Consider the following 57,671-nt stretch of genomic DNA (forward strand, 5'->3'; position numbering starts at 1 on the left):
CTGCCCACCCAGCAGCAGTTCCATGTCGAGATCAACGGCCAGGCCGCGGGGCCCTACGCGGTCGACCAACTGCGCCAGCTCGTCAGCAGCGGCCAGCTGATCAGGACCACGAACGTCTGGGCTACCGGCATGTCCGGCTGGGTCGCGGCCGAAACCGTGCCCGCGTTGCAGAGCCTGTTCACCAATCCACCACCGCTGCCGGGCACCCCGCCCCCGCCGCCCAGCCAATAGGAGCGGAACCCGTAGGCGTAGGTCGATAGGCCCCCGGGGGAACAACAATGAGCAATCCACAGCAGCCAGACAACGGAACACAACCGGGTGAGATCCCGCCGGGCCAGGGGCACCCGCAGCCACAGTCGCCCGGTGGTTACCCGGCACCGCAACCGCCGGCGAATTACGGTGGGGCACAGCCGGGTCGGCCCGGGCAGTACCCGCCGCCAGCGCCGGGATCCCAGCCTGGCGTACCCCAGCTCGGCGGCCCTCTGCCGCCGGGTTCGCCTGCGCCCCAAGGCGGCAACTCGGTACCGTGGGAAACCCCGCCCTCGGCGAACTTCGTCGTCTCGGGCGATGCACCGGTCCCGCACGGGATGCCGCAGCAGTCGTTCGGCGGCCCGTCGCAGCAGTATCCGAGTGGCCCGCCGCCGATTCCCGGCAGGCAGCAGCCTTTCGGCGGACCGTCGCAACAGTCGCCGAACGTCCCGATCCCGCAGTCACCAGGTGCTCCTCCGCCACCCCCGGGTGGTGCGAATCCGGTTGCGCCGCCCCGCAGTCCATATCCACAGTCGCCAGGCGGCCCGCCGCCACGGCCCGGTGCACAGCAGTCGTTCGGTGGGCCGCAGCAGCCCAATGGTCCGATCTCGCAGTCGCAGGGTGCCGGACCGCGGATTCCGGGTGGTCCGCCCCCGCTTCCGGGTGGTGTGAGCCCCGTTGTTTCGCAGGGGGATTCGCGACAGCAGCCGGTGGATGGCGGGCCAGTGATGTCTGGTGCACAGCAGTCGTTCGGTGGGCCGTCGCAGCAGCCGCCGAATGGTCCGATGTCGCAATCGCAGGGTGGTCCGCCCCCGCTGCCAGGTGGGATGAATTCGGTTCCGGCGCAGTCTTTCGGTGGCTCGGCGTCGCAGGGGCCGAGCGGTGGATATCACCCGACGATGCCGATGGGTGTGCCGCGGATTCCGGGTGGTCCGTCGCCGGTCGGGGTCGTCGGGGTGAGTTTCACGCCGTCCGGTGGGCAGTCTGCGCCGCAACAGGCTGTTGCGCCTGCGAATCGGGCTGCGCCGGAACATGATCGGGCGATGCTGCACGCTACCGAGCACACGCGAACGTATCCGTGCTCGGCCTGCGGTGGGCAGCTCATGTTCGATATCGCCAGCCAGAAGCTGCGCTGTCCGAGCTGCGGTAATTACACCGAGATCGACGCTCCGCGCCAGCCGGTGCAGGCCCGGGATCTGGGCTCGGCGATGGCGGAGTTGCGCGCGGAGCAGGCCACCGCGACCGGTCCGCAAGTTACCGGCGATCACGAGATCAAATGCCAGAGTTGCGGCGGCACAACATCATTCGTCGGCAGCTTGACCGCGACGAAATGCCCGTACTGCGCCACACCGATCCAGCGCGACGATGTGTACAACGCGCCCGCTCGGTTGCCGGTGGACGGCGTCGTTCCGTTCCGGGTCGATGAGAAATCCGCCAAGCAGTTGGTCGAGAAGTGGGTGTCGGGACGGTGGTTCGCACCCACCAACTTCAAGAAGTACAAGCGGGTCGGTTCGTTCACCAGCGTCTACCACGCGTATTTCGCCTACGATGCCGACACCTACACCTGGTATCAGGGCGAGCGCGGCATCGAGTACACCGAGACCTACCGCGACGACAACGGCGACCTGCAAACCATCACCCGGGTGCAGTGGTATCCCGTCCAGGGCGAGGTGGCCAACCAGTTCGCCGACGTGCCGGTACTGGCCAACGACGCGGCGAATCGCGACCGCATCAAGGCGCTCGAACCGTGGCCCATCGTCGAGGCCACCGCGTATTCACCGGAGTATGTCGCGGGGCATCTGGCCCGCACCTACGACCACGACGCCGAGGAGTCGTTGCCCGAGGCGCGCGCGGAGATGGAACGCGAGATCGAGCATACGGTCATGCGTGATATCGGCGGCGACCAGCAGCGCATCCACCAGTTGAATTCGTCCTGGAATTCGCTGGCGTACAAGCACGTGCTGCTGCCGATCTGGCTGTTGACCGTCATCTATCTGAATCAGCCGTTCAACGTCTACATCAACGGTCTGACCGGCCAGGTGTCCGGTCAACGGCCGTGGAGCAAGATCAAGCTGGCGGTGGCGATCACCCTGGCGGTGATCGTGGCGATCGTGCTGGTCGTATTGTTCATGAAGCTGCACGGGCACGGCGCCGCGCACGGCACCACCGGGGTTCACCACGTGTCGCATCGAAGGAGGTAGCCCGTGGCACTGTTGTTGTTGCTGATCGTGCTGGCGGTGCTGGTCCTGATCGGCGGCGCGGTCGCGATTCTGGTCGTGATCTCTCGCCACCAGAAGCAGTCGATCGCCTACGACAACCAGATCGTGCCCGGCATACCGTCGAACGCGCCGTCATCCTGGGCGGGTTCGCACGACCCGGAGGCGAAACTGCACCGCCGCCTGCGCGATGCGGTCCGCGCGCTGCGCGCGGTCAACGCCTACGACACCGCCGCGAGCGTGCAACTGCGCGCGGGCCTGGAACAGTCGGCGGTGGCTGTGGACAACCACCTGGTCGCCATCGCCGGCATCCCGGAGCCTCACCGCGCCCCGGTCCTGGCCGAGGCCGCCACCATGGTCGAGGCCATCGAGTCCGGCGTCGCCCAATATGCGTCCGCCACAACCAAACCCGACCCGGTAGCCTTCGAATCGGGCCTGCAGGGCGTGCAGACCAGCGTCGACGCCATCACCCGCCGAATCCAGGCCCTCGGCCCGGGCCAGTCCACTTCCGGCCAGATCGGATTCCCGCAGCCCGGTGCCGCCGGATACCCACAGCCGCCCGGCTATGCGCAACCGCAGCCAGGTGGTGGCTACCAGCAGCAACCGATCAGCGGGGGGTACGCGCAACCGAGCGTGTACCAGCAGCCCCATCAAGGCACAGCACAGCCGAGCGGTCCCGTCCCCGGCGGTCCAGTGGGCGATTCCGATCCCACGATCCGGCGCCCGCAGCCCTGATCGTACGATCACCCACTCGGCCAACCGATCCGAGCACCCGACCGATGCGTGTCGGCCGCCATCATGTCGCGCTGGGTGTCGACCAATCCCAATCGCGTTGGGTCGGCGGGTGATTCGGATCCTGCAATCCGGCGTCGGCGATCGGCACTCACACCTGGTGCGGCGCAGAGGTAGCCCGGCACCATCCAAAGCCGCAGGGCCGGGCCGGGCGTCGCGACCATGGATGCGCGCCGCAAGCCGAGGCCGTAAAACACCTGCCGCCGAAGCAGCCGATCCACTTCACCCGCTGGTAGCTTTCGGTGAACGCCAGTAGTGTGCTCGATGCCCAGCACCGGTGTCCGATGATCGTGTCGGTTCGAGGAGGATTCGCAGCAGGATCCTCCTGCGGCTGGACTTCACTCTGGCGGGGCTGTGATCAATGAGCCGGGTGCCTTCCGGAGAACGCCCGCTGTGTATAGCCGATGATCGACAAATAGGTCGGCCAGGGACGATCTGCGGGCAGGATCATCTTGCGCGCTCGACCCATGGGTGTGGCGATTACTACGTCATGGTCGATTCGCGCCGGCGCGGCGATGCTGTACACGCCGATGATGGCCGCACCGGCGTCGATCCCCCAGCCTCGCACCGCGACGGCGGCAAACTGTGTGCGCAGATGCGGTGGGGCGGTGATCAATGAGCCTGAGTCCGTAACGGCGTGCACGTGCTTCGGCGGACTGCATTCGATCAGTCCAGCGTCGGCCAGGTTCCGATGACGGCGGTCGCGTAGAGTTCCTCGGATTCGGCGATTGTCGGCGTAAGTCCTTGGTGAGCAAGGATTTCCGTGGCCGCGGGCAGTTGCTCCCGGCTCGACTCGACCAGCAGTCGTCCGCCGGGGGCGAGCCAGCGCGGTGCGGCCGCGACGACCCGCCGGAAGATGTCGAGGCCGTCCGGACCTCCGTCGAGGGCGGTGTGGGGTTCGTATTCGCGTGCCTCGGGCGGCATTTCGGCGATTCCCGCGGTCGGGACGTAGGGCACATTCGCTAGCAGAACATCCACGCGCCCAGCCAAATTCGATGGCAGCGGCGCGAACAGATCACCCTGATACACGGACGCGCCCAGAGACTCGAGATTGCGGCGGGCGCATGCGACGGCGGCTGGCTCCACATCACTGGCCACCAGCTCGACCCGAATACCCTGTGCCGACAACTCGGTCGCGGTCGCCAGCCCGAGCGCCCCGCACCCGCAACACATATCCACCACGACACACGTCCGCCCCCCATGCGATGCGTCCGGACCGTCAGCCGACTCCGCCTCATCTCCGTTAGGGCCACGTGTCCCCGCATGACGCCCGGAGATGCGATCACCGGAGGTCATGGCAGTGCTACTCCCCGCCACAACGTTGCCGACATCGCCGTTCTGTCTCCCTACACCGGGGAACCCGCCAGCCACGGCGTTATCGTGCAGAGCCAGCGAAACCGCCTGCTCCACCAAAAATCCCGTGCGCTGCCGCGGCACGAAAACCCCCGGCGCCACAGCGACCCGCAGACCCCGAAACTCCGCCCAGCCCAGCAGGTATTCCAACGGCGTCCCGGAAACCCGCTGTGCCACCAGAGCGTCCAGCTCGCGCGATGAGGTGGCAGCCTCCAACAGCAGCGCGGCCTCGTCCTCGGCGAACACACACCCCGCCGCCCGCAATGTGGCGACGAGGCCGTCGATATCCGGGCTCATTGCGGTGCTGTGCTCCTGCTCGTGGTCGAGGTCGTCGCTGTTTGTCCGTTCCCCGAGTCATCTTCGCAGCTGCACTACTGCTGTCGGTGGTAGAGGCCACTGTTTCGCGGCACACTCCCGGTCCGCTCTCGTTTGAATGGAAGCCGCCGTAGCTGGGTCAGATCCGGCCTCACGCTACATTTTGCCGTTGGAATTGTCGGAACCCGGCGTTTCGAGGCGGGAAAATGTAGCGCCAGGCCGGATCGGCTCTAGGAGTTGGGCAGGAAGACGTGCGTGGCATCGAGGTACATGCCGCGCTGGGCGGGCTTGGTCGGGGGAGCCAGCTGGGAGATGATCTCGTTGGGCGAGGTCATCGCGCCGACCACGCGGGTGCCGGCGACGATGAAATCGGTGACCGCCCGGCGGATGTGGTTGGGGGAGGTGATCACCACCGCGCCGCCGATGCCGTGAGAGCGCATGATCTGTGTGCTGAACAGGGCGTTCTGCACGGTCGAACCGGAGCGGTCCTCGACCAGGATGCGCGCCGGCGCGATCCCGTGGCCGATGAGCCAGGTCGCCATGGCCGCTGCCTCGGTGATCCCGTTGTGCGGGGCGCCGCCGGTGACGACGACCGGCGACGCGGGCGCCTGCGTCGCCTGAAGCCACGCGGCCTGCAGGCGGTTGATCAGTTCCGGACGCATCGCGCCGTTGGGCAGCAGGCCGTAGCCGAGCACCACGAGGGCGGTGCGCGCGTCGACCGTCCGGGGAAACGGGTTGGGCGCCGTGCCGACGCCCGCGCCGATCGCGCCCAGCACGCCGCGCGCGCCCGCGGCCATACCGGGATCGATGACGTTGAGCTTGGCGAACGCCATCTCCCGGGTGACCAGGTCACCGGCGTAGTCGGCCCAGATGGCCTGCAGGGCAAGCCCCTGCGGGTCGGTGGGCGCGGCGGCGACCATCCGGTGTAAGTCGGCCAGGCCCGCGATGTCGTCACCCTTGACGAATTCGGCCTGCGCGGCGATGTAGAGGTTTCGGGAGGCGTTGTCGGCCGCGGCGTTGTCCGCTGCGGCGACCCCGGAGACGGCCCCTACCGTGACGAGCGCCACCGAACAGGCGGCGAGGAGGATTCTGATACGCCTGGCGAATGTCACTGCTGTCGACACCTTTCGGACGAACGGAGTCTCGCATGTGTTGCTCGCAAGAGGCTCTAGCGCAACCGCACCCACGATACGGCCCGACTCGGTCCCCAGCCCGGATTTCCCGTTGTGACGTTTCCAGAGTGGGTGGGTAGCCGTTCAGTCCCGGCGTCGTTGCGGATGCGCCGCCCGATAGGGTATGAGGTCGTGGAGACCATTTCGCTGATCGGCAAGGACCTCGCCGCCGCACTCAACGCCGAGACCAAGCAGCGCGCCGCCGCGCTCACCGAGAAAGGGGCCGCGCCGCGGCTGGTGCTGGTGGTGGCCAACGACGATCCGGCCAGCGGCTGGTACGTGAAGTCGTTGCAGCGTGCCGCCAGCCGCCTCGGAATCGACTGTGACACGGTCGATCTGGGCGCCACCGCCACCGCCGACGCGATTCGCTCCGAACTGCGCGGGCTGTGCGCCGACATCGCGGTGGACGCGGTCATGTTGCAGACCCCGCTGCCGGAGGGTGTCCAGCTGCAGGACGTCAGTTCAGCGATCGTCGCGGCCAAGGACGTCGACGGGGTGAGCCCGCACTCGCTGGGCCTGCTGGCCACCGGCCTGCCCGGCTTCCCGCCCGCTACCTCCGAGGCCGTCGTCGAACTGGCCAAACATCACCAAATCCCGCTCTCCGGTCGGCATGTCGCGATCGTCGGCCGTTCCAACGTGGTCGGCAAGCCGCTCGCACAGCTGCTGCTCGCCGAAAACGCGACGGTGACGGTCTGTCACTCCCGCACCACCGACCTGCCCGGCGTGACCTCCGCCGCGGACATGGTGGTCGCCGCCGCCGGCCGCGCGGGCTTGATCACCGCCGAGCATGTGCGCGAGGGCGCGGTGGTGATCGATGTGGGCACCAACGAGGGCCCGGACGGCACCATCGTCGGCGACGTGGACGCGGAATCGGTTCAGGGCAAGGCCGGTTCGCTCAGCCCGGTCCCCGGCGGCGTGGGTCCGGTCACCACCGCTTTGCTCATGCGCCATGTCGTTCAGGCCGCCGAGGCGAGCCGCGCCTGATCGTCCGTCTGGTCTTGGCGGTGTAGGCCTGGTCACCGCTGGCGTGCTTATGCGCCATGTCGTTCAGGCCGCCGAGGCGAATAGCGCCTCGAGTATCCGTCTGGCCCTGGCGGTGTAGGCCTGGTCACCACTGGCCTGTTCATGCGCTACGTCGTTCAGGCCGTTGAGGCGAATCGTGCCTGATCCGAAATAGTGGAGTGGGCGGGTGTGTCACCCGCCCACTCGCCCCGGTTTTCGGGTTGCCGCCTCGAGTCCAACAGCCGGTCGACCCGAGCCCAACAGCCGGTTAGGAGACCTAACAGGCGGTGAACAAGGACATCAGGCGATCCAAGTCTTCGGATTCACCAGTGGGTCGTCACCGGATCGCCGATGCCGACGTTGTTGTAGTACCACTGGGCATCGGCGGGAGCCAGGTTGATGCAGCCGTGGCTGACATTCGAATGACCCTGCTGGCCGACCGACCACGGCGCGGAATGGACGTAAACCCCACCCCACGTCAGCCTTTCCGCGTAATAGACATCGAGGCGATAGCCGTCGGGACTGCTGACCGGAATGCCGATGGTGCTCGAGTCCATGATGACGTGCTGCTGCCGTTCCAGAACGGGAAACGTGCCGACCGGTGTGGCGTCTCCGGGTTTACCCATCGATGCACGCATCACACGCGGCACCTGACCGGGGATGAATACGGTGAAGGTGTGTGCGGACATATTGGCATCGGCGCGGGTACCGCCATTGGTGCCGAATTGTGCGCGCGCTGTGCCCGCGCCGACGGTGAATCGCGCATTGGCCGGAAGCATTCCGTCGGCTTTCCAGACCAGCTCCCGGTCGCCGTTCCAGGAGAATGCGCCGTCGAGCGGCCGATCAGCGTTGACCGTGACGGACCGCTCCGCCAGGGCGCGATCACTGACAGGCCGCGCGAAATCGATCGTGACCGGGTCGGCGACACCTACCAGCTGCCCGTTCGTCGGCGAAATGGATAGCACCGCTGGAAGCTGTATCGACGGTAAGACGAATGCTGCCGCGGCGGTACCCGTAGTGATCGCTGCGAGGGCCGCTATCACGACCGCCAGGAAAATGTGACGGGTCATCTTCCGCATGGCCCCACCCCTTCGACTGGTGTGGTTATTGGACGTTTGTCTTCATGATCACGTCGGCCCTACGAAGAACCAAGCATCGTAACCAAATTGCCGCATGTCGCTACGCGACAATCGATAGCTTATCCGCATAATCCCTCGCTATTGATAGGCGCCCTCGCTATCGCGCTCGCAGCCGGTGGTCACGGACGGCGATCAGGTTGTCGACCAGGCGGGGTGCGTCGGTCGCCGGGGTCAAGGGGGCGGACATCAGTGCCCGGATGTAGGCCGGGGACAGGATGAGCTCCCAGACGTCCTGGCTGTCCAGGATGGTGCATCCGCTCGCGGCCAGGGTCGCCTCGATCTCGCGCACGCGCGGCGCGGCGAATTCCGCGACGTCGACCAGTCCGCCCTCGCTGTTGCCTCCCGCCCGTGCCATCGCCCGGAAGAAGGGCATATGCCCGGGCTCGCTGAGGTCGGTGAGCAGGTTGGTGGCCCAGGTGAGCATGTCGGCGCGTAGGTCGCCGGTCGCGGGCAGTGGAGAGCGGGTCGTCAGCTCCTCGGCGATCGCGTCGATGATCAGGCCCTCGGCCGTGCGCCAGCGGCGGTAGATCGTGGCGACGTGCACGCCCGAGCGAGCGGCCACCGCGGCGATCTCGATGGTGCCGTCCTCGGATTCCGCCAGTAGTTCGCGCGTGGCCGCGTGGACCGCCTCCCTGGTGCGGGCGGTGCGGCCGCCGGGGCGGGTGACTCCTGTCGCTTGGGCCATGACCACAGACTAACGCGAACCTATTGCATTTGCATGCTAGGAGGCCTTACCTTTAAGGCGAAAAATTCGCATCAGTGGCGCAGACTGTGCGCACGGGCAGGGAGGACACGTCATGGCACGAGCACTGATCGTCGGTGGTGGAATCGCGGGTGACACGCTGGCACTGTTCCTGGGGCGAGACGGGTGGGAGGTGACGGTCGCCGAGATCGCCCCTGCTCCGCGCACCGGTGGGCAGACCGTCGACCTGCGCGGGGACTGCCGCGAGGTGTTGCGGCAGGCCGGACTGCTCGAGCAGGCGCTGGGATGTCTCATCCCGCAGCGCGGAGCGGCGTGGATCGCCACCGACGAGCGGCGACTCGCGGAGATGCCGGTGGAGGCGTTCGACGGGCAGGGCCTGGTATCGCGGGAGGAACTACTGCGCACCGATCTCGCGCGGATCATTCACGAGGCCGCCGGACCGGGCGTGACGCACCGCTTCGGCGATACGGTGGACGCGCTGCGGGACCAGGGGAGCCGAGTACTGGCCCGGTTCCGCGGCGGTGCTTCGGAGGAGTTCGATCTCGTGGTCGGCGCCGACGGCGCGCACTCACGGGTGCGTGCGCTGCGGTTCGGACCGGAGGAGAACTACCGCAGGCCGCTGGGCCTGGCGCACGCGTGGTTCACACTCACCGAAAGCCCCGGCACGCCGCGGCTGGACGACTGGTTCCTGCTCTACAACGCCCCCGGCCGCCGCGCGATGGCAGCCCGGCCCGGTCACCCCGGCCAGCAGGAGGTCGGCCTCACCTTCGCCGCCGACACACTGCCGCCACGACACGATCGCGAGGCCCAGTTCGCCCTGCTGGAACGCACTTTCGCCGACGCGGGCTGGCGAGCCGAAGAATTCCTGGCCGCCGCCCGCAAGGCGCCGGACTTCGCTCTCGACACGTACGACCAGGTGCACATGCCGTCCTGGAGCGTCGGCCGAGTGGTCCTGCTCGGTGACAGCGCATGGTGCGCCAGCCCGCTCAGCGGCCTCGGCACGGCCCTGGCACTGCGCGGTGCGGCCGAGCTGGCAGCGGCCCTGCGATCAGCCGGAGTGCACAGCGATCCCACCGACCCGAGCGCCGCCCTGACGGCCTTCGAGACGACGATGCGCCCCCGAGCCGCCTCCGCACAACAACTCCCGCCGGGGCGCGTCGCCATGGTGGCCCCACACTCGACCCTGGGCATCCGGATCAACGCCTGGGCGATGCGCGCCATCCAGGCGAAGGCACTGAGGCCCCTGATGGCCCGTGCCTTCGCCGCCACCGAGCACGGTCGACGTCCGGCGGAGACCGAGGGGATGCGGCCGGAAGTAACGAACTGAACGTCGGCGCCGTGGTGTGCGGGCGGGTTTCCCTGTGCGTCGCGGCGCCCGGTGCGTGACTTCACCGGAGATCGCGACCTGGTACTGGTCGTCCGTGGCCGCTGACGGCCCGCGCTTTCGTAGCCATCGCCTCGGCCTTCCCGTTCGACGCCCGGCCCCGAGCGACTGATGCCTTGCCGCAAGGGGTGAATGCCGTTGCGTGGCCAAGCGGCCTGCCTTGGCCGCCATCGAGCACGGTTGACGTCCGTCGGGGACCGAGGCGGCGTGGACGGAGGAAGAACGCGGGCGGTGTACTGACAGCGGTCGGGTACTCGGCCGTGTCATGTCGCTTGATTCGGTGGTAGATCGCGACCCGACACCGGTCGAGCGGCCGTCTTCGCCAGACCGGCGGCGAATATGGCTCAGTATCCCTTGTACGGGCGGGCTCGTTTCATCTTGCCGATGCGTCTGTGCAGGAGCGCGATGCGGCAGCCCGGGGCCTTTTGCCCGGACCTCAGCGCTCGATCGCCTCGATCACGCCCGAGTAAACGGTGTCCGCGCGCGCGATCAGTTCATCGATGCGGGAGAGCACCGGGCCGAACTCCGCGCTCTGCTCGGCGCCCAGGGAGGTGACGTTGATCGCGATGTTCAGGCGTGAGCTGGTGGCGGCGGCGCGGGCGGCGTCGGCGGCCGCGCCGATATCGGTTACCACGTTCGGGTTGCCTATGGGCAGCAGATCCGCTGCCAGGGAAAGGATCTCGTCGGCCTCGGCGACGACCGCGGCCGGGACCCGGGCGGCCTGCAGCAGGGCGGCGGTGATCGCCGCCTTGCGTGCGGTGGTCTGCTCGTCGGTGTCCTTGGGCAGCTTGTAGGCCGCGCCCACGGCGGTGAAGGCGGCCGCGTCGGCGTCGGCCAGGGCCAGGGATCGGGTGCGGGCGGCGTCGGCCGCGTCGATGATCCGATCGATGACAGGCCGATTGTCGGCATCCTTGGCGCGCGTGGTGTAGCGGGCCACCATGGCCACCAGCGCGGCGCCCTGCGCGGCGTGCAGCGCGGCGACGGCCCCGCCACCGGGGGCGGGGATCTTGGCCGCCAGATCGTCCAGGTACCGGCCGATCGCCGACTCACCGAAGGTAGCGGTGTCCACGGACGACGCGGTTTCCTGAGACATGCTGAGGGGCCTCCTGTTTCATGCGGTACGGCGATCGGCCGGACGCCGGCTCACCGACCGACGGCTGATACCGCACAACGGTACCGGGTGGGCGAAATCAGCCCGGGCGCGGTAGGTCGATCCGGCCTATCGCTACATTCAGGAGTGCGTTTCCTCCGGAAACGGACGATTCGGTACGCAAAATGTAGCTCTGGGCCGGGTGAGCGGTCCGGTTGGAGCTGTGTCGGCCCGCCGGGCCCGCTGGTGGTGACTTCATGGGGGGTCGGATGGGGCGGCGACGGAGCGCAGTAGTTTGGCTGACATGCGTATCGGATTGGGCATCAACTATGCGGGGGGCTTCAAGGAGGTCGCGGCCGAGGTCGCCGATCTGGAGCGCGCCGGGCTGGACATCGTCTTCGTGCCGGAGGCGTACTCCTTCGACGCGGTGAGCGCGCTGGGCTACCTGGCCGCGATGACCGATCGCGTGCAGCTGGCGTCGGGCATCCTGCAGCTGTACACCCGCACACCCACCCTGACCGCGATGAGCGCGGCGGGGTTGGACTACGTCTCGGACGGCCGCTACATCCTGGGCCTGGGCGCTTCGGGGCCGCAGGTGATCGAGGGCTTCCACGGCGTGCCGTACGACGCGCCGATCGGGCGCACCCGCGAGGTCGTGGAGATCTGCCGCAAGGTGTGGCGGCGCGAGCGGCTGGAACACCAGGGCAAGTACTACACGATCCCGCTGCCCGCCGAACGGGGCACCGGCCTGGGTAAATCGCTCAAGCTGATCAATCATCCGGTCCGCGAGCGCATTCCGGTGCTGCTGGCCGCGCTGGGCCCGAAGAACGTGGAGCTGGCCGCCGAGATCGCCGAGGGCTGGCAGCCGATCTTCTTCCTGCCCGAGAAGGCGAACGACGTGTGGGGCGAGGCCCTGTCCGCCGGTAAGGCCAAGCGCGACGCGTCCCTCGGCGACCTCGAGGTGTTCGCCGGCCCGACGCTCGCGATCGGCGACAACGTCGAGGGCCTGCGTGAATTCGTCAAGCCGCACCTGGCGCTGTACATCGGCGGTATGGGCGCCAAGGGTAAGAACTTCTACCACGCCCTGGCCACCAAGTACGGCTACGGCGCCCAGGCCGACCGCATCCAGGAGCTGTACCTGGCCGGTGAGAAGGAGGCCGCGGCCAAGGCCGTCCCGGACGAGCTGGTGCGCGACGTCTCGCTGATCGGTTCCGCCGGTTTCGTCGCCGAACGCGTGGCGGCCTTCCGCGAGGCGGGTGTCACCGTCCTGAACGTGGCCCCCCTCGCCGAAACCGCCGCCGAGCGCGTCAAGCTGATCGAACAGCTCCGCGAACTGCTCTGAGCCCGCCGGGGCCTTCCCAGCGCAACGCCGGCGGGCCGGTAGGCGGCACAGCATTGGTGAGCCTGCCGGTGTCGCAGCTTCGCCGAGCCAGTCGGCGGTGCAGTTCGGCGGGCCAGCCGGCGTCGCAGCTTCGGCGGCTGGCGGACGGTGCGGCATTGGTGGGCCGGTAGGTGGCGCAGCATCAGCGGGCCTGCCGGCGTCGCGGGTTCGGCGGGCGACCTGGCGCATGGCTTCGGCGGCCAGTCGGCAGCGCAACATCGGCGGGCCGGCCGCAGCGCGGCTTTGGCGGGTCAACCGGACAACGCGACCTCGGGAGCCGGACGAATGTCACAGCCGGTCGGCTCAACCGGATGGCCGTTTTATTCGGCTGGTTCCGGACCGTATCGGGTCTGCTGACGACGGCGCGTTTATGGGCCGCCCGACGGCCCGGCATCGGTGGGCCCGGCCCGACAGTGCGGCACCGGCGGATCAGCTGAATGTCTCGCTCGATCGACTCAACCGAATGCCTGCGACATTCGGCCGCGCCTCACCGTTTCGAATGAGCAGCCCGTGGACGCGGTAGCCGAACTGGCTGCTCACGTACACGGGCTGCTCGGTATTCACCCGGCCGTGCCGGGAGGACGAGAAGTGGGCCGTCCGATGACGAGGGTGGGACCGCCCGGTCGGTCTAGTTCTGGCGCGCGGCCGTCAGGGCATCCTCCAAGGTGGTGTACATCGAGAAGACCTTGTCCAGCCCGGTCACGGTGAGCTGGCGGCCGGTGGCCGGGCCGTGCGCGACGACGTAGATCCTGGTGGTCGTGTCGGCCCGCTGATGCGCTGCGACGAGGGCTGCCATGCCGGCCGACGCCAGGAAGGTCACCTTGGACAGGTCGATGATGAAGACCGCGGGCTTGCCACCCAGCGTGGCGTCGATCGCGTTCTCCAGTGCGGGGGCCGTCGCGAGGTCGACCTCACCGGCCACCGTGAGCACGGTCGCTTCGTCGTGCACCGAGACCGAAGTGGTCATTGTGTCGGCCAAGGGGTAAGCGTCTCCGGAAGTATTGGTCACATCAAGACAATCTGCCATGAACCCGCGCTCCGTGCCGCATCGTCGCGCGGATCCGCTGTTGATTCGTAGTATTCGCCGACGTGAAAACCGCAGGCACGCCGAATAATCCGACAAATACCGCGACCTGCTGGCAGATGAGTGCCGGAGTGTCACATCTGTGCCCTCGCCAGGACAGATTGCCATGGAATCAATCGCCGCGCGAGGCGTTGCCGTTACTCCCGGCTCGCCGCGGCGAACGACACTGCGGGAAGTTTAGCCATCATTCGCACATGGGTGCCCACCCCGACGTGGTCGATGACCAATTCGTCGGTCAGCGCCTGCATCATGGTGATGCCGCGGCCGCGATAGCCCGGATCCTCCGGCAGCGGGCGCCAAATCCCGTTATCGGACACCCGGATGGTGACCCGGTCCAGCGCGCAGTCCGCGGACAACGCCATGCGTCCCGACTCGCCGTCCAGATACGCGTGTTCGATGCTGTTGCTGCACGCCTCGTTGGCCGCGGCGACCAGATCGCCCGCCAGCTCGTGCGGGACGGCCGCCGCGCCCAGCCAGGACGCCAGCGCACGGCGCAGGCTCGACAGCCGGCTCGCCTCCGCGGGCACGTCCAGGTGCAGCGCGCGCGGCGGCTGGCGATACACCACCATGGCCACGTCGTCGTCGTAACCGGCCGCCGGGCGCAGCCGGGACAGCACCGCGTCGGCCACCTCGCGCGGTAGATCCTCGGCGGCGGTGGACAATTCGTCGGCGAGTTCGTCGAAGCGCACATCGAAGTCGATACCGCGCTGTTCGACCAGGCCGTCGGTGTACAGCACAAGGGTCGAACCGGGTTCGAGCTGGGTGGTCGCCTCGGGCCGCCGGGTGTCGAAGGTGGCCAGCGGCACCCCGCGCCCGCCCTCCAGCAACCGGCCCTTACTGCCCGGCGCGGCCAGCATCGGCGGCATATGCCCGGCGTTGGAGTAGCGCAGCACCCCGCGTTCGGGGTCCATGATCCCGGCGCAGACCGTGGTGCACATCGCACCCGGGATGCGCGCGGCCACGGTGTCCAGTTCGGCCAGCAACTGCGCCGGACCCGCGCCGCGCAACAGCAGCGCCCGCGCGGCCGTACGCAACTGACCCATCACGACCGCCGCGGACAGGCCTCGGCCGACGCAGTCGCCGACCACCAGGCCGATGGCGCCGTCGCGCAGCTGCACCACGTCGTACCAGTCGCCGCCGATCTCGAGGGGCGGTAGCGCCGGCTCGTAGTGCACCGAGAACCGCGGCGGCAGCTCGATCGGCCCGAGCATGGCCCGCTGCAGCGTCAGCGAGGTCGAGCGCGCGGCGTCGAAGTTGCGCGCGCGCTGCACGGCCAGGCTCAGCTGGCCGACCAGCAGGGAGAACAGCGCCCAGTCACCCGGGCTGATCGCGCGTGGCGCGGCGAACCGCAGCCACAGCGCCGCGTCGGTGGTCTCGCCCAGCGGCGCGACGATACCCTCCGAACTGGCCGCACCCTCCGGTATCGCGAACATGGTCCGCCCGGGCCGCAGCCGCGCCCGATCCAGCAGCGCCCGCGCCCGCGCGTCCAGGACCTGCCGGGACTGCGCGCCGTCACCGCCCGAGACGTACAGTTCGGGCCCGGTCTGGCGGTTCGGCCACATGGACACCACCGCGGTCTCCGCGCCGACCGCGCGCCGCACTTCCTCGAGCCCGACGCCGAGCACTTCGACCACACTGGTGGACGCCGCGACCGCGGTCGCGAGGCGGGAGACGGCCTGATCGCGGGCCTGCGCGTCGTGCTCGGCGGTGACGTCGCGGATGGTGCCGACGAAGATCCGCTCGTTGTCCTCCGGGCGCACCACCGAGGAGGTGCTGACCCCGAGCCACAGCCGCCGCCCGTCGCGGTGGCGTATCGGCATCACGAAGCGCGCGGCCTCGGTGCCCAGATCCGGATAGCGCGATTCGCTGGAGATCGACCACGGATGCGGGAGGGGATACGGCACGGTCTCCGGGCCGTATCCGGTCAGCGCGCCGAAGGACGTGTTGACCTCGATGACGGCGCCGTGTGAATCGGCGACGAAGAATCCGTCCTGCAGCGATTCGACCAGCGCGGTGCGGAACGCGTCGCGCTGATCGAGATCGTCGGCGCGCAAACGCTGCAATTCGTAGGAGCGGGTGCTGTCCAGGAATCCGCGGGTGGCGACGTCGAGCGCGGCCATGGTCTGCAGCAGGAATTCCAGCGTGGTGTCGGTGGGGGAGACGGCGGATTCGGCTGGGCCGGTGGTGTTGGCGGCGTTGTCTTTGCGCGCCAGCAGATCCCACTGCGCGAGCAGCCGGAAGTGATGTTCGGTCAGATCCAGGATACTGACGCCCTCGACCAGCGCGCGCCGCCCCAGCTCGTATCCCTCGGCGAGAGTGAACTGGGTCGGTGAATCCAGGTGCAGGCGAAGGGCACTGGTGTACGCCTCACGGAATTCCACCAGCGGGGAGGCGGGTACAATCCTGTCGGATTCGGTCACGTCGGGAATCGGTTCGCCGAGTTCGGCTGTCTCGGCGGCCCGCTCGCCGGAACCGGCTGCGTCCGTGAACCTTTCGCCGTGTTCGCTCATTGCGCCGGAGTGGTGTGGCCGCGATGGCGCGCGGCCAGTACCAGCGCGTCGTCGGTGTCCTTGGCGTGGCGTTCGAGGATCGCGGCGGCGATCTCGGCGGTCGGGCGGGACAGGTCGATGGTTTCGATGTAGTCACTGACGATGCCGTCGGTGGTCATCAGCAGCAGATCCCCCACCCGCACCGGCACGGTCTGCGTCGAAATGTTCTGGGGTAGCCGGTAACCGACGATGCCCGCCGTGAGCAGGGCCGTGGCCCGGATCGTCGGCTTCGCGGGCGCCGCGGCCACGATGCGTGTCTCGACGTTGCCGACGCCGAGCCACTGGACCCGGTCACCGGTGTCGAACAGGGACAGCGACAGCGCCGCGCCCCGGGTATCGGCCAATGCGCGATGGCACAGCACCACCAGTACGTCGAGGGGTTCGGCGCGATTGTCCGAAAGTACCTGTGCCGCACGGTCGGAGGCCTCGGCGGCGGCCGGACCGTGCCCGAGGCCGTCCAGCGCGGCGAACAGCACCGACTCACCGCCCGCGTCGAGCACTACCGCACGGTCACCGCACACCCGCTGGCCCGGAAGCGCCCTGGCCGCGGATGCCCATTCGATCGCGCCGGACAATCCGTTGTCATGCACCGGCGCGCACCCACTTCCACATCTCCACCAAAGTGCCCTGGCCGGGCGTGGATTCGACGAGGAGCTCGTCCATCAGGCGTCGTGCGCCGGGCAGGCCCAAACCCAGGCCGTGTCCGGTCGAGTAGCCGTCCTCGAGGGCTCGGGGGATGTCGAGAATTCCCGGGCCTTGGTCTTGTGCCTGGATCACGAGCGCGCGGCGTCCCTCCCGATTCTCCACGGCGATACGAACTTCGCCGGTTCCCGCGTAACTGGTGATGTTGCGTGCGACCTCCGAGATAGCGGTTGCGATCATGGTGATATCGGTCAGGGAAAAACCCAGCTGCGTTGCGAGTTCTCGCCCGGCCTGACGTGCGGTAACGATGTCGCCCGACATCTTCACTGCGATCACCACAGGGTCAGCGGCCACGATCACGACCGTCTCTTTGGGCCCGTGGATTGTGCAGCTTTCGGTTCAGCCAGGAAAGGCCCTCCTCGAGATCGAGGGCGGTGTGCATGTCCTCGAACGTCAAGCCCAGCTGCACCATCGCGAACGCGACTTCGGGTTGCAGACCGACGATGACCGTCTCCGCGCCGCGCAGCTTGGTCATGTGCGCGATATTACGCAGTGAGCGGGCCGCGAACGAATCCATCACGTCGATCGCTGTGACGTCGACGATGATGCCGCGCGCGCGGTACCTGCTCACGTAGGCCATCAGGTCGTCCTGCAGGCGCTCGGTATCGCCGTCGGTCAACGCCGACTGGACCGAGGCGATCAGGTACGTGCCCTGCTTCAGAATGGGTACCGGCATGTCCGCCTCGGATTACCGTCCGTCGCGATCGGTCGTGGGGTGCGAAACCTCGTAACCGATCTGTCGTTCCGCCTCCTCGATACCGCCCTGCAGGTCGCCGACGGCGTTGATCTTGGACAGATCCAGGCCGATGGTGACAAGCGCGAGGGCGATTTCCGAGGACAGGCCGGTGAGGATGACGTTGGCGCCCATCAGACCCGAGGCGTCGACCGTCTGCACCAGGTGGTTGGCCACCGTGGAGTCGATCATCGGAACACCGGTGATGTCGATGACGACGACCTTGGCTCGATTGGCGCGAATCGCCCGCAGCAGCTGTTCGGTGAGCTGCCGGGCGCGCTGGCTGTCCAGCACGCCGATGATGGGCAGGATCAGGAGCTGCTCCCGCACCTGGAGCACGGGGGTGGACAGCTCGCGGATCGCTTCCTGCTGCTGCCGGATGACGCGCTCGCGCTCCTGCACGAAGGAGATGGCCACCGTGTTGGCGATGCGGTTCGCGGCCGGCTCGTACGCGTCGAGCACTCGCTTGAGTAGCTCGAAGTCCGATTGGTACTTGTCGAACAAACTGCGGGACAGAACGTCTCGCAGGAGCAGCACGATCCCGATGACTTCCTCGGTCTCGACCCCTCGCGGAATGATGCGCTCGGACAGATCGCGCGCGTAGGCCTGCAGCGCCTCGACGCTACCGGTCTCGAGGACCTCGACGTAGTTGTCGTAGATCGAGGTGGCCTCGGAGAAGACCTCCTCCGGGGTCATAGCGGTCAGCAGCTGCGAATCGGTGATGCGGCGAGCCCACTCTTCACGCAGCTCGGTGCGGTTTTGACGGAGGTGTTCGACCAGCTCCGGAAGCAGGCTGTCGACCGGGCCGGCCGGCAGCGAGTCCGGCGACAGGCCGATGGACATGTCGGACATGAAAACTCCGGCCCCTTTCGTTAAGGGTTAGGTCGGTTGGTCGTCGGTGACTCGCACACGGCCGCCCTTCGCGTGCCTGTCGAGCCTAGTCTTACCCGATACCCCCGACATCCCAAACAAAACCTGGGTTGTCGGGTCGTGATCTTCAGCCGGCGCGGCCGTTGCGGTGCTCGATTCGCTGCTCTGTGCGGGCGACACGGGCCTCGTTCGGGCCGCGGTGATGGTCCAGCAGTGTGTCGTAGATATCAGCGAGTGCGGCGAGCTGATCGCGGTCCAGCACGTCGATCATGTGCCGCCGGACGCTGGCCACGTAGGCGGGCGCGGCGGTGGTGAGCACGTCGGAGCCCTTGCTGGTCAGGACGGCGGCGGTGCGGCGGGCGTCGTCCGGTATGGACTCGCGGGCGACCAGGCCGCGTTTCTCCATGCGGGTGATCTGATGCGACAGCCGGCTCTGCGACCATTCCAGCACCGACGCCAGTTCGGCGAAACTGCGCCGATGGTCGGGCGCGTCGGCGAGGCGGGCGAGCACGGTGTACTCCACATAGGTCAGATTCGACACGCGCAGGGAATCCCGGCCCACCGCGGCGGCGATCAGGTCCCGGGTGAAGACGAAACCGAGCCAGGCCCGGCTCTCGAGTTCATCGAGCCAATGGGGTTCGGTCACGATGTCGTGCCGGATTCGTGCACGGTCGTCCTGTGCTCGTTCACATCGTGTTCGCACACGCCTCTACTCACGCCTCTGCCTTCGCCTACTCCGTTGCCATCACCCCCATCAATGAGAGGTACACCGCGCCTGTTGAAGGTGCAACCTGTGAGCGGAAATTCAAGATCAAAATTATCTCGACGGGCGGGCCGGCGGCCGCTGATTAGGTTTGCCTTACAAGGGTACGTCCGTCTGGCACGGATACAGTTCGGAGGGCCGTCCGACGGTGAGATGTGGGCGGTGTGGCCCCCAAGTTCTGAGGAGTGCGATTCGTGACCGCGCCTGAGTTTCTTTACTCGGATCTGCTGCCAACCGGTGCGGACGAGACCCCCTACCGGCTGCTGACCACCGAGGGTGTCAACACCTTCGAGGTGAACGGACGCACGTTCCTGCAAGTCGAGCCCGAGGTGCTGAGCATGCTCACCGCCGAGGCCATGCACGACATCAGCCACTACCTGCGCCCGGCCCACCTGGCCCAGCTGCGCAAGATCATCGATGACCCGGAGTCCTCGGGCAACGACCGTTTCGTGGCGCTGGACCTGCTCAAGAACGTGAACATCTCCGCGGGCGGCATCCTGCCCATGTGCCAGGACACCGGCACCGCGATCGTGATGGGTAAGAAATCCGAGGGAGTTCTGACCGGAGCGGACGACGCGGAGTGGATCAGCCGCGGCGTGTTCGACGCCTACACCAAGCTGAACCTGCGTTACTCGCAGCTGGCCCCGATCACCATGTGGGACGAGAAGAACACCGGCTCCAACCTGCCGGCGCAGGTCGAGTTGTATTCCACCGCCGCAGATCCCGCGCATCCGGCGTACAAGTTCCTGTTCATGGCCAAGGGCGGCGGGTCGGCGAACAAGTCGTTCCTGTATCAGGAGACCAAGGCGATCCTGAATCCGGCCGGGATGCTGGACTTCCTCGACGAGAAGATCCGCTCGCTGGGCACCGCGGCCTGCCCGCCGTACCACCTGGCGGTGGTGATCGGCGGCACCTCGGCCGAATTCGCCCTGAAGACGGCCAAATACGCCTCGGCGCACTACCTGGACACCCTGCCGACCTCGGGATCCATGGCCGCGCACGGCTTCCGGGACGTCGAGCTGGAGCAGGAGGTGTTCAAACTCACCCAATCCTTCGGCATCGGGGCGCAATTCGGCGGTAAGTACTTCTGCCACGACGTGCGCGTCATCCGGCTGCCGCGCCACGGGGCCAGCTGCCCGGTGGCGATCGCGGTGTCCTGTTCGGCGGATCGCCAGGCGCTGGCGAAGATCACTCCCGAGGGCGTGTTCCTCGAGCAGTTGGAACGCGAACCGGCGCAGTACCTGCCGGAGCAGACCGACGAGATCCTCGGCGGTGACGTGGTTCAGGTCGACCTGAACCGGCCGATGTCCGAGATCCGCGCCGAGCTGTCGAAATATCCGGTGAAGACCCGCCTTTCGCTGACGGGGCCGCTGGTGGTGGCGCGTGACATCGCGCACGCCAAGATCAAGGAGCGACTGGACGCGGGCGAGGAGATGCCGCAGTACCTGCGCGATATGGCCGTCTACTACGCCGGTCCGGCCAAGACTCCCGAGGGCTACGCGTCGGGTTCGTTCGGTCCCACCACGGCCGGCCGCATGGACTCCTACGTCGACCAGTTCCAGGCCGCGGGCGGGTCGTTCGTCATGCTGGCCAAGGGAAACCGCTCGGCGCAGGTCACCAGGGCGTGCAAGGAGCACGGCGGCTTCTACCTCGGTTCGATCGGCGGTCCCGCCGCGCGCCTCGCGCTGGACTGCATCAAATCCGTCGAGGTCCTGGAGTATCAGGAGCTGGGCATGGAAGCGGTGTGGAAGATCGAGGTCGAGGACTTCCCGGCGTTCATCGTCGTCGACGACAAGGGCAACGACTTCTTCGCCGAGACCCAGAAGCCGATCGCCCTGCGTGTGCGCACGCGCTCGAAGGAACGCGTCTGAATCTTCTTGCGCCGCAGGCCCCGAATCGGCTCGATGCCGGTTCGGGGCCTGCGTGTGTTGGGGAACACTCTTATGTGTGCGTGAACAAGGTGTCGATGAGGGCGACGCTGAGGGGGCCACCCATCCTCCCGAGAGGTGTTGCGGCCCAGTACAGCCCATTGGCAGGTCGTCTCGCCGACGCTCCGCCGGTCGAGTGATCCGCCGGAGACCGCCCTCCCCGGTTCACGACTTCAGCCGCAGAATGCGTTCGGCGTTCGCGTGCGCGACTCGCTCCTTGTCGGCGGGGGCGAGCGGCGCGGTACGCATGAATTCCGCTGCCTGCCCGCTCGACTCGTACGGATAGTCGATCGAGAACAGCACGTTGTCGACGCCGATCGCCTGGATCGCGTCGGTCAGCGCCGAGTGCGAGAACACCCCGGACGTGGTGATCGCGATGTTCGGGCCGAAATATTCCGAGGGTAGCTTCTTCAGCTGTCGCTGCTGTGCGGGATCCAGATCGCGGTAGCGGGCGTCGATGCGGAACAGCTGGGCGGGCAGGAATTCGCCCATATGCCCCAAGATGATTCGGGCGCCGGGGAATCGGTCGAAGACGCCGCCGAAGATCAGGCGCAGCGCATGTCCGGCGGTGCGGTGATTCCAGCTGAACGTGGCGTGTTCCAGGCTCGGGTATCCCTGCAGCACATGCCATTCGTCCGACGGCACCGGATTCGGGTGGATGTAGAGCGGGACTCCGAGGTCCTGAAGGGTCTCCCAGACCGGCTCGTACCGCGGCTCATCGAGGTAGTGGCCCACGGTGTGATCGTTGACGAGCGCGCCGCACAGGCCGAGTTCTTCTACGGCGCGGCGCAACTCGGCGGCCGCGCGATTCGGATCCTGCAGGGGGAGGGCGGCCAGACCCTGGAATCGGTCCGGATGCTCGCCGATGACGGTGGCGAGGAAGTCGTTGGCCGCACGGGCGTCGGCCACCGCGACGTCCGGGTCGGGTTGCATCTGGATGCCGGGCGCGGTCAACGACAGCACCTGCACGTCGATACCGTGTTCGTCCATCTCCGGGAGGCGGAATTCGGTGAAGTCGGGCAACTTTCGCCGCCAGTCGGCGAGCAGGTCGGCCTTGACGGGGATGTGACCCATCGGCAGGCCGTCGGATGACAGGCCGTCGTACCAGAACGCTTCTTCCAGGGCGATGAGCTTCATGGGATTGCCTTCCGTAGTGCCAGTTGCCGATCGGTGATTTCGGTCGGCGAACAGGCCGGCGAGTCCGGGGCATCGGGCGCCGGACGGGGTCGGCTCTGCTCTCGCGAGGCGCCTGCGCGGCACTCGCGCCAACCATTAAGTAGCTTAATGGTCTGAGTGCTACGGTAGCACTGTGCGCGAAGAAAAAGAACCGGCCGACGAGCCGCTCGCGAGACTGTTGTGGCGGGCGCACCACTGGTTCCGCACGGCCGTCACCGCGGGTTTCGACGGTGACGACGGCGATGTGAGCCCCGCGAACGCGACCCTGCTGAGCCAGCTCGAGCCGGAGGGCATGCCCATGGCCGACCTCGCCCGGCTGATCGGCGTGAGCACCCCGGCGATCCATCAGATGGTCCACCGCCTGGTCGCCCAGGGCCTTCTGGAGGTCGCGCCGAACCCGCGCTCCGGCCGTTCGAAACTCGTCCTGCTGACCCCGGCGGGGCTCGTGCGCCGCAGAGAAGCGCTGAAGCTGCTCGCCGAGCTGGAAACCGAACTGGCGCAACGCATCGGACAGCGGCGGGTGGCGGGGCTGCGTGATGCGCTGGAGCGAGACTGGGGTGACGCGACTGTTGTCGCCGAGGGGATTCGAGGGATCGATGAGCATCGGTCGTGACGAGTCTCGACGATCGCTGGCGCTCTTGGCCGTGTTGCGCGGCGTCACGCCCGAGCAGCGCGCCGGGTTGATTCGTGCGATCGCGCAGCCGTCCGGGCGACGGCGACCCACGCGCCGGTAGACAGGTCGAGGACGTCCTTGCCGGTCTCGAGCCGGTTGTGGGTCTACCAGGCGATTCCGGTGTGCAGAAGGCCGTTCGGGTCGGTCGTGGTGCGTACGCTGCGCAGGCGGTTCAGGTTGCCCGCGTAGTAGCGGGACGGATCCTGGCCGAGTTCGACGTAGTTGGCGTAGGCTCCGGCGCTGGCGGGGCCGAGGGTGCGGTGGGCGTCGGCGATCCAGCGCTGGGCGTCGGCGGGGTCGCCGGGGTCGTCCACGATCCACTGGAGGGTTGCGGTGTGGGTGCGCCACGGGAAGGCCGAGGCGTCGGGGGCGGTGTCGCGGACCGCGCCGTCGAGGGGGTCGATCAGGACGTAACCCGTTGCGCCGACGCGGGATCGGGCCGTGATGACGCCGACGATGGTGGCCGCGATGGCGGGGGTGATCTGGGCGACGACGTCGGATCCGGCCACCTTGGTCGAGCGTGGGGTGGTGGATCCGCCGCCGAGTTGGTCGGTGGCGGCCATATGGTCCAGGGTGCGGCTGTCGGTGCCCGAGGCCGGGGTGCCGGCTGTGGCGGTTAGTCCGGCTGTGGCGGTCGAGCCCTGGCCCGCGGGCGTCACGATCAGCGCCTCGCAGCCGAGTTGCCCTGCGGCGCTGGAGATCGTGAGATTCGACCAGATCGAGCGGTCGGCCGCGGACAGCCATCGGGCCCAGCCGGTGAGGACCTGCGTTGCCGCCTCGGGCGGGAAGGTCACGTGCACGATATCGCGGGACTGCGCGGGGCAGGTGCGGTAGGTCAGCGAGGTGACGATTCCGGCGCTGCCGCCGCCACCGCGCAACGCCCAGAACAGGCCCGGCAGCTGGGTGGACGAGGTTTGGGCGCTGCCGCCGCCGGGCATGACGACTCGCGCCGACACCAGTTGATCGCAGGTCAGCCCATAGCGACGCGAGTCGACGCCGATCCCGCCGCCCAGGGTCAGCCCCGCCACGCCGACCGTGGGGCAGGTGCCCAGCGGCAGCGACCGGCCCGTGGCGTCCAGCCGCGCCAGCAGCGCACGCGCGGTGACGCCGGCGCCCACCGTGACCTGATCGCCGTCCGGGGTGATGTCGGACAGGCCGCGCACGTCCACCACGAGTGCCCCGCTGGTCGCCGAGGCGCCGACATAGGAGTGCCCACCGGCCCGCGCGGCCAGTGGGATTCGGTTGTCGCGCGCGAAGGCGGCGGCCGCCAGCACGTCCGGCTCACCGGCGGCCTCGACAATGGCCGCCGGGGAGTCGCCGTCGAATTGTGGATCGAAAAGCTGTTTCGCGGAGGAGTATTCGCCGTCGCCCGGCAGTAAGAGGTTGCCCCGCAATTGTTTCCGCAGAGCATCCCATGGCGGAGTGCTCGCCGACGCGGATGCCGGAACGAGACCCGCCGTGCCCGCCGCGGTGACCGCGACCGCCGTGCGGAGCAGGATGCGCCGGGACAGCCGGTCGTCATTCGAATTCACCGATATCTCCTGAACAATCGGGGCCGCGCTCACCGCTCCACTTCGCCGACGCCCGGCTCCGTCGGGTGCGAGGCGCGCTGTGCCGGCTGTTCGCCACGCCCCGTTCACGACTCGCGCTGTGTCCGCTGGTGTGCTCGCAAGTTCGCTCTGGACGGTACCCGGTCGCACCGGTGCGTGGCCGCGTCGCCCCGCGCCGGGGACAGGCCGGTGAGTGCGACGAGTGCCGCGGCGCCCACTGCGGCGCCGGCCGCGACCATCAGGTGGGCCGGTGGCAGGAAGGTTCGGAAACGGTTACGTCTACTCAAAATCCTCCGTCGTCGGGACTGTCGCGGTGCGCCCGGGTCGGCGAGCGCGGCGGTGGTGTGGTCGGCGCGGCGGTGGTGCAGTGGTAGCAACAGATCGTAGCGAACAGTTAACTGAATGAAGGATTCATCGCGTGTCGCAGCGGCAGAGAAGGTGATTTCGTCGGATACGTCCCGAAATGATCTTCGGATAGCTACTGTTCGGTACCGGCTCGGCGGGTTGCCGGATCGGTGCTGGCCGTTGATGCTGGTCAGGCGGGATCGGTATCGGATGCGCCGCTCGATTCGCATGCCGACGGCCATTCGCGGCAAACTTTGGCAAACACGACGAATACGCTGTCTAATACGATGTGCCGGGGGCTCGAATACGGCATGGTGGGTATTCGGCGACGTCCTGGCATCGTGCCGGGAGGCCGCCCGACATGATGGAGGTTGGGTTGCAAGGGCGCGTTGGGGGTTCGGCTCGCTGGTCGGTGCCGATGGCGCACCGCGCGCGCGAGGTCGACGTGCGGCGGAGCGGGACTGGTTCGGGGCGCGACGGCGACGACACGGCCAACTGGTTCGCGCCGGGGTGGATGCTGCTGGAATTCCCGACGGCGATATTGATGGCCGTCTTCGTCGGCACCGGCTGGCTCGGCTACGCCCAGCACGGGCGGCTCAACTCCGACACGCCGATCCCCGCGGTCGTCGTCCCCGCGCCGGGCGATGCGGCCGCCCCGCATGAAGCCACGGCTGCCGCGCACGACGGTTCGCCCGCGGCGGGCGTTGGCACGTACACGCAGAGCGCTGTGCCCACCTCGGGCGTCGAAGCCGCTGTCCCACCCGGCAATCCGGCGTCACGCTGAGTTCGTACCGCTCAGTGAGCGTCGTTCACCCCGTTCCATGAGCGTGGATTGCGTTGTCACCGTCGGCGTGGATCACTTCGTCACAATGGGCGCCGAGCGCTTCGTCATCCCGGCGTGCTTGTGGCCGGGATCCATGGCGACCCGATGACAGCTTACGGATCCAGGATCTTTCCCGGATTGAGCAGTCCATAGGGATCGAGAGCGCGTTTGATGGCGGCCATGACGTCCACGGCATCACCGTGTTCCGCGCGGAGATACTGCTTCTTCGCCAGGCCGATGCCGTGCTCGCCAGTGGCGGTGCCGCCCACGTCGAGTGCGTGCTGCACCATCGCGTGCGAGAAACGCTGTGCCGCAGGAAGACTCTCGTCGGTGTAGGGGACCACCACGTGCACGTTGCCGTCGCCGATGTGTCCGGCCGCGCTGATGTCCAGGCCGAGTTCGGCCCCGAGGCGGGTGGCGGTGTCGACCGCGTCGGCGATGTGCGAATACGGCACGGCGGTATCGGTCACCAGGAAGCGGTGTCCGGGGCTGCGGGCCTTGAGCGCGAAGAACAGTCGGTGCCTGTCCTCCCACAGCGCGTGCCGCTCGGTGTGGGTACGGGCGAGGTCGATCTCGGTCGCGCCGCACGCCAAGCAGATTCGCTGGATCTCGCGTTCGTCCGAGGCCGCCGCCGCGTCCGAGGCAGCCTCCAGATCGATGAACAGCGCCGGCGCCTCGGGGTAGCCGGTGCCGCGAAAGCCGTTGACCGCGGCCATACTCGCGGCGTCGGCGAATTCGAGACGGCTGACCGGCAGCGCCAGTCCGAGCATATCCACCGCGGCGGCCACGGCGGATCGCACGGTGGGAAAGGAGATTCGCAGCGACCGAAGGTATTCCGGGATCGGGTGCAGCCGAACCGTCAGCTCGGTGATGATCGCCAGCGTGCCCGCCGACCCGATCAGCAGATCCTTCAGGTCGTATCCGCTGGAGGACTTGCGCACCGCGCGGCCTATCCGCATCGCCCGCCCGTCGGCGAAAACAGCCTGAAGCGCAACAACATTGGTGCGCATACCACCGTATCGCACGCTGGTCGTGCCGCTGGCGTTGGTGGCCGCCATCCCGCCCAGCGAGGCGTCCGCGCCGGGATCCACCGTGAACTGCATGCCGATCTCGGCCGCCGCCGCGTTGAGCCGGGTGCGGGTCACGCCCGGCTGCACGGTGGCGGTGAAGTCGGCGGCCGAGAGGTGCAGGATCGAATCGGCTTGCGACAGATCCAGTATCAGCTCATCGCCCCGGGCCAGTACGTGGCCCTCGAGGCTGGTGCCCGCACCCCGGGCGATGAGCGGGGTCCGGGTCTCGCGCGCCCATCCGACGACGGCCAGCACCTCGTCGAGACCGGCCGCGTAGGCGACTCCGCGCGGGCGGCTGCCCGGGCGGCCGGTCTCGTCGGTGACGAACTGATCGAGAATCGCCGGGCGGGTGTCGATCTCGAACGGCGCGTCGAAGGCGATCGTCATCTGCGTTCCAGAATCGTGGTGACGAGCATGGTGTGATCGTCCATCCGGCGGGTCACGGTCCAGCCGAGTTCGGCGTAGGCGGCCTCGTACTCGGCTTGCGTCCACAGCCGCACGCCGGTGATCGTGTGGTAGATCTCGTAGGTCGGGGAGAACCAGGGCTGCTGGGTCCAGTAGTCGGCCTCGAGCAGGTATCCGTCGCCGACGACCAGGCGCCGCATGTTGGGGAACCAGTCCATCCAGCCGCGCAGCACCGCGGCGATGCCCTCGCCGTCGCTGGCGAGCTGGTGCAGCAGGAAGAACGACATCGCGGTGGTGACGCTGTCCCGGTCGACGTGCGCGAGCCAGGCGGGCGGCTGCCGCTCGGGCTGCACCGAACCGGCCAGCAGTGTGATCCGTTCGGCCAGACCGAGTTCGGCGACGTCGGCAGTGGCGGCCTCGATCACCTCGGCTTCGATATCCACGCCCAGGAATCGCTCCTGGGTGGCGATCCCGGCCAGCGCCTGCACCCGCCCGGCGTCGGCGCAGCCGAGATCGATGGTGCAGCCCGGTGTGTCGGTGGCGATGGTCTGTCCGATTCCGGCGAAGATCTCCGGCCGCCGTCGCGCGATATCGGTGCAGGCGCGCGCCACCTCACCGGCCTCGGTTGCGGCGGGGATGTATTCGTCGTGCGCCGCGCTGGAGAGCTGACGGAAGGTGGGTTCCCAGCCGCGTACGGCGCAGCGCACGAAGCCGCGGTTCTTGCCCACGTCGTGTCCGGTGTGGGTCAGGTGGTAGCGGTGGCCCCGGCGGGTGAGGAATCCGGCGCGCAGCAATCCGACGGCCACGGTCTGCTGGATGCCGGTGGTGGGGGCGATGGTATCGCCACCCAGCAGCGTCGTCCACCAACCCCAGTCGTCGGCGGCCACGATGAGCTGGCCGGCCGTCTGGCCCTCGATGACGTCGCGGATGGTGAAATCGCCGATGGCGGACTGGGTCTGGAACAGGGGTGTCACTGCGGTCATGATCATGTCTCCTGAATGGGGGCGATGGCGATCGCCTGGACTTCTATGAGCAGCCCCTCGATGGGCAGGGTGGTGATGGTGGTGGTCCGCGCCGGTGCGGCTGACTCGAAAAACTTGGCGAAGGCGGCGTTCCAGGCCCCGAACCACTGCCGGTCGGACAGGTAGCAGTCGAGTTTGAGCACCCGGTCCCGGGTCGATCCCGCGGCGGTGAGCGCGGCATCGAGTTGTGTCAGGACGGCGTCGGCCTGTTCGTCGAAGGTGGTGGCGGCCACGGTCATCGTGGCCGGATCGATCGCGGCCAAGCCCGAGGTGAAGACCAGGCCGCCACCGGTCCGCGCGGCGGGAAACGGCGCACTCACCGGGCCGCCTCGGTGATCCGGGCGCCGTCGATATCACCGATGGTCGCCGCCCCCGACAGGATCATGAGCGTGCGCAATTCCTCGGTGAGCAGCTCGAACACCCGGTCCACCCCGGATTCACCCGCGGCGGCCAGGCCGTAGATGGCCGCGCGCCCGATGATCACCGCGTCCGCGCCCAGGGCCAGCGCCAGATAGATATCGCTGCCCGTGCGCACACCGCTGTCCAGCAGGATCGGCACGTCCGGCCCGGCCGCCGCGCGCACGCGTGGCAGCATCTCCAGGCTGGCCGGCGCCGGATCTGTCTGACGGCCACCGTGATTGGACACCACGAGTGCCGATGCGCCGATGTCCAGGGCACGTTCGGCCGCGGCCGGCGTGAGAATGCCCTTGGCGATCCACGGCAGCCCGAAATCGGTGGCCGCGGCGGCCAGCTGATTCCAATTCCACACCGCCCCGCCCCGTTTGAGCAGCTGTCCGAACACCTCGGCGACGCCGGGCGCGCCGTTCTCGCCGGTGAGGTTGCCCGCGAAGTATCGCTGGTCCGGATCGAACCGATTCCCCATGTTGCGCGTGCGGAATCCGCCCACGGGACAGTCCACTGTCACGCACAGCGCATCGAATCCGTTGTGCGCCACGTGTTCCGCGACTGCGGCGGCGTGTCCGAACGGGTGCACCTGGGCGATTCGCGCGGCCCGGGGCGCGGCCGCGTGCACCCGCTCGTAAGAGTAGGTGCCCGCCTCCGGGACGATCGAGAGCGCACCGTGCCGCTGCGCCGCTCGCGCCACCGCGAGATGCCCGTCGGCATGATAGAGCCCGTCCCCGCCGAACGGTGCGGTCAGGATCGGCACCGCGAGCTCGAGGCCCAGCAGTTCGGTGCGGGTCGAGGGAGCCCCGACGCCGCTCATCGGTTCGGGCAGGATGCGCCAATGCTCGAAGGCCGCGAGGTTGGCGCGCAGCGTGATTTCCTTGCCTGCTCCGCCTTCGATGAAGTCCAGCACATCGGGCAGCAGGGCCGTGGCGGCGGCGCGGTGGATCTCGTCCAGGGTGCCGAAGTCGACGCGGGTGGGGTAGAAGCTGTCCAACTGCGCGGTCATGCCCCCACCTCGCTCGGTTCGGGCATGACCCCGGGAGCGGCCGTGCCTGTTGTTCGCTCGACGATGTCTATCGAACGCTCGCTCATGCGACGCCTCCCGCGGGTTCGGCGACCGTGTCGGATGCACCTGCGCCAGTGGATTCCCGGGCGGCGACGACAGAGTGTTTGCGCCCGTAGGTGAGGTACAGCACCGCGCCCGCGGCACTCCAGATCACGAACCGCAGCCAGGTGAGCGGCTCGAATGTGGTGGCGAGCCAGATACATCCGGCGATCGCGAGCAGGGGCACGACCGGCATGAGCGGCGTGCGGAACGGGCGCGGACGGCCGGGGTCGGTGCGGCGCAGGATCATTACGCCGAGACAGACCGTGACGAAAGCGAACAGCGCGCCGATGTTCACCAGTTCCGCCACGGTGTCGATGGGCGTCAGCCCGGCCACCACGGCGATGATCACACCCAGTACCACACTCAGCCGCATCGGCACCCCGCGTGAGCTGGTGCGGCACAGTGCCTTCGGAATGAGGCCGTCGCGGGCCATGGCGAAGACCAGACGTGTCTGCCCGTAGAAGACCATCAGCAGGCCCTTGGTGAGCGCGATCACCGAGGCCACCAGGATCACCTTGCCGATCCAGCCCGCGCCGATCGCGGCCAGGGCGGTGGCCACGGGCGCGGCGTTGTTGAGGGTGGTGTACTTGGACACGCCGGTCAGCACGGCGCTCACGGCCACGTACAGCACGGTCGCGATGATGACCGATCCGATGATTCCCCACGGCATGTCACGGCGCGGATTGCGCGTTTCCTCGGCCGAGGTGGCCACCACGTCGAATCCGAGATAGGCGAAGAATGCCAGGGCCGCGCCGGCGGCTATTCCGTGGACGCCGAACGGCATGAACGGCGCCCAGTTTCCCGCATGCAGATGCGGCGCGCCGAGGACGATGACGAGTATCAGGACGGCGATCGTGAGGGCCACGAGGGTTTTCACCACGGCCGCGGCGATTTTCACCTCCAAGACCAGTACGGCGACGATGACGCCGACGATGAGCACGGCCGGAAGGTTGATGACGCCGCCGTCGCTGGGGCCGGCCGATATCGCCTTCGGTAGTTCGACTCCGAACAGTGATTTCAGTGCCGCTCCGAATAGCCCGGACCAGCCGATCGCGACAGCGGCGGCCGCGACGGCATATTCGAGGAGTAAATTCCAGCCGACGAGGAATGCGGGCGCCTCACCCATGGTGGAATACGTGTACGTATAGGCGCTCCCGGATACCGGTGTCATCGAGGCCAGTTCGCTGTAGCACAGCGCGACCAGGACGCAGATCGCCCCGGCCAGCACGAATGACAGAACGATGGCCGGCCCGGCCTTGGTGGCGGCCGCGACGCCGGTGGTGACGAATATGCCCGCGCCGATAATGGTTCCGACGCCCATGGCGATCAAATCGGTACGGCCGAGGCTGCGGGTGAGGGCGCCGCCGGGGCCCGCTATGGTGTCGATCGACGCCTCGGTGCTGCGCATGCGGAACGCGGTCGCGCGGCGGGATGCCGACGGGCCGGTCCTCGTGGGTACTGCCATGACTGTATTCCATTCGCTGGAAAATGTATTCGGTTGTTCTGTATTCAAGTGAATCAACTGGATTTTGTGAGCCTGTGAACGCAAGTAACGTGTTGGTTTCGTGTGCTGCCGAAAAGTATTGGGGTGCAATCTATTAAGGACATGCCAATGGCGCGCGGTGGTATTTCCGCGCGTATTTCGCAGGCCGCGAGCGTTGCTGGAATTCGCCGAATCGTCGATGACGGCGGATTCTCGAGCAGAAGGGTCGTGGGGGGAAATTATGCGATTGTCGTTCGGTGTGTCAGTTGGCGGTCGTCACTGTGTGATCGTGGTGGTCGGAGGTGGCGTGCGCCTTCGTGCGGCGGACGACAGCGGTGGCGATGGCGATCAACGCCAACGCGACAGCCGCGGCCAGTACGGCGTCACGCATCGAGGCGACCGTTGCCACGACGCCCAGGCCGATCGTTCCGACCGCCGCGCACAGGTACGCGACCGCCGCGAAACGTGAGGCGATCCGCGCGTGGTGATCGGGAGGCGTTGCGGCGCTGACGATCCGCAGCCCGGTGCGATACGCGATGCCCTGCCCGCACCCGGCGACCGCCGCGCCGAACAGCAACATCGGCAGGCTCGGTATCCAGGACACCGCCGCCGCGATCGCCACGCCGAGGATGATGATCAATTGTGCGGCAACGGGTTCGGCGGGCAGAGTATTCGGCGCGAGAACGCGCTGCGCGATCCACGCGCATACCAGATACAGCGTCACCGGCAGCGCCAGCAGGGTGAGATTCGAGGTGCCCAGCAGTATCGCGCCGTAGCTGGGCAGCAGCGCGACCACCAGTCCGGCCGAAACCCATGCGGCAATTCCGGTGAGATATCCGGTAATCGGCGGTTCGTCGCCGGATGTGGCGGCGTGCGCTGAATTCGCGACGACGGCGGTGCGCACGACGCGATCGGACAGCACGAGCGCGGCGACGACGGCGAGCACGATCGCGTGCACGACATAGACGGTGACCCCTGGGGCTGGAAGATATTGTGCCAGCACGGCAGCCGCGAAAGTGCCCAGCGCGGAACCGAATACGGTCGCGCTCGCCATCGCGGTGCGTCCGCGCTCGCCCCGGCGCTCCAGGATCAACCCGGCCAGCGAGCCGGTCACCAGGCCCACCGAGAGTCCGGCGCAGATCCGCGCCGCACAGGCGAGCCACGGCGAATGCGCCAGTGCCATGGCCAGATCCGCGCATACGCCGAAGCCGCTGCCGACCCCGATCCGCCACCACCACCCCCTGCGCGATAGTGGCGTCCCGAGGTACGACAGCGTCGGGGTGAGCGCGAACAGATACGCGGCGAAGATCACCGTGATCAGCAGCGGCGCGAGCGTCCAGGCATGCCGGTAGTAGGGCATCATGCCGGTCGCCATATTCGGCTGCGCCATGATGAGCACCAGTAGTGCGCCCGGGGCCGCTAACCGCATGCCGCCTCCTAATTGAGGAGATCTTCTCGGTTAGACGATAGACAACTGGGAAGAAGTTCTCTACTCGGCTGATGTAAACGCTCGGTTTCGACACGGCCGGATACCGATGCGTCCACGGCTGTTTGCGGACAGGCCGGGACCGTTTTCCGACACGCTTTGCCCCACTCGGCGTGGCGCGATAGGCGATTGTGCAGGATGGGAGGGTGCCCGTGAACGCCCGCAGCGATGCCCAACGCAGCCGAGTGCTGCTGGTCGAGGCCGTCCGCAGCCTGCTGCAGGCGGGCAGGGTCGGCTTCTCCATCCCCGAACTCGCCGCCGAGGCGGGTGTCGGTGTCGCCACCGCCTACCGCCACTTCCCGACGCCGCAGGACGCGATGCGGGCGTTCCACGGCCGTGCGATCGAGCTACTGCTGGAAGCCTTCTCGCAGATCGACGCCGAGTACCCGCCGCCTGGCGACCACCGAACGCCTTCCGTCGCAGCCGACCCGATCGAGCGCTTCCACCGATTCTGCGCCGCCTGGGTGGATCAGGCCATGCAGTGGGGCGCGGCCGTTCGCTACGTCCGCAGCAGCGCCGGATTCATCGAACGCCTCTCCGACGGTGACGAGGCCATCACGGCCATGCACGACATCCTCGCCGACGTCCTGGAATCCCTGGCCCGCGCGGGTAAGACCACCGAATTCGACGTGACCTACGCGGTCCTGCTGTGGATCACCATCTTCGACGAACGCGTCGTCTACGACCTCGCCGAACACCGCCACTGGAAGCCCGCCGACATCACCGACCACCTCACCCGCGCCGTCGCGGGTGCACTCGATATCACGATCTGACCTACTTCATCGGTTCCCTGTGTGCGTGGTCCGCTCGGCCGTCAAGGTGTGAGCTCCATGGCCTCTTCCAGGGTGATCGCGCCCTCGACGGCGTGGGCGATGCGGCGGCGGTTGGGGGAGCCCAGGGCTGCGGTGAGGTCCGATCCGTCGTGCTCGGCGAGCAGGTCGCGGGAGTCCCAGACCAGAAGGGTTGCGCTGACGGTGTTTTCGGCGGCGGAGTGGGCGAGGTCGTAGTGGGCACAGGCCGGGACGTGGTCGTAGGTGATCCACAGGTCGTAGCCGGTCATGAACAGGTCAAGGTCGAAATCCACCGACAGGCCCAGCAATTCGCTGCGGCCGTTGTCGTCGACGCCGGCGAATGCCTCGTCCAGGGCCAGCAGGCGGGGGGCCTGCGGGTCGGCCGAATCGAGCATGACGTGGGCGGCGGCGAACAGGGGCAGGTGCAGGGAGACGGACTGCTCACCGCCGGAGAGGGCACTGTGCCGGGCGACGGTGAGGCGGTCCTCGGTGCCGTCAGCGGTGATCAGACTGAACGAGAAGACGCGCCAGGTGCGGTAATCCAGTGTGGTGGCGAGGATTTCGGGGTACGAGCGCTCGGGGTGAGCGGCGCGTGCGGTGCGGATCTCGGCGGCGAAGTGGGCGCGGATGGTGGCCAGATCTTCGGGGCTCAGGTCCGAGGCGTCGCGGTCCAGGAGTTTGCAGACAGCGCGTGCGGATTCGGACAGGTTGTCCGCCAGTACCCAGTGCACGCCGATGGTGTTGCCCGAGGACATGCGGCGCTGCTTCATCTCGGCGCCCATCTGCGCGATGAGTTCGCGTGCGTCGCTGGTCCGCTCATGGATCTGTTGCGCAAGACCGGTCAGCAGCGCGTCCTCCAGGATGCGGCGCTCGGCGTCGGTGAGCAGCAGTTCCTGATCCGAGCGAGCGCCGGCGATGCGCCCGGCGAAATCGGCCAGGGCCGCGGCGCCCTGATCGTCGTGCACCTGGACCACGGTCAGGCCGTCGGCGGCGTCCCATTGCAGGCGGTAGTCCTGGCGGGCGGCGGCCAGCGCGGCGTCGAACTCCTGCAGCGCGGCAGTGACCGCGGTGCGGGTGGACTTGCGGGCCGCCTCGCCTGCGCGCACGGAAGTCGTTGCCGCCGAGAGGTTCTCGAACAGTTCGTGTACCTCGTCGGGCAGGGCCCGCTGTTCGGCCTGCGGGCCGCCGGTCTCGATTCGATACAGCAGCTGCTCGGGCGTGGACCAGGCCGCCTCGGAGCTGGGCCAGCGGCTGTCCCGCGGTGCGCCGAGCAGGCTCAGCAGATCCGGACGGGCATAGGGCGCAAGGTGTTTCACGTCGGCCAGCAGTTCGGTCAGTGCGGTGGCCAGCGAGTCGTGCGCGGCCCGGTACGCACCCTCGGCGGTGCCCACGCCCTCGATCGCGTCGGAGGCGGCCTTGCGCGCGCTCTTCTGCTCGGCGCGTGCCGCCTCGATCCGCTCACGGGCGGCCTCGAGTTCCCGATCGATATCCGCCGCGCCGGCGCCCAGCGCCTCGCGCAGCGTCTCCAGTTTGCGCAGCTGCTCCTCGTAGCCGTCGCGGGCCGCGGCCGCCTCTTCGGCGAACGCCTCGGCCAGATCCCGGGATTCGGACAGGCGGTTGTCGGCCTCACGGGCCCGCTCGTGCTCGCGCTGATGATCCCCGCGCAGGCGCAGCAACACGGTGCCGGTGTTCTCGAAATGCCGGATGGCCGCGGCCAATGCGTCCAGCTCGGCCGGATCGCGCGGGGCGTTGTGGGCCGCGGCGACCGAGCGCACCTTCTTGTCGGCGGCGGTGAATTCGGTGACCGCCTGGTCGAGTTCGCGCTCGGCCTGGGTCACGGCCTCGGCCCGGGTGCGCAGCACGCCCGCGGCCTCGGATACCGCGCGCAGTGCGGAGGTGACGGTGTTGGTGCGGGGGAGGGCCTTGGCGGCGGCCGAGATTCGCGACAGTTCGGTAGTGGCGGACTCTTGCTGTTCGGCGGCCTCGCCCGCGGTCGCCTCGGCGGCCTCGATGGCCGCGGCGAGTTCGGTCAGCCGCAGCTCGCGGCGTGCGGCCCGCGCCGTCGCGCCGATGAACTCGGCGTGCGTCTTGGTGTGCCGCCCGAGTTGGACGCCTTGGTGATAACGGCCGTCCAGCGTGATGGTCACAGGCAGAGCGCCAGGTACGTCGGATGCCACGCCGCTCGTGGTTCCGGCTCGAGCGTCTGCGTTCGTCAGTGCGGAGTGCGCGTCCCCCTTCGTTTTTCCGGCGCGCTTCCGGCCGGAGTCCGCCGTGAGATCCCGGACGGAAGCACGTTGGGGTGACGAGGAAGCGTCCCGCTGGGGCGAGGAGGTGTCGTCGGTTGTCGTGTTGACATCGCTGGATGACGGGGAGTCGGCGGGTTCGTGCGACCGCAGGGAGGAGTCGTCCGACGGGGATGCGCCAACTGCTGAGGACATATCGGCCCAGGAGGATGAACCGTCGGCCGAGTGGGACGACTCGGCGCAGATGCTGTCCGCCAGGGCAATCGACGCCAGAATGTCGGTGACGGTCTCGCGGGGAACAGTCAGGGTGTCGGAATCTTCCTCGACGACCAGTACATCGGCGAGCGTGCGACCGGCCGGACGCAGGTCAGCCGCCGCGGGGAGCAGGAACTGGTCCGAATTATGCTGCGGCAGTTCGGCTTCCGTGGATACCCAGCCATCCAGCAGGTCGGCGGCCTGGAGTGCGGCCTCGATTCCGGCGGCTTGCTCGGGGGTGACGTGGTCGGCGAATCGGACCAGCCGCCACAGTGGTGCACCCGCACGGCCCGAACGGTCGTCGGTGCGCGCTGCGAACGGCGGTGGGGCGTCGTCATTTTCGGCGGCGACCTGCCGCTGCTCGCCGCGCAATTCCTCGGCGCGGGCGGTGGCCTGCTCGGCGCGGGCACTGGCCTCCAAGCGCTGCGCGCGGATCTGTTCGGTGAGTGGCTCGGTGCGTTCGGCCAGGATCTCGGCGAGGGTCGGGGTGTCGTCGGATCCGGCCGCGGCCAGCGCGGTGTCCAGTGCGTCGAACAGGCCGGCGCTCACCGGTTCGTGCACCTCGCGGTGGGTGTCCCACCATTCACGCAGTGCTGCTGCGGTATTCGCGCGGGCAAGGGTGACGGTGGCCTCGGCCTCGGCCAGTTGGGCCGCGGCGGTATCGCGCAGCTCGGTCGTGCGGCCGGCGGTGCGTTCGGCGCGGGTGCGTTCGGCGGCGGCCCCGTCGACCAGGGTGCGGGCCTGGCGTACCGCGCGCACGTCGGCATCGCGTTCCTCGGCGTGGCTGCGCACGGTGGTGGTGAGCTGTTCGGCGCGAGCCTGTTCGGGCAGCGCGGACCAGGCGATGCCCGCTTCCTCCGCGGCCACCCGCAGCTCGTCCTCGCCGCGGGTCAGTGCGGCGGTCGCGGAGTGGACTGTGGCGGTTGCCCGTTCGGATTCCTGGGCACGCTGGTCGACGGCCTGCTGCGCCTTGGTGGACTTGTCACTGTGCACCGCGGCGGAGGTCTCCAGCCGCCGGACGGCGTCGGCGAGGTCGTCCAGCTGCTGCTTGCCCTCGTAGGCACTGGAGCGCTGGAGGGTTTCGCGGTCGGTGTGTGCCTGTTCGTACGCCCGGTCGGCGGCCTCGGCGCGTTGCTCGGCCGCCGCGCGTTCCCCTTCGCGACGCTCGCGCAGTGCGGAGGCCGCGAAAAGCGCGGTACTGGAATGGGTTACCGCGTCCAGGCGGGCTTTGACCTGTTCGACATCGCTCTTGGCCTGCACCGCAAGGTATCTACGGTAGACGTCCACGAACGCGCGAGTGGCGGTGTCGGCCTGCACCAGTCCCTCGAGGGTGCGCCCGACCTCCTCCATATCGCTGAACGAGCGTGCCGCGTCGAGGATGAGCTGCTCGTCCAGTGGCCGCAGGCCGTCGGTGAGCGCCTGCGACAGCCCGCGCGGGTCGAGGTTCTTGGCCAGCTGCGGACGGCGCAGCGTCAGAATGAGATTGATCAGCTGGTCATAGCGCTGCTGTCCGAGCCCGAACATGCGCGCGTCGATCGCGGCGCGATAGTCCACGGGCCGATCGGTGATGGCGTCGGTGCCGATCTGGTCGGCCAGTTGCTTGCGGGTGAGTGGCCGATCGTCGGGGCCGATGAGCGAGAAGTCTACGCCCACACGCCCGTCGGCGACGAAGTACCAGCGGGTCACCTTGTCCGAGGAGCGGGTGGCCCGCATGCCGATACCGACGGTGACGACCTCCGGGTCGTCCCAGTGCCCGCGAGCGAACTCCATCCACACATACGAATACGCCGATTCCTGCTTGCGGTACAGCAGATTCGATTTCATCGTGCGCTCTTCGCCCGCGAACGGATTCAACCGCCGTGGCTCGATCCGCCCGTCGAACACGAACGGAAACAGCACCTCGAGACCCTTGGTCTTGCCCGACCCGTTCGGCCCGCGCAACACCAGCCGCCCATCGGCGAAGCAGAACTCCTGATCCCGATAGTCCCAGAGATTGACGATGCCCGCCCGCGTCGGCACGAATCGAACGCCACCGTGTATGAGCTCCATCATCTCCCCTTCTGTACAGAACCGTTGTGCCGCTCCCGAACTCCACTATTCCGGCATGTCCGTGGCGACCGCCTACCAGCGTGGATCGTGCGGCTCGGAGAACCGGCCTCCCGCTGCATTTTGCGCGTTGATTTGTCGGAAACCGGAGTTTTGAGGCGCAAAAATGTAGCGATAGGCCGGATTCGGCAGTATCGAGGTGTAGCTCGCGCGGGCATAGCCGTTCGGGGGATCGTGTAGTCGTGAGCAGTGTGGCAGCGGTGCAGTACGAGTGCAGGGGCCGTGGACGCAGTCATGCACTCGCCCCTGGTCACCCGGCCGCGTTGTGGAGTTCGGTCGCGGAGGCGACAAGTTATCGGGTGCGGGGCGTGTCCCTGCGATACCGGGCCTACTCGGTGAAGACCAACGGGCTGGGTCTCGCGTCGCTGCGATGAGGTTCGCGCGCTCACGTGTCGGCCTCGGGGAATGAGGCGGCTCGGCCGTCGAGTTTGGTTGCCGCGGCGGCGAATACGGATTCGGCGCAGGTGAGACGACCGCGCCGCGATACCGGGCTGGCGTTGGGATGACGGGGCCGCCTCAGGGGATGGGCCGGCCTGGTTGGAGAGATTCGTTGCCAGCGCGAGAAGTCCGGATTCGGTGCGGGGCGGGGGGTTACGGCTGCGCGGCGATACGGGCCAGCGTCGGGACGACGGCTCGGCAACGGGTTTGTGATGGTGGCCATCGGCGTAGTGATGTGTCGGCCACCAGGAGTGGGCGGTCTGGTCGTCGAGTTCGGTTGCCTGGTGGTCGAGTCCTGATTCGGCGTGGGTGGGACGACTGCGCCGCGATACCGGCCCGGCGTTGGTATGGCGGTTTGGTATCGAGTTGTGGTTGCTACGGGTCTGATCATGCGCCGGCCCCGGGGGCTGGGGCGGCATGATCGCCGAGCTTGGTTGCCGAGGCGAAAAGTTCGGATTCGGCGCGGGTTCGGACGGTGACGACCGCGCCGCGATACCGGGCGAGCGCCGGGAAGATCAGTAGGGCGGGTTCGGAACCGGTGGGTGTGAGTCGTGTTGGTGTGGACGCATTGCCGGCTTCGACCGCGCTCGCGTCGTCGGGCCCATCCGCTTCGTCCGGGGCTCGTTCGGGGGTATCTGCCGATTCGGTGTCGCAGGGGTCCGGGGTGACCTCGGCGTCGTTGGGCGCGACCGTCCCGGATGTGGCCCCGGCATGATTGGGTGTAGGCGCGGTCTGCGCGGTGTGGTCGCCTGGTTTGCCCGCCGTGGCCGCATGGTCCTGGGCGTATTCGTCTGAGGCGTCGGTGGATTCGTCGTTGTGCTCGGCGGGGTGAGGCGCGTCGTCGGCGTGGTCGAGGATCACCGGCTGCACGAGGCGCAGGCGCTCCAGCAGCGACAGGACCTCGCGGGTGAGGCCGGGGACGTCGGCCTGCCACTGGGCGGCGAAGGTGGAACCGTAACGGTGAGTGAGGGCTTGGACGGTTTCGGCGATCCAGGTCATCGGGATCACCGGGTAGGTCATCCCCTCCACCGTGTCGTCGGAATCATCCGATTCCCAGGAATCATACTGTGCGACATCGTGATCCGAGGACACGACCAGCGGCGCGAAGATGGTCGACTGCGGAATCGCCTCGTCCAGGGCGGCGGCCAGCGCGGGGTCGTGCTCGGGGCGGGGGCGGCGCTGGACCGGGTTGTCGAAATCCAGGACCAGGTCCGCGATCTCGCCGACCAGCAGCAGCGCCACCTGAGCAAGGGTTCCGGTGCTGGGAAAACGAATGTCGGAGAAGCGGCCGGACGTGTCGATCAGCGCCACGCCCTCGGCACGGCGTTCGGCGTGCAGCCCGGTGAGCAGTTCGACCTCGGCGACGACCTTCTCCACCGCGAGCTGTGCCCGCTCGTCCTCGCCGAGCTCGTCGGTGTACACCACCGGCCGCTCGACCAGTGCTCGCCGGACCCGCCGGGCAGCGGCAGCGCGTGTCTGCCCGGCGGAAGCCGTTGCGCGGGATTCGGATTCGTCATCGAGCAGCCCGCGCACACTCCGCAGATGCTGGAGTACGCGTGGCGGGCGGAAGATCGCGAACACCACCGCGCGATCGATGTCGTAGAGCGCCTCACCGGCCTCCGGATCCGCGGCCCACCCCCCGGCGTCGCCATCGGCGAGCGTCAAGGCGCCCCGTGCAGCGAGCCAGGCCACCGCATCCACGAAGGCGTCACGGTCGGCAGCCCGGTCGGTGGACAGCTCGAGACCGTCCACACGCGTCGCGTAGGAGGCGACTTGATCCGCCAACTCGGACAGCGTGGTCTGATCGCCCGCTCGCCCCAGCGCCGCCAACGCCAGCGACAGGTACGCGTAGCGTCGCCGATCGAACACCCGCTCTGCGGGCGTGCGCGCGGGCCGACCCGGTTCCAGCCGATCGTGCAGGGGAAAAAGCCTCGCGGTCGTCTCGGTAACCTCGAGCCGATACCCGAACAACTCGGCGAGATCCTCCCGCAGCTCGGTAGCCCAGCGCCGCATCAGCGGCAACGCGATACGATCCGGATAGCTGCGCGTAACAAGATGATTCGCCAGAATCACCCGAGCGGCCCGCTGATAGCTGTCGAGAGCCAGCGAATCAATGCTGCGTGCATTGATCATGGCTGTGCCCCCTCGACCCCGGCCACCGCGGTTTTGGGCGCGGCAGCGGCGGGCGCGTCGACATCCGACACGGCAGTGGTGCGCGTGGCCGCCTCATCTGCGGCTGCGCCAGGCGCACCGGCTTTGATTGTGTCGGCGTGACTCACGGTTGTGCCGCCTTCGCCCGGGCAGCGAGAGTCTCCGAAGAGGTGGCGTTGGGACCGGCGGTGCTGGGTTTGGTACTGCTTGGGGCGGTGCTCGTGGATGCCGCAATGTCGGACTCTGCGACGTCGGTCGCGGTGTTCTCGGGTGCGGCGGTTTGGGAAAAAGCGGCGTTGGGTGCGGCGATCTTGGGTGCGGCGGTCTTGGTGGCGGATGCGTTGGGTGCGGCGGTTTTGGGGGCGGAAGCGGTTCGGGTGCGACCGTTGTCGCGTACCTCGAGGCGACGTCCGTTGAGATGTAACAGTCCGTTGGTCGTGCGTACGAACGTCGAGCCCGGATGTGTGGAGACGGTGAGGGTGACCCCGCTCTCGGATCCGGTGGTACCGGTTCGCCCGCTGACGGGCACCCAGGCGGTCGAGGCGGCGTCCAGCAGCTTCAGCAACACCTCGGTTTCCCCGTCGTCCAGCACCCGCTCGTGCACATCGCCGGAGGCCAGGGACTGGGCGGCCGCCGCGCGTGCGCGTTGTGCGTCCAGCTGGGCCTGGCGCAGTCGTCGGATGCCCGCGTCGTTGCGCGAGATGCGGGAAGGGGCGCCGGGCGAGGGCGGGCGGCCGGTCTCGGCGAGGGTTCGGGCGATCTCCAATGGTGGTGCGTCCCACCAGGATCGGTGCGCCGGGATGACATCGGCGTCCGGATGCTCCATGGACAGGTGGCGTGGTCGCCCCAGCCCGAAGACGATGTCGAACAACGCGTGGGCGGATTCGGCGGTGGGCGCGGCGGTGAACCAGCCGGCCAGGTGCCGCAGCGCCGACTCGCGACTCACCCCGCCCTTGCGGGTCTCGGTGACCCGGCGCAGCAGCGACAGCACCGCCGCGATCGCGCTCATCGTCGCATCCCGCAGCCGCTCGGCCTCGGTGGCCGAATTACCTTCGCCCGCACCGATATCCGAGGCGGTCGCGACGAACCACCCGCGCAACCCGTGCCAGCGGTCCCGCCAGTCGTCCTGACGCTCGGTCACGCTCAGCAGCACCCGCTCGTCACACGCTCCGGCCCGCGCGATCATCTCCTCGACCCCGGTGTCCTCGACCTCGGCGATCGCGGCGGCCAGGCGTGGTGCGAACCGCGCCAGATCCATGCTGAATTCGCGCATATGCGCCAGCAGGGCATCCTTGTGCGCGAGAAATGATTCCGGTGTTGCCTCGGTGGTCCGCACCAGGTCACCGAGGGTGAGGTAGAAGTGCGCGGCCCGCTCGGCCAGCTCCGACAGCGCCGTGTCCAGGCGATTGAGGATGCGGTAGACCCGCTCGGCATCGCCGTTGCGGTTGGCCTTCGCCAGGGCCTCGAGATCCGCCAGCAACTCCGGCAGGACCAGTCGCGACAGCGACGCCTCGTCCAGCCGCGCCCCCAGCACGTCGGACACCGCCCGATACGCGTGATACCCGCTCTGCGAGAACTGGTACACGAAGTGCCGATTGCGATATTCCGCCAGGGTCGCCGCGCGCGTTCCGTCGTAGCTGCGTTCCAGCACACCCCACTGATGCAACTGCTCGAGCAGCGGCCCCACCTCGCTAGCGGACAACCGGGGCGCGTCGGGAAACCGAGTCAGTGTCTCAGCGACATCGCTGGAATGCAGCAGCACCACATAGGCCGCCCGCGCGTGGTCGAACGCACGCAACACCCACAGATACTCACCGCGCTTCTCGGCGGTGGCGAAGGTGAACAGCCGCAGCCGATCCTCCGCGACCGCCGCATCCATACCCGCCGGGGCGAATGCGACCCGTCCACGCGGAATCGCCGACCCGTCGAACAGCGCGTCGGCTCGAGAGAAGGGTGCCCCCGGCGCACCAACCTGCTCGACCTGCGGCGCGGCCGAACTGCCGTGCGCCCGCCCCCCGGCACGCGTGACCGTTCGAGCCTCCGATCGCCCGGACCTTGTGCGCACCGGCGAATTCTGGGTCGCAGGCGCTTCGGCAGCGCGCGAATCCGGTTCCTCGACAGCACTTCGGTTCGCGCCGCCCCGAGTCGCTGTCGGTGTGACCGCGGCACCCTGTGCTGCCCGTTCGTCCGATCGTGCATCGGTCCTGCCGACCAACTCCTCGACGCGCAAGGTCGCATCGGTCCCGGCCTCCGCCTGCCCGGCCGGTGTGTCGGCCGACGCGACTTGGGGCGCAGGCGTTTCGGCGGAGTGCGAGCCCTGTCCGTTGCCGACGCGCTTGTCGGGGCCGCTGTGAGCTGTCGTCGGCCCGGTCGAGCGGCTCTGTGCTGCCAGGTCGGACGGTCGAGGATCGGATCCGCTCGCCTGCTGTGCGCGTGTGGTCGTGCTGGGTTCGGCGTCCGATCGCTCGGCCTGGGGCGCAGGCGGTTCGGTGGGGTGTGATTCCGGCCCGCGTCCGGTGTGCTCGTCCGCTGCGGAACCCTGCGCCGCCGACGGCGCGGCGTCGGGTAGCAATCGTTCAGCGGACTCGGTCACCGGGACAGGGTAGTACCCGCATCCGGGTGCGTGACGCCGTGGCTGTGCATCGGCGTGCCGTTCGCCCCGGAATGGGCGGTTACGGTGCGCCGACGGTTACCGCGGAACGTTCCACTGTGAGCAGGCTCTCCTCGTTGTGCTCGGCGTGATAGGCCCGCCCGCCACCGTTCAGACCGAACAGTCGCTTCGACCACAAAAGCCAGATCACGGCGGCGATATTGATCGCCAGCATCCCCACGCGCAGGACGGTGATCTTCTCGGTGAGCTCGTAGATCTCCAGCGGCAGGAAGATCGCGGTCGCGACCACGGCGAAGTACTCACCCCAGCGCTGCCCCAGCCACAGCCCGATCGCCTCGATCAATTCGATCACGGCGTAGGCGAGCAACCCGGCCGCGATCAAGGTCAGCACCGTGGGGGACAGCTTCCACCCCTCCTCGATGAAGTGAATGATCTTCGAGTTGTCCGGATTCCAGCCGAGCTGGTCCGCGATGGGCCGGATCAGCGGCATCTCCTTGTCGAAGGCGTCGTGCAGCTTGCCCTGCGAATTGCGCACCTTGAACACCCCGGCGGCGAGCGCGATGAACAACAGCGCGCGAAAGATCCGTTCCAGGGCCAGCAGCCGCATGATGAACCGGTCGCGCAGCAGCCGCCCGCGCGGCACCGCGGGCGCCTCGTCGGCCGGGCCGCTGGCGGCGGCCTCGCCGACGACGAAATCACCGCAGCGCAGGCAGCGCCACGCTTGTCCGGCGGGTGTCGAAACATGCAGGCGCGCGGCGAGTTCGGTCTCATCCGGCGCGTAGGTGGCATGCCCCCGCCACGAGCAGGTCCGCAGACTGAAGTCCATCGCAGGAGGGTAACAACGAATTGCCGGATTCCCGAAGCAATATCGGCCGCATCGAGCCACCACGCGAAAGGCCGACGATGGAACAGGCCCGCTCACATGGCGAGCGAGCGCAAACGGTCCAGGTAGCTGTGCGTGCGTGGATCCTCCGGATAACGCTCGATCATCTCCCGGGCCGCCTCCCCGGCGATCCACATGAACGACGGCAGCGAACGGCGCCTGCCCTCGAACGCGCGCAACCCCTCGTCCACGGCGAGGTCCAGATCGTTCCCGCGCACCGCGACCACGGACAGGGTCAGCTGAGCCTCGGACAGCCGCATAGGTTTGAGTACCGTACCGCCCGGTCCGGTGGCCGTCCGGATGACCTGTCGTGCATAGGTTTGCGCGAGCTTGTCCTCGCCGACCACGCGGCAGCAGTCCATGGTGTAGAAGTCGAACTTCTGCGGATCGACCACGAAGTGATTGTCCAGATTCACCGGATGGTCCAGCCGGTCCAGGATCGCACGCCCGCGAGTCAGCGCCGCGTCCATCGCCGAACGATCGCCCATGCGCGCCCAGGCCTTGGCCTGCTGCGCGGCCAGTTGCACTCCGACGCCGAGTTGCCGCGTGTCGGCCACCGCCGCGTCGGCGACATCGATCGCCCCGCGGTAGTTGCCCTGGGTCAGCGCGAACCACGCGGCCATTTCCGCACCCCAGCCGAGGATTTCGGGATGGTCGGACTCCTTGCCCAGCGACAGGGCGGCGCGGCGTGTGGCCTCGGCCTCGGTGCGTCGGCCGAGGTCGTAGTCCACGCAGCCGACCAGCAACGCGACCCAGCCCGCCAGCACCAGCACCTCGCGATGCTGCGCCAAGGTAAGCCGACCGTCCAGTAGGGATGTGATGCGGCGCAACCAGGTCGTGCCCTCGGTGTGCAGATCATGCGGGTCGGCACAGGGATATTCGCAGCACAGCCGCTCGGCGGTGATCCGGATAGCGTCCAGGGTCGCCGCGGATACATCCGACATGCGCAGGCGGCCAAGGAATTCCAGGGTGTCCATGCCGATCGAGGAGAGCAGCTCGTCGTCCCGGCTGGGCCGGGCCTTGGGGAAGAACGCCGCGGTGACCGTATCGAACGCCGCGGCGATGATCGGGGCGTAGAAATCGTCCGGGCGCGATTCGCCCGATTCCCAACGGCGCCAATTGCGTAGCAGCGTCGAGTCCGTCGGCAGGTTGTGCGAGGTCTTGGCCCGCATCGCGCGCACCGCCTCCGTTTGTGACCACCCCCGCGCGTCGCGTTCGGCACGCATCCTGACTGCCCAGACGGGCCGATCGTCACCAGCGGTCACTCCACTAGTATCCCATCAGTTAACGCAAGATGGCCCGGATAGGGCATTCGAATGTCAGTGTATTGACATCTGCAATTGCATTTGAGAATGTTGCATGCTCGATACGGGCAGCTCTTCGCCCCCTGGCAACGCCCTAGCTTCGAAGTCGACGGCGTTGTCGTGCACCGCAGTACCTCGTCTTGGCAGTACCCCGCGCCTCGGTGCGGGTGATCCGACAACAGAACAGCGAATCCTTGACCAGATCCAACGGAGGTTCGGGTGGAAGCGTTGATCTATGGGTATGTGCGTGACGAACTGGCCGAAGGCCATTCGCAGGAGCTCGAGGACGCGATGTGCGATCTCGCGGCTTCGGCAGGGCTGTGCTTCGCCGCGACATTCCATGAATCGACTTATGGGGACGGCACGGCGTTCGCGGAGCTGACCGCCGAACTCAAGCGCGCCGACGCGCATCACGTGGTGGTTCCTTCACTGGATCACCTGGCGGGACAGACGATCCCGCGCGAGATCCTGCTTGCCAAGCTGGCGGGCGAGGCAGCGGCCCAGATCTGGACCGTCGAGGATCAGTAACCGGCAGTGCGGCGCCGCCCCCGGCGTTTATCCCGAGCGAACTCAATGCCCGCACGGATATCGCTGGGGGCCGGTACTTTTGCCGTCGAGGCGCCTCGCCGAGAGGAAGCGGCGAGGCGTGTCTACATTCCGAAGCCGGCCGCCGGGCCGCCCCGGCGGCGCAGGTACTTCTCGAATTCCGCGGCGATGGCGTCGCCATCGATCTTGGCCATGGCCTCGTTGAGGTCGACCGCGTCACCGCGCTCCTCGAGCGAGCGGACGTAGTCGGTGACCTCCTCGTCGCCGGCGGTCATCTCGTCCACCGCAGACTCCCAGTCCTCGGCTTGGGCGGGCAGCTCGCCGAGCGGGACCTCGATGTCCAGGACCTCTTCGACCCGGTGCAGCAGCGCGATGGTGGCCTTCGGATTCGGCGGCTGCGAGACGTAATGCGGCACGGCCGCCCAGAACGAGATCGCCGGAACGCCCGCGCGCACGCACGCGTCCTGCAACACTCCGGTGATTCCGGTCGGCCCCTCGTACCGGGTCTGCTCGAGGTTGAACTGCTCGGCCGCCTCCTTGTTGTAGGCGGTGCCCGTCACCGGGACGGGCCGGGTATGCGGGGTGTCGGCGAGCAGTGCGCCCAGAATGACCACCGTGCTGACGTGCAGCTGCTCCACCAGTTCCAGGATGTCGTCGCAGAAGCTGCGCCATCGCATATTCGGCTCGATACCGTGCAGTAACACCACGTCACGCTCGCTGCCCGGGGGCGAGCACACCGATAGCGTCGTCGCCGGCCACTGAATCTCCCTGGTCACCCCGTCGACCTGGCGCACCGTCGGGCGGTTCACCTGGTAGTCGTAGTAGTCCTCGGAGTCCAATTCGGCGAGGGGTTCGGCGTCCCAGATCAGCTCCAGATGCTCGACGGCGCCGCTGGAGGCGTCGGCGGCGTCGTTCCAGCCCTCGAAGGCGGCGACGAGCACCGGATCGCGCAGCGACGGCAGGTCCGGATCGGGTGATGCACTGGCGTTCACCCGGTCAGCCTACGGCTTTCCTGGCCTGGTGTTCACGGCATATTGATCGACAGGGCGTGTCGACGCTGGATGTATGCGGTATGCGTGTCATACCCCTATGTGTTCGAGTGTGGCGCGGGACACACTCGCCCTCGGTTACCTGGTCCTTACCCCGCGCACGGGTCGGGGCTGGTCCGCGCTGTCGGTGCCGACCTCTACTCTTTAGTACATGTCCTCCCCACGCATCGAATTCGATACCACCTTGTTGGACACGCTCTCCCGGCGTGTGGTGATCGGCGACGGCGCGATGGGCACCATGCTTCAGGCCGCGGATCTGTCGCTGGACGATTTCCGTGGCTTGGAGGGTTGCAACGAGATCCTCAACGAAACCCGCCCCGACGTGCTGCGCAGCATCCACCGGGCATACTTCGAGGCCGGGGCCGACGCGGTCGAGACCAACACCTTCGGTTGCAACCTGCCGAACCTGGCCGATTACGACATCTCCGACCGCATCCGCGACCTGTCCGAGCGCGGCACCCGCCTGGCCCGCGAGGTCGCCGACGAGATGGGCCGCACATCCGACGGCACCGCCCGCTATGTTCTGGGCTCGATGGGCCCCGGCACCAAACTGCCCACGCTGGGCCACGCCCCTTTCGCCGCCCTGCGCGACGCCTACACCGAGGCCGCGTTGGGCATGCTGGACGGTGGCGCCGACGCGATCCTGATCGAGACCTGCCAGGACTTACTTCAGGTCAAGGCAGCGATCACGGGTTCGCGCCGGGCGATGCAGCGCGCGGGCCGCCGCATCCCGATCATCACCCACGTCACAGTGGAGACCACCGGCACGATGCTGGTAGGCAGCGAGATCGGCGCCGCGCTGACCGCGATCGAGCCGCTGGGCACCGACATGATCGGGCTGAATTGCGCGACCGGCCCGGCCGAGATGAGCGAACATCTGCGGCATCTGTCCAAGCACGCCCGGGTGCCGGTGTCGGTGATGCCCAACGCGGGTCTGCCGGTGCTGGGCCCCAACGGCGCGGAATACCCCTTGGCCCCCGAGGAGTTGGCCGCCGCGCTGAGCGGTTTCGTCTCCGAGTTCGGCCTGTCGCTGGTCGGCGGTTGCTGCGGCACCACCCCCGAGCACATTCGCCAGGTCGCCGCCGCGGTGCGCGAAACCCGTTCCGGCGTACGCAATCCGGTGCACGAACCGAGCGTGTCGAGCATGTACACCGCGGTCCCGTTCGAGCAGGACGCCTCGGTGCTGATGATCGGCGAGCGCACGAACGCGAACGGTTCCAAGGCGTTCCGCGATGCCATGCTGGCCGAGGACTGGCAGAAGTGCCTGGACATCGCCAAGGACCAGACCCGCGACGGCGCGCACATGCTGGACCTGTGCGTCGACTACGTCGGCCGCGACGGCACCCTCGACATGCAGGCCCTGGCCTCGCGCCTGGCCACCTCCTCGACCCTGCCGATCATGCTGGACTCCACCGAAACCCCCGTGCTGAGGGCGGGCCTGGAGCATCTGGGCGGCCGCTGCGCGGTCAACTCGGTGAACTACGAGGACGGCGACGGCCCGGAGTCCCGATACGTCAAGACCATGGAGCTGGTCGCCGAGCACGGCGCGGCGGTCGTCGCGCTGACCATCGACGAGCAGGGCCAGGCCCGCACCGCCGAGCACAAGGTGGCGATCGCGGAGCGTCTGATCGCCGACATCACCGGCAATTGGGGGCTGCTCGAGTCCGACATCATCATCGACACCCTGACCTTCACCTTGGGCACCGGCCAGGAGGAGTCCCGCCGCGACGGCCTCGAAACCATCGAGGCCATCCGCCAACTCAAGCGCCGCCACCCCGATGTGCAGACCACCCTGGGCCTGTCGAACATCTCCTTCGGTCTGAACCCAGCCGCCCGCCAGGTGCTGAATTCGGTGTTCATGCACGAATGTGTCGAGGCCGGGCTGGATTCGGCGATCGTGCACGCCTCGAAGATTCTGCCGATCAGCCGCATTCCCGACGAGCACCGCGAGACGGCGCTCGATCTTGTGTACGACCGCCGCCGTGAGGGCTACGACCCGCTGCAGAAGTTGATGGCTCTGTTCGAGGGTGTGTCCACTGCCTCGTCCAGGGCCTCGCGCGCCGAGGAACTGGCCGCGCTGCCGCTGTTCGACAGGCTGGAGCGGCGCATCGTCGACGGCGAGCGAAACGGCATGGAGTCCGATCTGGACGAGGCCATGGAGTCGGTTCCACCGCTACAGATCATCAACGAGACCCTGCTGTCGGGCATGAAGACGGTGGGTGAGCTGTTCGGGTCCGGGCAGATGCAGTTGCCGTTCGTGCTGCAGTCCGCCGAGGTGATGAAGGCCGCGGTCGCGCACCTGGAACCGCATATGGAGTCCACCGACGACGCGGGCAAGGGCCGCATCGTGCTGGCCACGGTGAAGGGCGATGTGCACGACATCGGCAAGAACCTGGTCGACATCATCCTGTCCAACAACGGCTACGAGGTGGTGAACCTCGGCATCAAGCAGCCCATCGCGACGATCCTGGACGCGGCGGTGGACAAGAAGGCCGATGTGATCGGCATGTCCGGGCTGCTGGTCAAGTCCACCGTGGTGATGAAGGAGAACCTCGAGGAGCTGAACTCCCGGGGTGTGTCCGACCAGTTCCCGGTGCTGCTCGGCGGCGCGGCCCTGACCCGCTCCTACGTCGAGAACGACCTCACCGACGTCTACACGGGCGATGTGCACTACGCGCGTGACGCGTTCGAGGGCCTGCGGCTGATGGACGAGATCATGACCGTCAAGCGCGGCGGCGGTACCGATCCCGACAGTCCGGCGGCGATCGCCGAGAAGCAGAAGACCGCCGAGCGCAAGGCCCGGCACGAGCGCTCCAAACGGATCGCGGCCGAACGCAAGGCCGCCGAGGTGCCCGTGGAGGTGCCCGCCCGTTCGGATGTCGCCGCCGACCTACCGGTGGCGGTGCCGCCGTTCTGGGGCAGCCGGGTGGTCAAAGGCGTCTCGCTGCAGGACTATTCGGGCCTGCTGGACGAGCGCGCGCTGTTCCTGGGCCAGTGGGGCCTGCGCGGCCAGCGTGGTGGCGAGGGACCGAGCTACGAGGAGTTGGTGGAGTCCGAGGGCCGTCCCCGGCTGCGCTACTGGCTCGACCGGCTCACCGCCGAGGGTGTGCTCGCGCACGCCGCACTGGTCTACGGCTATTTCCCGGCCGTCTCCGAGGGCGATGACGTGATCGTGCTCAGCGAGGCGAACCCTGGTGCGGCCGAGCGCTATCGGTTCACTTTCCCGCGCCAGCAACGCGACCGCTTCCTGTGCATCGCGGATTTCATACGTTCGCGCGAACTCGCGGCACAATCCGGACAGGTGGACGTGTTGCCGTTCCAACTTGTCACGATGGGTCAGCCGATCGCCGATTTTGCCAACGAGTTGTTCGCGCAGAACAATTACCGCGATTACCTCGAGGTGCACGGCATCGGCGTGCAGCTGACCGAGGCCCTCGCCGAATACTGGCATCGTCGCATCCGCGAAGAGCTTGTGCTGGAAGGACATTCGGTCTCCGACGAGGACCCGTCCGATGTGCTGGACTACTTCAAACTCGGATATCGTGGCGCCCGTTACTCATTCGGCTACGGCGCGTGCCCGGAACTGGAAGATCGTGCGAAACTGGTGTCGCTACTGGATTCCGAGCGCATCGGTGTCACACTGTCCGAAGAGTTGCAACTGCATCCAGAGCAGTCGACGGATGCGTTCGTCCTACTGCATCCGGAAGCGAAATACTTTAACGCTTAGGATATTCAAGTTTTCCGGGCTCGCGCAGCGTGGCAAGTGGTCCGGGCGGGTCATTGCTCGGACGATGTCCGAGCCTAGAAGGGTTTTACAACATGACATCTGACCGGCTGATTGCGGGACGCTACCGGTTGGGCGATCCCATCGGCACGGGAGCCATGGGCGTGGTGTGGCGGGCCACCGACGTTCGACTGCGGCGCACGGTCGCGGTCAAGCAGCTGTTGCTCGCGCCGGGCCTGACCCGCTCACAGGCCCTCGAGGCCAAGATGCGGGCCATGCGTGAGGGCCGCATCGCGGCGCGGCTGCATCATCAGAACGCGGTCACGGTCTTCGACGTCGCGGAGGAAGATGGCCAGCCGTGGCTGGTCATGGAGTTCGTCGACGCGCCGAGCCTGGCCGCTCTGATGCGGGAAAAGGGGCATCTGGACCCGCAGCAAGTGGCGAAGATCGGGGCGAAGGTGGCGGCCGCGCTGGCCGCCGCGCACGACGCGGGCATCGTGCACCGCGACGTGAAACCGGCCAATATCCTCGTCGCCGACGCCGGCGCGAAGATCACCGACTTCGGCATCTCCCGCGCGGTGGGCGATGTGACAGTCACCTCCACCGGATTCCTGGCCGGGACGCCCGCGTACCTGTCGCCCGAGGTCGCGCGCGGGGAGAACCCCGAATCCCCGTCGGACGTCTTCGCCCTGGGCTCGACGCTCTATGCCGCGGTCGAGGGTCAGCCGCCCTTCGGCGAGAGCGAGAACCCCCTGGCCGTGTTGCACGCGGTCGCCGCGGGCAAGATACCGCAGCCGCAGCGGGCGGCCACGCTCGGACCGGTGCTGATGCGGTTGCTGGCCTCCGATCCGGCCGAGCGACCCACCATGATCGAGGCGCAGAAGGAGTTGGAGGAGGTCGCGGAGGGGCGCACGCCCGTGTTGCCGCCGTCGGCCACCAAGATCCTGCCCGCGTCGGTCGCTGCGGTCGCCAACTCGGACAAGACCACGGTGCTGGCAGGGGCGGGTGGCAATGCCGCCGCCCCGACCGTGCACCTCGCGTCGAGCCCGCCCCCCGCGTCGGGAACTGCTGTGCAGCCAGGGAAATCGGGCCCCGACCGCCGGGTACTCATCTTCGCCGGGGCGGGTGTCGTTTTGGTGCTGGTGATCGTCGGACTGGTCGTGGCGCTGCAAGGCGGCGGCGACAGCAACCATCCGGTCGCCGCCGCTGGATCCACCAGCGCGGCCGCCGGGCCGCTGGCCGGCGCGAGCCAGAACGGCGGGCCGGCGACCACCGGTGCCGCCGCGAGCACCACGGCCGGATCCTCGTCGAGCAGTACCACCACACCGAGCCCGACCACCACGACACCTACCTCATCGGCTGCGCCGGCCGCCCAGCCGACCGACGTCGGCGGCTTCCTGAGTAGCTACTACGGCAATCTGCCGGGCAACACCGGTGCCGCATGGACGATGCTCACTCCCGGTTACCAGGCCAAAACCGGCAGCTACGACGCGTACTCGAACTGGTGGAGTAGCAGTGTCTCGTCGGTCAGTATCAGCAATGTCGCCCCGGACGGTCCCGGGAAGTACACCGCAACGGTGAACTACGTGAAGACGGACGGCACAACGAGCTCGGAGACTCGGTGGTTCACGATCGACACGTCCAACGGCGGGATGAAAATCTCTGACTCCGATCTCCGGTAGTCCCGATACCAAATCCGGTGTTACCGAAGAAAGTTACCGGTGAGCGGAGCCACGGGCCCGCTCACCGTCCCAGGGCTCACCGCTGGTTTCAGTTCGACTCTTCCACCGTCCGGATGGTAATCGCGGACTCCCGGCTTGATTGAAGGCTGACGCAAGGGCTTTCGCAGCTGTTGTCCCTTCCGGACGCGGTGTGGAACCCGAATCATGGTGATGGCCTGCTGATTTCAGGTGTCATGCAGGCAAAGAGCTGGCGTAGCCTCGGGGACGTCCGCTACTCTCTGTACCGAGCCGTACAGCATGAGAATTAGGTTTCGGGAGGGAAGCTAGTGAAGACTCTAGTCAATACGCTCGGCAGAATAATCGTGGGTTCCGTGATCGTCGGTGGGGTTATTGTGGCAGTGTCCGGCACCGCGGCTGCTATTGGCGCGCCGTACCCCATTCCACCAGCACAATGCATCTCAGGGGGCGGCGTTGTGTTCTCTCCGCCACATGGAACAAACTGGACGGGCCTGTGCAAGGGTGGGCGGTGGGACCACTCGACGGTTGACATTCCTCATAATTAACTGATGGCAGGGTAGTCACCGTTGATCATGATGTGTTCGTTTGGGCCAACCGAACCGACGGTGGCCGCCCTGTGATCGGCCGATCAGGGACGGCCCGGGCATGGGACCGCGGCGCTTACCTCTATGGAGAGCGGCGGCAGGTCTGTGACCGGTCTGTATGAAATCCCGGTCCGAGCATGGTCGGCGGGCTGATCGCTTGGACAAGGAGGTATTCGGTGTGACAGCGCGCCTCGCAGCTGTTCTGTGGGATATGGACGGCACTCTGCTGGACTCGGAGAAGCTCTGGGACATCGGTGTGCGCGAGCTGTCCGTGCACCTCGGGGGCGAGATGACCGACGAGACCCGCCATGCCCTGATTGGCTCGGCGATACCGACCTCGCTTCAGATCATCTTCCAAGGTCTGGGTCTGGATCCTTCGCCCTCGCGGATGGCCGAGGCCGAGACGTGGTTGAACCGCCGCGTGACCGAGCTGATGTCCGGTCCGATTCCCTGGCGTCCCGGTGCCCGGGATGCCTTGGCGGCGGTTCGTGCCGCCGGGTTGCGTACTGCCTTGGTCACCAATACTCAACGCACGATCACCGAGCTGTGCTTGGACACTCTTGGGCGCGCATATTTCGACGTCTCGGTCTGCGGTGACGAGGTCGCTCACGGCAAGCCCGCCCCGGACCCGTACCTAAGCGCCGCTGAACTCTTGGGCGTGGCGCCCGAGCGCTGTGTGGCCATCGAAGATTCGCCCACCGGCTCGGCTTCGGCCGCCGCTGCGGGCTGCGCGGTCCTGGTGATCCCCTGTGAAATTCCCGTCCCAGCCCAGCCTCGCTACACCTTCCGTGACTCGCTGATCGACCTATCCGTCGCGGACCTGGAAGCCATTCGCCGCGCAGCGTAAACCCCTCTCCGAGAGCTGTTGTCGTGCGACGGTGGCTGCGTGCAGTGTCGACTGCGTGCTGACGACACTGGTCCGGCACATCACAGACCAGTGTCGTTGCGGTGGAACAACAGTTGGCGATGCGTCGTCATGTGCCCGAATGAGGGGACGTCAAATATCGCTACCTGTCGGCAAATGAGAGGCTGATTGCATGGCATCAGACGCATCGACTCCATTCGAGGTGGTCCCGGCCGCGGTGTCGGATACCGGAAAGTTCGTTCAGGAGACGGCCACCGCACTGGTGAACGGTGTGCGCTCGGCGGATTCCGAGGTTCAGGGCCTGATGTCGACCTGGCGCGGTCAGGCCGCCACCGCCTACGCCGAGGGATGGGAGGAGGTTCGCAAGGGCGCACTCGAAGTTCTGGACGCCCTGCACACCATGGCGGACCTGATGGGAGTCGCCGCGACGTCCTTCGCCGACCTCGACGCCGAACGGGCCGCGAAGACCACGCGGGTCACGTCCTCGCTCAACCTCTGACCGTGGGGAGAAACCGATGACAACACCTGCACCGGACGGATATCGGGTCGACCTCGAGCACCTCGACCAGGTAACGACCCACATCGCGAATCTGAGGGGATTCGTAGCGGATTCACTGACCGGACTGGACCAGCGCATCTCCGCCGCACACCAACAATGGAGTGGTGCGGCCGCCGAAAAACACCTGGCCGCCCACCGCGAATGGATGAACGCCGCCCAGCGAATCAAGGACGGCATCGAAACCATGCACACCGCCGCGAAGACCGCCCACGCCGCCTACACCGACGGCCTGGCCGCCAACCGCAAGACATTGGGTGCGTGAGTTGACCACAGTCGACGCTCAACCCAGCATCTATTACGGCGCTGCCTCGGCACTGCACACGATCGCGTCGGACCTGTCCGCCGCGGTCAACGCGAAATGGGGTGCGCTCTCCGGTTGTTCGGGTATGTCCGGGTCCTACGACGAGGCCAAGAAATGGTCCGCCTCCTACGACTTGCAGACCACCATGGCATTGGACGCCGCGACGCAACTCGCGATGACCATGGACAAGTACGGCTCGGCACTGCGCACCGTCGGTTTCAACCATGAGATGGCGGACTGGTCGGCCACTATCGGCAACAAGGGTCCGGCCCCGGTCAAACCGGCCGCCCCGGACATCCCTGCCGTGACCATGTGCCGGGTGCCGCCGCCCTCGGCGGGCGGGCCCGGTAACGGGCTGTCGGATGTGGTGGGCCTGGCCGAGAAGGTCGGAGTCATCATCCCGGACGGGAACCCCGGCAAGCTCGGCACGATCGGCAACACGTGGGCCGCGCTGGCGTCCGACCACGCCGTGACCGGCCTGCCCGATGAACTCGGCCGGATCGTCAACGCCGTACATCTGGTGAAATCGCCCGAGGTGGACACGGTGTTGTCGGATCTGGCCGGCATGCAAACCTCGGCGCGGGCACTGGAAGGCCAGTTCAACGCCCTGGCCGGCGCCTGTCACGACCACGAGACCGCCCTGTGCGACCTGCGCGACAAACTCACGAAACAGCTGAAGGCCCTGGCGAAAGAACTCGCCGAACAGGAAGCGATCAACCTCGCGATCGGCGCGGCGGCCTCGATGCTCACATTCGGCCTCGGCGCGGTCGTGGCGGTCGCACGAACCGCGCAAATCGTCGAGAAATTCGCAGGCCCGATCCGCGAAATGGTCGAGAGCTGGAAAGCCGAGCGTGCGATCGCCAAGGGGGTGAAGGTCGAGGAGAACATCGCCGACGAGACCCGGAAAATGCAGTCGCTCGAAAACCGGCTCGATGACGACGAATTCAGTGACCCCGGAGATTCGACCTGGCTTGCGGACAAGAACGGCATCACCCCGAACGACGCTGCCGTCTTGAATCGTGGCCCGTCCAGCCTCGGCGGGAGTCGCGACGGAAGTAGTGACCTCATCTCCGCAATCCGCGAGGACAGAGTCACACCCCGTCAGCAGGCGGACATGGACGCCTACAACAAGGCTCTGGACAAGTTGCCTGCCTATAAGGGGAACGTCGTGCGGCAAACCCACCTGTCCCCGGAACAGATTGCGGAGTACAAGCCCAACCAGCCGTATACCGAGGATGGCTACACCTGCACCTCTACCAATATGAACGGCACCGGCAACGGAGTGAACATGGGCTCGACCAATGTCGAATATCGGATGACCAGCAAGACCGGTCGGCAGATTGGCGACTACGGCGGCACTTACGATGAGGTGCAATTCAAAGACCACACTAATTTTATGGTCAAGGCCAATTACTTCGATCCGAAATTAGGAAAACAGATCATCGTCATGGACGAGCTGTAGGAGAGAACTATATGCCTGAGAAATTCGGTGGAAAAACGTTCTGGGATCGGGAGGAGTGGGAGCGGGTTCATGGAGAGAAATTGCCACCCATTCAGACCCCGGAGGAACAGGCCGCACTGATAGCGGAATGGGACGAGAAGATCCGCAACGCGCCGGAACCCCCTGCGGGAGTTCCCGATTACCGCAGTAGCAAGAACTTTGTCGATGATCTGGTAGGCACCGAGTTCGAGGGCTGGACCATCGATCCCACCACGGGCCAATGGCGCGATGCGCTCGGCCGCCCCGCCTACGATGTGCAGGGCCAGCGGATCCGCTACCCCGACGACACCCCGAGGTAGTGAGGTGAGCGGAAAGATTGTGGGACCCACCACGGACGGTCCTACTCCGGAGGAACTCGCGGAGTATTCGGCTGGATTTGCGGCTTGGAATGCCCAGCGGGCAGCGGTTCCGGAGGCGGACAAGGTGCTGTTGACCAGCGGGAAGTTCGGAGCCGATGATCTGGGCGCAGGGCCAGCGCATCCGCTATTCAGACGACGCCGACAGAGGCTGACAGAAAACCGAGGAGCGCGGGCCGCCGATTGGTGAGATGGGGGGAGTGCTGCCGTGAGCTTAATCCGTTGGTCCTGCCCCACAGGCAGAACTACTATCGGGCACGATGCGTACTGACTTGATGCTCGATTCGCTGGACGGGCTGTCGGTGGGGGATTCGCTGGGACAGGTGTTTCCTATCGTTCGCCGGTCGACTGTTGCGGAGTTGCGGGCGGGGAGCGTTCCGCCCGCGCCTTGGGGGTGGACGGACGATACCGAGATGGCGTGCAGTGTTGTCGCCGAATTGCTCGAGCGTGGGGGGATCGAACAGGATCGGCTTGCCTTGGCGTTCGCGAATCGGTTCGACGCCGGCCGGGATTACGGGTGGTGGGCGCAGCAGACGATGAACAAGGTTCGGCGGGGAGTGCACTGGCGTAAGGCGGCCGGGGCCGTATACAACGGCGAGGGCTCCTGTGGAAACGGCGGGGCCATGCGGGTCGCGCCTTTGGGCGCGTTCTATGCGGACAAGCCGGATCGGGTTGTGGCCGAGGCTGTTCGGTCGGCTCAGGTGACGCATCTGCATCCGGAAGGAGTTGC

45 protein-coding genes and 2 pseudogenes (1 of these 47 running past the window's edge) are annotated in these 57,671 nt (G+C 67.6%); 20 read left to right on the forward strand and 27 right to left on the reverse strand.

What is annotated here, in order from left to right; all coding sequences use genetic code 11:
- The 3 genes from JZ791_RS13330 to JZ791_RS13340 form a co-directional block, all read left to right on the forward strand.
- Positions 1-231: DUF4339 domain-containing protein (locus tag JZ791_RS13330; protein ID WP_216894628.1), on the forward strand; the 231-nt coding region annotated here is incomplete at its 5' end.
- A gap of 1,061 nt (positions 232-1,292) precedes the next feature.
- On the forward strand, positions 1,293-2,450 hold the full coding sequence (locus JZ791_RS13335; protein WP_216894630.1) for a TFIIB-type zinc ribbon-containing protein: 1,158 nt from the start codon (positions 1,293-1,295) through the stop codon (positions 2,448-2,450).
- A 3-nt stretch (positions 2,451-2,453) separates the two neighbouring features.
- Complete coding sequence (locus tag JZ791_RS13340; protein ID WP_216894632.1) at positions 2,454-3,200, forward strand: hypothetical protein; 747 nt, start codon at positions 2,454-2,456, stop codon at positions 3,198-3,200.
- Positions 3,201-3,615: 415 nt separating this feature from the next.
- On the opposite strand, the gene JZ791_RS13345 is transcribed toward JZ791_RS13340, so the two are convergent.
- The 3 genes from JZ791_RS13345 to JZ791_RS13360 all read right to left on the reverse strand — a co-directional run bounded on the left by JZ791_RS13345 (position 3,616) and on the right by JZ791_RS13360 (position 6,037).
- The gene (locus tag JZ791_RS13345) at positions 3,616-3,873 is read right to left on the reverse strand and encodes a hypothetical protein (protein WP_216894634.1); all 258 of its coding nucleotides are present in this window, start codon (positions 3,871-3,873) and stop codon (positions 3,616-3,618) included.
- A 50-nt stretch (positions 3,874-3,923) separates the two neighbouring features.
- Positions 3,924-4,907, reverse strand: a complete 984-nt coding sequence (locus JZ791_RS44970; protein ID WP_254205659.1) for a methyltransferase — start codon at positions 4,905-4,907, stop codon at positions 3,924-3,926.
- 248 nt (positions 4,908-5,155) lie between these two features.
- On the reverse strand, positions 5,156-6,037 hold the full coding sequence (locus JZ791_RS13360) for a YdcF family protein (RefSeq protein WP_216894636.1): 882 nt from the start codon (positions 6,035-6,037) through the stop codon (positions 5,156-5,158).
- A gap of 192 nt (positions 6,038-6,229) precedes the next feature.
- Here JZ791_RS13360 and JZ791_RS13365 point away from each other — a divergent pair, with 192 nt between their 5' ends.
- On the forward strand, positions 6,230-7,081 hold the full coding sequence (locus JZ791_RS13365; protein ID WP_216894638.1) for a bifunctional 5,10-methylenetetrahydrofolate dehydrogenase/5,10-methenyltetrahydrofolate cyclohydrolase: 852 nt from the start codon (positions 6,230-6,232) through the stop codon (positions 7,079-7,081).
- A gap of 341 nt (positions 7,082-7,422) precedes the next feature.
- Here JZ791_RS13365 and JZ791_RS13370 read toward each other — a convergent pair whose 3' ends face one another.
- Together JZ791_RS13370 and JZ791_RS13375 are read right to left on the reverse strand one after the other, a co-directional pair.
- Positions 7,423-8,178 carry a L,D-transpeptidase gene (locus JZ791_RS13370; RefSeq protein WP_216894640.1) on the reverse strand — a complete coding sequence of 252 codons (756 nt, stop codon included), beginning with the start codon at positions 8,176-8,178 and terminating at the stop codon, positions 7,423-7,425.
- 157 nt (positions 8,179-8,335) lie between these two features.
- Positions 8,336-8,923, reverse strand: a complete 588-nt coding sequence (locus JZ791_RS13375; RefSeq protein ID WP_216894642.1) for a TetR/AcrR family transcriptional regulator — start codon at positions 8,921-8,923, stop codon at positions 8,336-8,338.
- Positions 8,924-9,035: 112 nt separating this feature from the next.
- Here JZ791_RS13375 and JZ791_RS13380 point away from each other — a divergent pair, with 112 nt between their 5' ends.
- Complete coding sequence (locus JZ791_RS13380; protein ID WP_216894644.1) at positions 9,036-10,268, forward strand: FAD-dependent monooxygenase; 1,233 nt, start codon at positions 9,036-9,038, stop codon at positions 10,266-10,268.
- 493 nt (positions 10,269-10,761) lie between these two features.
- On the opposite strand, the gene JZ791_RS13385 is transcribed toward JZ791_RS13380, so the two are convergent.
- Positions 10,762-11,418: a cyclodeaminase/cyclohydrolase family protein gene (locus tag JZ791_RS13385; RefSeq protein WP_216894646.1), complete on the reverse strand. Its 657-nt coding sequence runs from the start codon at positions 11,416-11,418 to the stop codon at positions 10,762-10,764.
- 301 nt (positions 11,419-11,719) lie between these two features.
- Between JZ791_RS13385 and JZ791_RS13390 the strand changes: the two genes are divergently transcribed.
- Positions 11,720-12,757, forward strand: coding sequence for an LLM class F420-dependent oxidoreductase (locus JZ791_RS13390; protein ID WP_216894648.1), 1,038 nt, complete (start codon positions 11,720-11,722; stop codon positions 12,755-12,757).
- A 667-nt stretch (positions 12,758-13,424) separates the two neighbouring features.
- Here JZ791_RS13390 and JZ791_RS13395 read toward each other — a convergent pair.
- The 7 genes from JZ791_RS13395 to JZ791_RS13425 form a co-directional block, all read right to left on the reverse strand.
- The gene (locus tag JZ791_RS13395; RefSeq protein ID WP_216894726.1) at positions 13,425-13,763 is read right to left on the reverse strand and encodes an STAS domain-containing protein; all 339 of its coding nucleotides are present in this window, start codon (positions 13,761-13,763) and stop codon (positions 13,425-13,427) included.
- Between the two features lie 254 nt (positions 13,764-14,017).
- A complete protein-coding gene (locus JZ791_RS13400; protein WP_216894650.1) occupies positions 14,018-16,390 on the reverse strand; it encodes a SpoIIE family protein phosphatase in 2,373 nt (790 codons plus the stop codon).
- Positions 16,387-17,019: a SpoIIE family protein phosphatase gene (locus tag JZ791_RS13405; protein ID WP_216894652.1), complete on the reverse strand. Its 633-nt coding sequence runs from the start codon at positions 17,017-17,019 to the stop codon at positions 16,387-16,389. Before JZ791_RS13405 ends, JZ791_RS13400 begins: the two co-directional genes overlap by 4 nt.
- On the reverse strand, positions 17,012-17,425 hold the full coding sequence (locus JZ791_RS13410; RefSeq protein ID WP_308162909.1) for an ATP-binding protein: 414 nt from the start codon (positions 17,423-17,425) through the stop codon (positions 17,012-17,014). Before JZ791_RS13410 ends, JZ791_RS13405 begins: the two co-directional genes overlap by 8 nt.
- Entirely contained in the window at positions 17,415-17,807 is a 393-nt protein-coding gene (locus tag JZ791_RS13415; RefSeq protein WP_216894654.1) for an STAS domain-containing protein, read from the reverse strand. The genes JZ791_RS13410 and JZ791_RS13415 overlap by 11 nt, the downstream gene beginning before the upstream one ends.
- A 12-nt stretch (positions 17,808-17,819) precedes the next feature.
- Positions 17,820-18,716, reverse strand: a complete 897-nt coding sequence (locus tag JZ791_RS13420) for an STAS domain-containing protein (RefSeq protein ID WP_216894656.1) — start codon at positions 18,714-18,716, stop codon at positions 17,820-17,822.
- A 145-nt stretch (positions 18,717-18,861) separates the two neighbouring features.
- On the reverse strand, positions 18,862-19,380 hold the full coding sequence (locus JZ791_RS13425; RefSeq protein ID WP_216894657.1) for a MarR family winged helix-turn-helix transcriptional regulator: 519 nt from the start codon (positions 19,378-19,380) through the stop codon (positions 18,862-18,864).
- A gap of 311 nt (positions 19,381-19,691) precedes the next feature.
- On the opposite strand from JZ791_RS13425, the gene JZ791_RS13430 reads away from it, so the two are divergent.
- Positions 19,692-21,368: a fumarate hydratase gene (locus JZ791_RS13430; RefSeq protein ID WP_216894659.1), complete on the forward strand. Its 1,677-nt coding sequence runs from the start codon at positions 19,692-19,694 to the stop codon at positions 21,366-21,368.
- Positions 21,369-21,590: 222 nt separating this feature from the next.
- Here JZ791_RS13430 and JZ791_RS13435 read toward each other — a convergent pair whose 3' ends face one another.
- The gene (locus JZ791_RS13435) at positions 21,591-22,562 is read right to left on the reverse strand and encodes an amidohydrolase family protein (RefSeq protein WP_216894661.1); all 972 of its coding nucleotides are present in this window, start codon (positions 22,560-22,562) and stop codon (positions 21,591-21,593) included.
- Positions 22,563-22,734: 172 nt separating this feature from the next.
- On the opposite strand from JZ791_RS13435, the gene JZ791_RS13440 reads away from it, so the two are divergent.
- On the forward strand, positions 22,735-23,214 hold the full coding sequence (locus JZ791_RS13440) for a MarR family winged helix-turn-helix transcriptional regulator (protein ID WP_216894663.1): 480 nt from the start codon (positions 22,735-22,737) through the stop codon (positions 23,212-23,214).
- Between the two features lie 164 nt (positions 23,215-23,378).
- Here the strand turns inward: JZ791_RS13440 and JZ791_RS13445 are convergent, their stop codons facing one another.
- Complete coding sequence (locus JZ791_RS13445) at positions 23,379-24,806, reverse strand: FAD-binding oxidoreductase (RefSeq protein ID WP_216894665.1); 1,428 nt, start codon at positions 24,804-24,806, stop codon at positions 23,379-23,381.
- 739 nt (positions 24,807-25,545) lie between these two features.
- Here JZ791_RS13445 and JZ791_RS13450 point away from each other — a divergent pair.
- On the forward strand, positions 25,546-25,953 hold the full coding sequence (locus JZ791_RS13450) for a hypothetical protein (protein WP_216894666.1): 408 nt from the start codon (positions 25,546-25,548) through the stop codon (positions 25,951-25,953).
- Between the two features lie 152 nt (positions 25,954-26,105).
- On the opposite strand, the gene JZ791_RS13455 is transcribed toward JZ791_RS13450, so the two are convergent.
- The 6 genes from JZ791_RS13455 to JZ791_RS13480 all read right to left on the reverse strand — a co-directional run bounded on the left by JZ791_RS13455 (position 26,106) and on the right by JZ791_RS13480 (position 32,917).
- Entirely contained in the window at positions 26,106-27,449 is a 1,344-nt protein-coding gene (locus JZ791_RS13455; RefSeq protein ID WP_216894668.1) for an FAD-binding oxidoreductase, read from the reverse strand.
- Positions 27,446-28,450, reverse strand: coding sequence for a class I SAM-dependent methyltransferase (locus JZ791_RS13460; RefSeq protein WP_216894670.1), 1,005 nt, complete (start codon positions 28,448-28,450; stop codon positions 27,446-27,448). Before JZ791_RS13460 ends, JZ791_RS13455 begins: the two co-directional genes overlap by 4 nt.
- 2 nt (positions 28,451-28,452) lie before the next feature.
- Positions 28,453-28,809 carry a RidA family protein gene (locus JZ791_RS13465; RefSeq protein WP_216894672.1) on the reverse strand — a complete coding sequence of 119 codons (357 nt, stop codon included), beginning with the start codon at positions 28,807-28,809 and terminating at the stop codon, positions 28,453-28,455.
- Positions 28,806-29,903, reverse strand: coding sequence for an alpha-hydroxy acid oxidase (locus tag JZ791_RS13470; RefSeq protein WP_216894674.1), 1,098 nt, complete (start codon positions 29,901-29,903; stop codon positions 28,806-28,808). The genes JZ791_RS13465 and JZ791_RS13470 overlap by 4 nt, the downstream gene beginning before the upstream one ends.
- A gap of 82 nt (positions 29,904-29,985) precedes the next feature.
- Positions 29,986-31,470 (reverse strand): amino acid permease, encoded by a 1,485-nt coding sequence (locus JZ791_RS13475; protein WP_216894676.1) that lies wholly within the window; start codon positions 31,468-31,470, stop codon positions 29,986-29,988.
- A gap of 280 nt (positions 31,471-31,750) precedes the next feature.
- Positions 31,751-32,917: an MFS transporter gene (locus JZ791_RS13480; protein ID WP_216894678.1), complete on the reverse strand. Its 1,167-nt coding sequence runs from the start codon at positions 32,915-32,917 to the stop codon at positions 31,751-31,753.
- Positions 32,918-33,120: 203 nt separating this feature from the next.
- On the opposite strand from JZ791_RS13480, the gene JZ791_RS13485 reads away from it, so the two are divergent.
- Positions 33,121-33,747 carry a TetR/AcrR family transcriptional regulator gene (locus JZ791_RS13485; RefSeq protein ID WP_216894680.1) on the forward strand — a complete coding sequence of 209 codons (627 nt, stop codon included), beginning with the start codon at positions 33,121-33,123 and terminating at the stop codon, positions 33,745-33,747.
- Between the two features lie 41 nt (positions 33,748-33,788).
- Here JZ791_RS13485 and JZ791_RS13490 read toward each other — a convergent pair whose 3' ends face one another.
- Positions 33,789-38,312, reverse strand: a complete 4,524-nt coding sequence (locus JZ791_RS13490) for an SbcC/MukB-like Walker B domain-containing protein (protein ID WP_216894730.1) — start codon at positions 38,310-38,312, stop codon at positions 33,789-33,791.
- A 239-nt stretch (positions 38,313-38,551) separates the two neighbouring features.
- Between JZ791_RS13490 and JZ791_RS13495 the strand changes: the two genes are divergently transcribed.
- Positions 38,552-38,743 carry a hypothetical protein gene (locus JZ791_RS13495; RefSeq protein ID WP_216894682.1) on the forward strand — a complete coding sequence of 64 codons (192 nt, stop codon included), beginning with the start codon at positions 38,552-38,554 and terminating at the stop codon, positions 38,741-38,743.
- 922 nt (positions 38,744-39,665) lie between these two features.
- On the opposite strand, the pseudogene JZ791_RS13500 reads toward JZ791_RS13495, so the two are convergent.
- The 4 genes and pseudogenes from JZ791_RS13500 to JZ791_RS13515 all read right to left on the reverse strand — a co-directional run.
- Positions 39,666-40,937 (reverse strand): annotated as a pseudogene (locus JZ791_RS13500) (DUF2398 family protein); the annotation flags it as partial.
- Between the two features lie 412 nt (positions 40,938-41,349).
- Positions 41,350-42,810: pseudogene (locus JZ791_RS13505) on the reverse strand (TIGR02677 family protein); the annotation flags it as partial.
- Positions 42,811-43,630: 820 nt separating this feature from the next.
- A complete protein-coding gene (locus JZ791_RS13510) occupies positions 43,631-44,395 on the reverse strand; it encodes a DUF2127 domain-containing protein (protein ID WP_216894684.1) in 765 nt (254 codons plus the stop codon).
- A 92-nt stretch (positions 44,396-44,487) separates the two neighbouring features.
- Complete coding sequence (locus JZ791_RS13515) at positions 44,488-45,717, reverse strand: helix-turn-helix domain-containing protein (protein ID WP_308162910.1); 1,230 nt, start codon at positions 45,715-45,717, stop codon at positions 44,488-44,490.
- Between the two features lie 258 nt (positions 45,718-45,975).
- Between JZ791_RS13515 and JZ791_RS13520 the strand changes: the two genes are divergently transcribed.
- Complete coding sequence (locus tag JZ791_RS13520; protein ID WP_216894685.1) at positions 45,976-46,284, forward strand: hypothetical protein; 309 nt, start codon at positions 45,976-45,978, stop codon at positions 46,282-46,284.
- A 122-nt stretch (positions 46,285-46,406) separates the two neighbouring features.
- Here JZ791_RS13520 and JZ791_RS13525 read toward each other — a convergent pair whose 3' ends face one another.
- Positions 46,407-47,294: a PAC2 family protein gene (locus JZ791_RS13525; RefSeq protein WP_216894687.1), complete on the reverse strand. Its 888-nt coding sequence runs from the start codon at positions 47,292-47,294 to the stop codon at positions 46,407-46,409.
- A 208-nt stretch (positions 47,295-47,502) separates the two neighbouring features.
- Here JZ791_RS13525 and metH point away from each other — a divergent pair, with 208 nt between their 5' ends.
- The 8 genes from metH to JZ791_RS13565 form a co-directional block, all read left to right on the forward strand.
- Positions 47,503-51,078 (forward strand): methionine synthase, encoded by a 3,576-nt coding sequence (metH, locus tag JZ791_RS13530; RefSeq protein WP_216894689.1) that lies wholly within the window; start codon positions 47,503-47,505, stop codon positions 51,076-51,078.
- 92 nt (positions 51,079-51,170) lie between these two features.
- The gene (locus JZ791_RS13535; protein ID WP_216894691.1) at positions 51,171-52,757 is read left to right on the forward strand and encodes a serine/threonine-protein kinase; all 1,587 of its coding nucleotides are present in this window, start codon (positions 51,171-51,173) and stop codon (positions 52,755-52,757) included.
- 780 nt (positions 52,758-53,537) lie between these two features.
- On the forward strand, positions 53,538-54,206 hold the full coding sequence (locus JZ791_RS13540) for an HAD family hydrolase (RefSeq protein WP_308162911.1): 669 nt from the start codon (positions 53,538-53,540) through the stop codon (positions 54,204-54,206).
- Between the two features lie 190 nt (positions 54,207-54,396).
- Positions 54,397-54,723, forward strand: a complete 327-nt coding sequence (locus JZ791_RS13545) for a WXG100 family type VII secretion target (RefSeq protein ID WP_216894695.1) — start codon at positions 54,397-54,399, stop codon at positions 54,721-54,723.
- Positions 54,724-54,739: 16 nt separating this feature from the next.
- Positions 54,740-55,045 carry a WXG100 family type VII secretion target gene (locus JZ791_RS13550; RefSeq protein WP_216894697.1) on the forward strand — a complete coding sequence of 102 codons (306 nt, stop codon included), beginning with the start codon at positions 54,740-54,742 and terminating at the stop codon, positions 55,043-55,045.
- Position 55,046: 1 nt separating this feature from the next.
- Positions 55,047-56,546 (forward strand): hypothetical protein, encoded by a 1,500-nt coding sequence (locus tag JZ791_RS13555; protein ID WP_216894699.1) that lies wholly within the window; start codon positions 55,047-55,049, stop codon positions 56,544-56,546.
- A gap of 11 nt (positions 56,547-56,557) precedes the next feature.
- Positions 56,558-56,884: a hypothetical protein gene (locus JZ791_RS13560; protein WP_216894701.1), complete on the forward strand. Its 327-nt coding sequence runs from the start codon at positions 56,558-56,560 to the stop codon at positions 56,882-56,884.
- A gap of 317 nt (positions 56,885-57,201) precedes the next feature.
- A protein-coding gene (locus JZ791_RS13565; protein WP_254205660.1) for an ADP-ribosylglycohydrolase family protein crosses the window boundary here: on the forward strand, positions 57,202-57,671 show its start. 538 nt of this gene lie beyond the right edge of the window; only the first 470 of its 1,008 coding nucleotides appear in the window; its start codon is at positions 57,202-57,204; the stop codon falls past the right edge of the window.

This window comes from Nocardia alni, from assembly GCF_019038435.1.
Lineage (GTDB): Bacteria > Actinomycetota > Actinomycetes > Mycobacteriales > Mycobacteriaceae > Nocardia > Nocardia alni.

Bases quoted from the DNA above. Each gene is read 5' to 3' on its own strand.
- JZ791_RS13335 (WP_216894630.1), top strand. From the start codon at position 1,293: ATGCTGCACGCTACCGAGCACACGCGAACGTATCCGTGCTCGGCCTGC.
- JZ791_RS44970 (WP_254205659.1), bottom strand. From the start codon at position 4,907: ATGAGCCCGGATATCGACGGCCTCGTCGCCACATTGCGGGCGGCGGGG.
- JZ791_RS13370 (WP_216894640.1), bottom strand. From the start codon at position 8,178: ATGCGGAAGATGACCCGTCACATTTTCCTGGCGGTCGTGATAGCGGCC.
- JZ791_RS13375 (WP_216894642.1), bottom strand. From the start codon at position 8,923: ATGGCCCAAGCGACAGGAGTCACCCGCCCCGGCGGCCGCACCGCCCGC.
- JZ791_RS13380 (WP_216894644.1), top strand. From the start codon at position 9,036: ATGGCACGAGCACTGATCGTCGGTGGTGGAATCGCGGGTGACACGCTG.
- JZ791_RS13385 (WP_216894646.1), bottom strand. From the start codon at position 11,418: ATGTCTCAGGAAACCGCGTCGTCCGTGGACACCGCTACCTTCGGTGAG.
- JZ791_RS13390 (WP_216894648.1), top strand. From the start codon at position 11,720: ATGCGTATCGGATTGGGCATCAACTATGCGGGGGGCTTCAAGGAGGTC.
- JZ791_RS13395 (WP_216894726.1), bottom strand. From the start codon at position 13,763: ATGACCACTTCGGTCTCGGTGCACGACGAAGCGACCGTGCTCACGGTG.
- JZ791_RS13400 (WP_216894650.1), bottom strand. From the start codon at position 16,390: ATGAGCGAACACGGCGAAAGGTTCACGGACGCAGCCGGTTCCGGCGAG.
- JZ791_RS13415 (WP_216894654.1), bottom strand. From the start codon at position 17,807: ATGCCGGTACCCATTCTGAAGCAGGGCACGTACCTGATCGCCTCGGTC.
- JZ791_RS13420 (WP_216894656.1), bottom strand. From the start codon at position 18,716: ATGTCCGACATGTCCATCGGCCTGTCGCCGGACTCGCTGCCGGCCGGC.
- JZ791_RS13435 (WP_216894661.1), bottom strand. From the start codon at position 22,562: ATGAAGCTCATCGCCCTGGAAGAAGCGTTCTGGTACGACGGCCTGTCA.
- JZ791_RS13455 (WP_216894668.1), bottom strand. From the start codon at position 27,449: ATGACGATCGCCTTCGACGCGCCGTTCGAGATCGACACCCGCCCGGCG.
- JZ791_RS13460 (WP_216894670.1), bottom strand. From the start codon at position 28,450: ATGACCGCAGTGACACCCCTGTTCCAGACCCAGTCCGCCATCGGCGAT.
- JZ791_RS13470 (WP_216894674.1), bottom strand. From the start codon at position 29,903: ATGACCGCGCAGTTGGACAGCTTCTACCCCACCCGCGTCGACTTCGGC.
- JZ791_RS13475 (WP_216894676.1), bottom strand. From the start codon at position 31,470: ATGGCAGTACCCACGAGGACCGGCCCGTCGGCATCCCGCCGCGCGACC.
- JZ791_RS13480 (WP_216894678.1), bottom strand. From the start codon at position 32,917: ATGCGGTTAGCGGCCCCGGGCGCACTACTGGTGCTCATCATGGCGCAG.
- JZ791_RS13490 (WP_216894730.1), bottom strand. From the start codon at position 38,312: ATGGAGCTCATACACGGTGGCGTTCGATTCGTGCCGACGCGGGCGGGC.
- JZ791_RS13510 (WP_216894684.1), bottom strand. From the start codon at position 44,395: ATGGACTTCAGTCTGCGGACCTGCTCGTGGCGGGGGCATGCCACCTAC.
- metH (WP_216894689.1), top strand. From the start codon at position 47,503: ATGTCCTCCCCACGCATCGAATTCGATACCACCTTGTTGGACACGCTC.
- JZ791_RS13535 (WP_216894691.1), top strand. From the start codon at position 51,171: ATGACATCTGACCGGCTGATTGCGGGACGCTACCGGTTGGGCGATCCC.
- JZ791_RS13545 (WP_216894695.1), top strand. From the start codon at position 54,397: ATGGCATCAGACGCATCGACTCCATTCGAGGTGGTCCCGGCCGCGGTG.
- JZ791_RS13550 (WP_216894697.1), top strand. From the start codon at position 54,740: ATGACAACACCTGCACCGGACGGATATCGGGTCGACCTCGAGCACCTC.
- JZ791_RS13560 (WP_216894701.1), top strand. From the start codon at position 56,558: ATGCCTGAGAAATTCGGTGGAAAAACGTTCTGGGATCGGGAGGAGTGG.